We start from the raw sequence: 57,671 nt of genomic DNA, 5'->3' as shown, positions 1-57,671 counted from the left end.
TTTAAAGTCTCAAATTGATCTTTCCATGTCTCTGTCAATCTTGAAGTCCCACAAAATGGCAAGCTGTAACTTGCATAGATTGCATCTGCTTGTGGGTAAATCATTTCATTGAAATCAGCCTTTACAATACTCAATCTATCGTATGCTTCTTTTTCTAGTGCGTTCTTTTTCTCTTCAATTACCGATACTTCTCTATCAATTGCTATGACAGAATGTCCATTTTCAATGAAAAATAGACTATCAATTCCTGCGCCACAGCCAAGGTCGATAACCGTTGATTTAGGGGCAATAAATCGATTTAATAACCGCGCTAAATCTCTTGGGGGCTCGTTAGCAGTGATTTTGTGAAATTCTTTATCCTTATTATCTTGCATTGAATGACCTCGACTATAATTTTATTGATTTATTTAATGTACTTCCAAAATATGTACTCATCGTTTCTATAAACTTCTTTCATTCCAACCTTCTCCAAAATGCGTTTCGACGGGTGATTCTCAATTAGACAGTCTGCCTTCACGACTTTTACGCATTCTTGATCTTCCAGCCAGCGCATCATCCCGTTTAAAGCTTCATAACCAAAGCCTTTGCCTCTTTCGGTTTCTACGAAACCAAATCCAATCTCGACTTCACCTTCTAAATCAGGCTTCCCATGAAATCCGATATCGCCGATGATGACTTTTTCATCCTTTTTTACAATCATCCAGAATTCAAATCCAGATGGCTCTAAATCACGTTCTAATGCTCTATTTATAATTGGTAAAATATCTTTCGTATCGCTTGTTGACCACATCGGATCAGGTAAAACGCCGAGTTTCTCGATCTCATCCATCCTTCCATCAAGCAAAGAACGGGTAATATCAAGCGTTACTGGAATTAGAGTTAACCGCTCTGTATCAATATTTTTTAGATTCATTTAAGCCTCCTAAAAGGTGTCTATGCTGGATTTCTAATAGTTTGATGATCTCAGGTAAATCTTTCTTTTCAAATTGTGGTATTGAAATCAATTCACCCCCACAGCGAAAAAAACGTCTCCCGTCCTCGTATTGATAAATATAACCTTCTGGATTTCCTTTGCACTTTCCGCAATGATAACACCCCGTATAGCGATAATCATATTCTTCAATCGTCATCCGTATAGCCTCTTGAAAACGGGTTGAATACTCTGTTGAGGCATAAAACTTCATTTTCAAAACGGGTTTCCCTTTTTCAATTGAAAATTTCAATAAGTGCTTTTTAGTCTTACTATTCGTGAACACATAGTTAACATCTTTTGTTTTCGCCCTCTTAGCTTTATAACCTAAACTGCTAACATAAGCGGCAATTTCTGAAAATAGCTCAAGTTCAGCCTCATCAACACATCTATAAAACTCTTCAAAGTAAATGTCCATTATGTCACCTCTTTAGAATTTAAAACAAAACTTGTAATTATAATGCTTTCATTAATTGTACTAATCTTTGATTGACAAATAATTTGTCTTTGCCTTTTATTTTAACCGTTAATATGCCTGAATCCGTTAGTTCATTTAAATAATTTGATGCTGTTTTCCGAGTGACGTTAAGACCTTGTTCTACGTTGCCTATTCTCGTATAAAATTCAGAAAATAGAATTTCTACTAACTCTTTTGAATACATCTTAGGATGCTTCGTTTTTATTTCAAGACTCGTCTCTTCAATCAAAACATTCATCTCTTTTAGAATTTTTAATGATTCTTCTGAAGTGAACTGAATGCCTTTTAATATATAGATGATCCAATCATCCCATTTCCCTTCATTTTGAATATAATTCAGAAGCCGGTAATATGCTTCTTTTGTCGAAAGAATGTATTTACTAAGATATAGAATTGGAGAATCAAGCAAGCCTTTCATTACTAAATAAAGTTCATTTATGATTCTTCCTGTTCTTCCATTTCCATCGTAGAATGGATGTATGCTCTCAAACTGATAATGAATCACTGCTAGCTTTATTAATGGATCCAAATCATCACTATGATTGATAAATTGTTCAAGATTCCCCAATAGGTTTCTGATCTCAGTTTCTGTTGATGGTGGTGTATATACAATTTCACCCGTTGTATCATTGATTAATTTCGTTCCACCTTGCGAGCGAATTCCAGCTCTATTGCCCTCAATAATCGCTTGAATTTCTACAAACATATTCGTTGATAAAAACCCATTCTCTTTAATTAATTCAATTCCTTTCCACAACGCCTCTTTGTAGTTTATAACTTCCTTCGCTGCACCATGCAAACGTTCTGACGTTGATAATGCCGCAAACAATTCATCATGAGTTGTTATGATATTCTCAATTTCAGAACTTTCTTTAGCTTCATTCAATGTAATTGCATTGATGAGAATATTTTTATTCGGAACAACTTCGGAATATCCTTTCAGCTCAGCTAACTTACGATTTGCTTTTGCAGCCTCACGCATAACTTCTTTCGTTTCAAGGTCTATCAATTTTCCTTGGAATTGTGGTGGCAAATAGGATAGCAGTTGACTCATACGCGACTCCTTTTGAGTAAAATTGTCGTTTTTTTACCTATATGTTCAATATATGCGTAAAAATTACCCATGTCAATGTTAAACGACTGTTCGCATGACCATTTCACCTGAATTTTTCAATATGTTATTGTCGGGGATCACGCCTCTTACTGAACACAATGGATATACCATGCTATTTTTCCCTAAAATTGTTCCTGGGTTTAATACGGTATTGCATCCAACTTCCGCATAATCACCTACAATGGCGCCAAATTTTCTTAATCCGGTTTCAATGATATTCGATTCAAATTTGACCTTTACAAGGGATCCGTCTGATTTTAAGTTTGATGTGATCACGCCCGCTCCAAAATGCGCTTTAAAACCTAACACGGAATCACTGACATAATTAAAATGCGGCACTTGGACATTGTTAAATAGAATGGCATTTTTCACTTCGGATGAATTTCCAACAATGACATTGTTTCCGATGATGACATTGCCCCTTATGTAAGCCGAATGTCTAATTTCGCAATTATAACCAATTATTGCCGGACCTTTTATCAATGCACTTTTCTCAATGAATGTGCCCTTGCCAACCCATACATTTTCCTCAATTTCTTCATAATCATCTGGCAATGTTTGAGCATAATCTAAAATAAAAGCCTCTATTTTCGGCAGCACTTCCCACGGATGAATCACTGCTTCAAATATTGCTTTTGCATCAAGTTCGTTTAAATTTAGTAGATTCGTAACAGAAATCATCATGCGCTCCTTTTGTCATTTGCAGTTTATTTTCTATGTTTATTTTGAAAGTCTATTCTTTAATTTTATTTTTAAACTTCCTACATCTAATTTAAACACATCAATGAGCAGCTGATCGCGACCTTGCACTTCTTGTCTAATCACGGATGCACCAAGTTTGGAATAATATTCATTAGAAGGCGCAAAATGATGGTTGTATACAACCAGATCCGTGCACCCCTTTTGACTAAATACATCCACTAGGTAATCTAACAATTTAAGAGAGATATATCGCCCTCTGTACTCTTCGTGCACAAATAAATAATTCAATTCAAAACCATTTTTTTCTACGTCAAATGTCTCGGCAAAACTTGCAGCTGCAAAACCAAGAAAAGTATCATCTTCAAATGCGCCAACCATCAGTCTATGGTCACTGTTAACGTCTGCTTCTGATAACCATTCCCGCAAATCTTCTACTTCTTTTTCTAACTCGAGTCGATTCTCACCTTTTCCATTCAGTTCTTCTGTCCAACAATGGATTCGCAATGCCATTGCACTTTCATAATCACGTTCAGCCAATTCTTTTAGTATAATCACGGATTCCCTCCAAATCATGTTTCTATTTTTAGATATTTATCCAACAGCCATTTTTATGTTTTTACTCATTTTTTATAGTTTAGCATACTTCTTAACTAATTAGTGTTACAATATAACTACGTATTGTTACGCATTTATCAACTGACGATCTATCAAAGATCAATCTAGTACACGTTGATACACCAGGAGGCCAAGATGCATCTAAGAAAAGAATTACCTGAAATCTTCGAACAATTTGCCGAAGCGAGAAAAAACGGTTTTATCGCAGCAAAACAACTGAAAGAAAAAAATATCCCTATGGTCGGTACGTTCTGTACGTACATGCCTCAAGAATTACCGCTGGCAATGGGTGCTGCAGTCGTATCCCTATGTGCAACGTCTGATGAAACCATCGGTGCTGCAGAAGAAGATCTTCCAAGAAACCTCTGTCCATTAATCAAATCAAGCTATGGATTTGGCAAGACAGACAAATGCCCTTACTTTTACTTTTCAGATATCGTCGTGGGCGAGACCACTTGTGATGGAAAGAAAAAGATGTACGAGTATTTGGCAGAATACAAGCCAATGCACGTTATGCAACTTCCAAACACTCAACAGTCCGAAGACAGTTTTAATCTTTGGAAAAATGAGATCATTCGTTTAAAGGGCGTATTAGAGACACAATTCGATGTCGAAATCACAGACGAAGCCATTAAGAAGGCCATCGTACTTAAAAATAATGAAAGAAAAGCACTTAAGCGCTTTTATGCACTTGGAAAGCTTGACCCACCAGCTATCAGCGGACTCGATATTTTAAAAGTCCTTTATGGCTCAACGTTTAAATTTGATCGCGAAGCGAATATCAGCGAAGTAGAAGCATTGACAGACCGTATCCTCGAAGAATATGCAGCGGGAAAAACACTTGAATCAAAACCTAGAGTGCTCATCACAGGCTGTCCAATTGGCGGCGTCACTGAAAAAGTAGTTAAAGCGATTGAAGACGCTGGCGCAAATGTCGTTTTCTTTGAAAACTGCATGGGTGCAAAAGCAATTGAAGATCTAGTGGACGAGTCCAACGAAGACGTCTATGAGGCACTTGCTCAAAAATATCTTTCAATTGGATGTTCTTGTATGACGCCAAACCCTAATCGCATCACGCTACTCAACCGTGCGATTGACGAATATCAAGTAGATGGCGTGGTAGATGTGGTTTTACAGGCTTGTCACACTTATGCCATCGAAACATTGTCTATTAAACGTTTCGTCAACGGCGAAAAATCCATTCCATATACAAGTGTTGAAACAGATTATTCTACCTCTGATGTTGGTCAACTTCAAACGCGTATGGCCGCATTTGTTGAGATGCTCTAATGTTAGTCATCGGAATCGATTCAGGCTCGACCACAACCAAAGGCATCGTGATGAATGGCAATCAAGTCGAAGAATGGCTTCTCGTACCCACAGGCTTTAACCCGAAGCAGACCATTTGTGATGTACACAAGCGTCTAACGCGAGATCGTGACATCTATACAGTAACAACTGGCTATGGACGACAACTCCTCGATGGTGCCGATCACTCTGTTACAGAGATTACATGTCACGCAAAAGGGGCCGGCTACCTTTGTCCAGAAGCAAAAGCAGTGGTGGATATCGGTGGTCAAGACAGCAAAGCAATCGCAATTGATACGCAACATATCGTCAATGATTTTCTCATGAACGATAAATGCGCTGCAGGTACAGGTCGTTTTATGGAAGTGATGATGCGCATACTACACCAAGATTTGGCAGACCTCGACTTATTTATAAAAGGACACGAACCCGCTACCATCAACAGCATGTGCGCGGTCTTTGCAGAGAGTGAAATCATCAGTTTATTGTCACTTGGTACATCGCCAAATGCCATTGCTATGGGCGTGGTGGATTCCATCTGCAAACGCACGGCTATCTTTGCAAAACGCATCTCATTAGGCGATACCGTCTTCTTCAGCGGCGGACTTTCACAAAGTGAAGTCATGCGGGTAACTCTCGAAAAGCACTTGGGCTGCCGTGTGGTTACACACGAAAAAGCTCAATTTGCCGGTGCCATCGGCGCAGCGCTAAGCGCCAAAGTCAAGTGCTAAAATCAAGCGCTAAAGTCATGCGCTAACGACATGTGAGTCGCATATTCATTATCATAAAAACTTGCTAAGTAAAAGCCTCATAAAAAAGGAAGAATCAAACGGGAGTTATTCTATACACCCGAATGGTTCTTCCTTGAATTTCCAATATTACCTACAGCCACTATTGCTTCTTTACTTCGTAACGAAGTTCAACAAATTGATTGAATCTCCTCATACTCTTTAACGTCAGTTCCATTTCAAAATCATTTCTCTTGAACAGGGGAATTCCACGACCGAGTAGCGTTGGTGCTATCGTAATGATCATTTCGTCAATGACCCTCGCTTTAACAAAAGAGTGTATTAAATTGCCTCCACCAACAAGCCAAATATTCCCTCCATCGAGATTTTTTATTGCATTTGTAAATTCCAGTATATCTTGATTTACAAATTCTACATTCTCATTTTTGCCGCTTTCTGATGTTGAAAATACATAACACTGCTTATTCTTATACGGAAAGTCACCCTCTACTTTTTCGACAATCCAGTCATACGTTCTTTTACCCATTAGAATCGTGTCTATCGTATCGTAAAATTCAGAATAGCCATTGTCTCCTTCGCCGTCTATTTTGAACAACCAATCTAACGAATCATCTTCTGTTGCAATATAGCCATCTAAACTTGCTGCGATGAATAAAACTAAATTTCTTTTATTGGACATCTTAAGCCTCCATGTTAATGAATACAATCTATCAAAATTTCGCGAATCGAAAATTGACAGTACTATATAAACTGGACATTTAGAGCAATTCATACCACAATACGAGTATGAGTCACCCGAATCTTCTCCATATCTATCATTCATTACTTTCTATTTCCTTACAAGCTCTTCTCTTCGAAAATATCTTACTTCCCAAACTGAAATACCAACTATCTCATTTATTGGTATTGACATTTTATAACCCCGTAGTTATAATAAGTTATATTCGGTTATGCAAAATTGCTTTTTTTACTATTCTTGTAAATTGAATGCCGTTAACATACCTATTTGATTATTCGAAAGGAGATTATTTATGGAACTTAATGAAATTAAAAGACTTATTATGGAGAAAAGGAAATTAAAAGATTACTCTCAATTAGATGTTGCCAAAATTCTTGGCATTTCACAACCTGCTTATTCAAAATATGAAAATGGTGACACCCCAATTCCAGTAAAATCATTAAAAACACTAGATTCGCTTTTAGAATTGAATTTGGATTTTTTATACAATTCTATTGATTCAGAGACCTATCAATTAGAAATATTGAAAGTTTTCAATAGAATTGCTATATCCCTTGAAAAAATTGCCAATAAAATCACTTAAGATTAGATATCGTTTTGCAGTCCTCTCTGTGCAGTTGAGGGGACTGTACTAACGTTATCTGAATATCAAAATATCTAAATCCTATTATTTTTAGCTGTCAAAGCTGCTTGTTAGGCAATATCCTTCATTATTTCCTAATAATCTTTATCTCTGTTGGCGGTTCCACAGGATATGAGAAATGTATATGACTAAATTTCCACACATCTCCTTCCTCTTTCAAAATCGCAGTAAAGCGTACAGGTCTGCATATTTCATCTCCGATGTTAGTTTCATGAAGACTGTATGCTATTGATTTTAACGATTTCAGTAGTTTTTCTTCTGGTGTATCCGATGATATCATAATATTATTGACTTTGTTTATACAATTATTCTGTACTTTTTCACTATCTATTTTTTTACTTAACATGCCATCACTAACGATCCACGCGACTTCTCCATGTGACGTAATAATTGCCTCTTCAATATTCAACTCAAAATTTCCCCAGTATTCCCAATCGATTCTTAAAAGCTCTTTAATCTCCTCAAGACCCGTACATCTTTCGCCATTTCCAGTACCAATGATTACGGTGTCTTCATGATCAATAAACAGGTCATCTGCAAAGGCATCGACATTTTGAAGATTTCTTTCATGATAACCCTTTTGAAATTTTGATATGGTCTCGAGTACTTGATCTGTTTTTATATTTTTCATATGAACTCCTATTTTAAATTGTGGTATCTGACATTGCTATAATGGTTCTATTTCTTGACTCGGCAGTTGGATGTCTGGTTAAGTGTTCAAGCACTTCCTAAAGTCCTTCTTTTATCGGAACCCCTTCTGCCTTAAGAATTTCACTCGACATCGTTACTCTGTCATTTTTCACGAATTCAAACGGAAAGTTTTCACCCAGTCTGAATCTAATTTTTCTAAGCGATTTTTTTTCAAATTTTCAACGATGATCCACTTAATATGTTTATTATCCTTATACGCTATAAGTTTTTCAAATATCGATCTATCCGCATTCTCTCCACACAATACGACACTCCAACAATAGCCGAGTGCCTTTTTTAGAACTTTTTGCGATTCATTTAGTTTATTCTGATGATCAAAATATGTGATGGTCGTATCATAAAGAAACTGAAGTAATCCATTTGGATCTATATAATTCTTAAGTAAAATGGGTTCGCCAAGTGTTGCGATATAAGTTCTGATTTCTAGCTCAGTTCCGGCTTTCAATGGTGCTAAGTATGCGAGCATTTCATCAGGTTTTAGGTGTTCCTTTGATTTTTGAAATCCAATGCATACGGCTTCTCTTACCCGCCAACTTTCGTGATTTGCATAATATTTTAAATCCATTCCAATCTCAACATGGTCAGCAGTATCCAAATAAATACTTGCTCCAACCCCACAAGATAGAACGAATTCCTCTGGCGAATTCGTCGTGACGTAATTGATATTTAAACACTTCAAAACTTCATCTCTATTCGCATGTTGAATGAACTCATAAAGCAGTTCTAAATTAGATCTAGGACCCGGCAATTTTGAATTGAGTAATAGATGTTCAATGGTATATCGCAATTTATGCACCTTCTTTGGTTTTTTTCAATCAAAATCTAAGTTCAACCGCATTTTCACTGCTAAGGCTTTAATTTTGCCACCTATGAATATTCTTTAATAGCATTTTCAACGGCTTCTTCATTCAAGTAAGTGATTTGACAGATTTCTTCTGTTGAATAATGTTGCTTTGACAATCTATAAGCAACATGCTCCATTCTTTCACCGATTTCTATCATGTTTTTATCATAATCATAAAACCTTACGACTTGTTGCTTCCATGGTTGTTCCACTATTTCATGAACAAACTCTAAACCGATTTCTTTTATTTTTCTTACAATGAGCTCTAAATCATCATGTTCAAAATAGAGTTCAAAATGATTCGATTTTTCTCTTATTTCTGCATGATTTATCAATGCTTCAAAATGTTTTTTTTGATGAATTGCAAAATCGCCTACAAATGTAACATTCTCACCAAAATCCACTTTGACAGTCTGCATCAAGACATTTTCATAAAAATCTCGTGAGCGTTTGATATCACTCACAACTATTAATGGGCATATATATTTCATTTACATTTCCTCCTTTAGAATAGAGTCTGTTTAATCCCTTTTGGTTGATCACTTTTTAGCTATCAATTCTAATCCTATATGGCATCTGAACATCATTTCTCTCCTGATCATCCCAAGGATGACAGACATATGATTCCGGTGCTCCAAGAACTACAAAGTAAAGATAACTCGTATTCTCTGGATATGTAAAAGATATGACTCTTTTATCATCAAAATACATCGGACCATAAGTGCGAGTTCCATCCTCAGAAAGCGCCACAAAACCATATCGCCACCCAGCAGTACCATCGTACGAATTATATGTACTTACAGGCTCCTCTGCTAAGACCCCTTCTCCAATATAATACCTTCCAACATCTCCTGTGGCCAAAGTGCTCCCGGGCTGCAATCCCTCAAATTCCACCTTTACGGTTGATTGTCCCTCTTTAAGGTCTATGGGAATCGCATTAAATCCATTTGCTTCAGGGCAGTTTTCATACGCAACCTGTAAGAATCCATCTTCAGTCTCGTAAAGCTTCGTTTGGTACCTTCCTTGCCAATCGACAGAATACGCTCTAGCAGCTTCAAAATCAAAAGTTACTGCTTTTGTTGCATACTCATATAACGCTTCATATAATCTATTTACATTATTCTCCAAATATAGCCGCATATAGCAGGATAATGCATCCTCTTTTGCATAGCTTTCTTTCCAGATTCTACTTACGCATTCTATCCCTTGCTTTTCTGTCATATAGTAAATGAACCAGTAATTTTGATATCTCGTCCACTCGTTTTCAAAAGCCCTGAAATAATTTGAAAACCAGGTATCCATCTCATAATCTGTAAACATCTCCGCAGGATAATCTTGCCAAGACTGCCACTGTGCACAGAGCTCCCAAAAAGTATTTCCTCCATTGCTGCCGTCATATCCGTATCTGAAACCTGTAGACGAATCATCTTTTTGAGTTCCGGCAATTTGATTACAGTATATGAGATATTGAAAACAATGCCCCACCTCATGAGCAATGACAGACCCTACTGGTTGGCAGGTCATAGGCGATACCCATAAAGCACCCACTTTATTGTCATAACCAGCTCCTGTTGCAACCCAATCCTCGTCAAACAGCAGGTAAACTTGCATTTTATATCCATATGGCAATCCACCATCTAAAAAACCCAACATCTCTGTATTGGTATCATAAAACTTTTCCAATTTAACAACTAAATCATCAATATCTACCCGCATATTCTCTGGTAACTGGTCACTATTGGGGTTATCACCAAACTTGTTTTCCCAAAACACATAGAAATGCTCACTTTCTACTGATTTTGAGAACGACCATTTCGATTCTGGATTATCATAATCAATGGCTTCTTGTTCGATTGGTTTATAGAAAGACGCTCGATCTTCTTGTGATATATTTTTTTCACACCCTGCAAATACAAGGCATGTTAGTATAATGACCAAAAATAGCCTTAATCTCATTTTCATATGCTACATCCTACTGTTTTTATATTCTAACGGTTCATTATACGTTGCTATTTTTACAGCTCTTTTAATTCTGATCCATCAATTCGGTATTATCCACCCAAATCGCAAAATAGGGATATTTTGCCCCTGCTTCCTTCATATATAGGAGAAATGGCTGATCAAATACGAGATGTCTTGACTCTTCAACACTTTTTGAAGTAACCATAATAGCTCTTGACTCTAACACGGCCCCTCTTTCATCCAAAACAAACGTGATATCTTGCAATGCTTTTACGATTCTATAGTCCGAAAAAGCTTGGTTCATAATGGTTTGATCTGTTAACTCTGAATAACTATGTGCTAGTTTAAATGAAAATTTAGGTATCATTAACGCATCATTCTCTACGAGTGCTTCTTTCGAACCATTTAAAATGCGCTTGTCTACACTTTCTATGGTTTCAAGCAATGTACTTCCTGGTTGAACTTTGGCAAGTATGATTTCATCATTTGCCACTTTTGTCTTTAATCTTATTATAAAGTCATCCTCATTATTATAATCAATTAAGTCCACCTGTTTTCCCATCTCGCTATTTTTGTCCGAATAATCCTTGATGCCAAATGCATTTACTTTCACATACGCATCACCTTCATTGAACTGAATAGGATCGTCCAGCGATTCAAACTCTTCATCAAATTTTAGATTTTTATATAAGTAAGAATATGCAATAATATCCTCATCATCGCAACCTTGAAAATCAACTAGTTCCGGATGAGCAAATTTAGCTTCCAATTGATTATTGATGGTATCTTCAATATGATCCTTTATTAACCCAGCTACTGCCACGTACGAGTTCTCCGAAATGTCGTCTTTCGTTGACAAACTTTTATTAAGAGCTGTTACGGTTTCCAAATCATCGGATAATTCAATATCTCCATTCATGAACACCTTCATTTCATTCCAACAAAGTTGAAATGTAGAACAGTACACGATGTTCGCATTCTCTTGAATCTGTTGTTCCATATGCGGAGAAATCATGGTCTTCGTTAATTGATCATCACTTAGTTGTTTCATTTTTGTTGCTTCTGCTCGATTGGTACCCATATAAATCTTTGCTGTAATAGTTGGAACTAAAATTAGTGCGATTACTACAATAAATATTGCGCATATCTTTTTCATATAGTGTTATCCTTCTATCTTTTAATTTTGATATTCCTTCATGATCTTAAAAGGACCGAAATTGCTTATGTTGTGTAACTGTCTTGAGATCATTGATGTTGTATAACGTTTTGCAGTTATTGCAGCTCTCGTTGAAAGGAGCGCAAGATCAAAAACTATGTTTCTGTGTTTAGAATATCAGTCGCCTATACTTAGTTATTTCTATTTGGCTATTTGGCTATTTAATCTATTAACAAAATACTTTCACCCATGTAGACATCATTGCAATACCCATTATCAAGGTGAATACATGAACAATAGCATCTTGGATGCAAAATTTTCTTTCGCTTAAAATTTCGGGTTTAACTTTAGGGTGTGGAATTCTCATAATAATTGCCACCAAACTATAAATAATTGGTACTACGCAAACTGGTAACATAATAATACTACCTGGTATTATTTCATATTGTACCAGTATAAGAAATGATATTACTATCGAAACATTTATTATAACTCTCATAAAATCAACCTCTTGAATTTTCCTTCATCTATATGGACTACAATCCTTTCAAAGTCTCAAAAAAATCTATAAAATCTATATCCTATATAAAAGAATACTTCTCTCGCCAAAAAAGCTACCTTGCTTTTTGTTGAAACATATTTGGTTGTGGGGGTTGGTGATGAATAGGCAGTCAAATGATGGTCCTTAGCCATCAACATTGCTCTTTTCATATGTAGTGGATCACTTACAATAATTACCGTTGATAAATTATTGTCTTTAAGAATCTGAACTGAGTTCGATATATTTTCTTGTGTTATTGTTGATTTTTCTTCAATAAAAATATCCTCATTCGGAATAGATTGTTTTAGCGCATATTCTTTAGCAATGAATGCATCAGAAAATTCTTGATTTTCTACCTTTCCTCCAGTAAATATCAATTTATTCACATATCCATTTTTATATAACCAAATTCCATGATTAATTCTTTCTTTAAATACTGGAGAAGGCTCATTTCCCCACGTACCAGCACCCAAAACAATAACAGCATCCGCTTTTGTCATTTCGTCAATATTTCCGTACATGTAAATTGAAACTGATGTATATAGGATATAACTCATTAATAAACCAATTACTAGTATGAGGATTTTTTGAGTTTTCTTACACAATTTCATGTCTCCTCCAGAATGCCTTGCTTCTCTTAATATGTTGTCTAACGGTCTTGCAGTCCTCATAAAACTAATATCGAGGGATTGTAAGATTAATAATGGTCATCCTCAGTACATTAACACGTATTTATAATATGCAAAAAAATCCCTCACTATTGAATATATATCTCTTAACTCAAAAAAATTAGAATGTGCTGAATACACATTGCTAATATTCACTTTATCAAAAATGAGCTTTGAGCGGGAAATGTGGTGATATTGAGAGATAATCATTACTGAATCAAATCTTTTATCGCTCATAATTTTCTTAACATTCTTAGCCGTTAAGTAAGTATTGTAGCCTTCGCTATCGACAATAATTTTATCCTCAGGAATTCCAGAAGTCACTAAATAATCCTTCATGACGGCAGCTTCATCAAATCCTTCAGCCCCAATTCCACCCGTTGTAATAACATATTCAAAATAACCTTCTTTATACAGCTCAATGGTTTTATCCAATCTACTTTTTAACCTTAAAGAAGGAATTCCATCCGTCTCAATTTTATTGCCCATCACAACTGCCACATCGACTACATTTAGTTCATCATTAAATCCATCTATTAAAATAAAAGTAGTATGTATGATAAACCAAAGTCCCAAAATTGCAACGATCCATTTGATGTATTTTTTCATTAGTTCGTCTCCTATTTCGTCTCCTGATTTGACTTAATGCTGTGTAAATCCATAAAAGCTGTAAAGCATTTTCTCAAGCGCTGCTGGATCATGAATCCAATATGAGGAACCACTTATCATACGCGCTTCGCCTTCAAGTGTGTAAAAATGAATCGCATCGGGTTTCATTGAAGCCCCTTTAATCGCAAAATCCAGTGCTTTTTCAAGTGTCATGTCAGTCGTGACATACTCTCCACCAATCACAGTGTTGATAACCGCAGGTAATTTACTGCTAAGGGCCTTAGTCATCATGGTATTAACAAAATGCTGTTGTCTAGGGATACGCTGAACATCACTTTCTTTGATCGTACCGGAATTGTTTTTTCTAAATCTTAAGTATTTGACCGTATCTTTGCCATTTAATACTTGATAACCTTTTATAAAATGAATATTGAGTGGTGGTGTATCATAATAATCATCGTAGTCCATATCAAATGGAACGGTGACTTCATAGCCATTTAAAGTATCTACTACGGCTTCAACCGCTTTAAATTCTACTTTCAAATAATAATGAATTGGGATGCCGAGAAACTTAGACAACTCTCTTTTCATACCACCAGCGCCACCCACTTCTGGAAAACCATAGATAGCATTCATCTTTTTTTGCGCACGGTCGTCAAAACCGTCTATATGATTATATGTATCTCTAGGAATCGACAAAATATCAATTATATTGAGTTCGGGATCATAACTAAAAAGCATCATCGTATCCGCTAATTGATCATTGAGACCAAACGCGATTATATTGATTCTTGATGATGCATCCGCAATTTTTTGAAGTTCCGTTCGGCTGTCATCGCCCACGACTTCGCTTTCATTGTCAATACCACCACCTTCGGTAGTTTCATTCGATTTAGCCGTTTTAGTCGTTTCTTCCGCTGAAATTTCAGAACTATCATCATTCGATAGAATCGCATCCATCGCAAACAAAATGCCTGCGAACAATGCGAGAAAGCCCACAAATGAAATGAGAAATACTTTAATATAAATTTTCATTGTTTATCCTTTCTAGTGAATATAGGCATGAGGCTTCACAAAAGCGTGTTAGGTGACGTCGACTATCATTTCTTTTTTAATCTGAAAATATTCAATTATACAAATCATTATCAAATTTAAAGAAAATGGTAATAATGCTACGACATTTGATTTTTCAGCAAATCCTCTAGTATCATTTTCTTAACTATCATATTAGATTTTGGAGGAGTAAGCATAAAATGTTTTACTATAAAAATTGGTAATATGATAAGCGCAATAATTGCAAGAGAAATTAAATATTGTTTCAGCAAATGCGAAACATTAACATTTAATGAAGAGATGTCAAAAATAAACATCGAGTTGATTACACCATAAACAGTAGTAATAAAAATAAATATAATTGGAAGTAAATATTTATCCCAGAATCTACTTTGATTCATATTGTGAATGTTTTGTTCTACTAAAATTAGCTCACGTTTCAAGTCATCTTTACTATAATTTTTAAATGCTTCTTCATAAAAATAAACCTCTCGGTGCAAATACATGACACCTTCAGTTTTGATAAGTTCAACATCTTTATCTAAAAATTGAACATAAAACGAATCACGTTTACCAAACCAAATTTTGAACATTTTCTTTATATCATTAGTATGGAATAAACAACCTAAGAATGCTCCTATTATAGAATATACCCAAATTCTTTCATTTTGAGTTTTTAGCACTATATTTCCAATACTTCCAATTGCCATTGAGAATGCTAATGCAGAAACCTTTGATGCCCATATATAAGAATCTGCAATCTTTCTAAGAACCTGAACCTTCTGAAATTTTAGTCTTGGAATTCCAAATTTTCCGCATGTAATCATCACTTCATAATTGCTATTTTTGAAACTTATATAATCAAAGTACTTAGAATAATAAGCACTTAATACAAAGCTTAAACATATAATTATTGCTGAAAATTTGTTAGTTAACTTTACGCTTGCTAAATATACTAATGTCGTTGCTAACAACGAACTAATAAATATTCTTTTTTTCAATGACTACTCCTTTAATAATTTATTTTTCTAACGTTACCGCAATTTCTGTAGTTCTCATTTTTAGCACCTTAGCGTTAAGTTGGTGGGGCTTTTGCATGCTCATAAAACATGACAATGGGCAATGTCGTACATTCGGAGTAATGCGATATTTAGCATTATGATAAGAATGTTCAGCATGTATTTATTGATCCAGGCTGTCCTTCACAAAATAGTTTTATAAAAAGTTTAAATGGCAAATTACGAGATTAATGTCTAAATCAGCACTTATTTCGCAACGTCATAGAGGCTCGTGAAATTATATCTAAGTGGAAAGATAAATATAATTTTATCAGACCACATAGTTCTTTAAATAATTTAACACCGTCAGAATATGCTCAAACTTTGCAAGAAACTAACTTTGCAGTTGGCACATAGTCTGGGGGCAGGTCAAAAGTACAAGCACACATTTCTTTATTGCCATGCTACAGTCTCTCCTGTAAATAAAAGGTCATATTTTTCATCAATGATACTTATGTTAACATGTTTTTCTTCATATATTATAATAAATCCTTCGTCAGGCTCTTGATACAAGTTAAAATCACCTTGTAACATGTTGCAATGTTTGCACACATTGCCATAGTATGCGTGTTTCACTGTTTGGCTATATTTTCTTTGATAGTTACTCGCGACTTTCTTTATGGTTATCAAATCATCTTGACCAATTTCTTTAACATATGATAAAAACCTAACTTGAAAACCAAATTTTTTATAATAATAGTCATCTTTGGTAAGATATTTTATACCTTCATCCAATTCACAATCCAACACTGAAAATACACTATCATTTGCTTTATTTGCTATGGCATAAATCTCAGTATCTTTACCACATTTCCAACATTTCTTGGTAGTTTGCACTAAAAATATAGGCGCATATAAAACCTGAGTCAATTCAGTGATTTCGAGTGATATCCATTTATTAAAATCTTTTATGTTTGAGTACTTATTTCGTGGAATATACCATTTTTTTGAACTCGGTTCCCATAAAGCTCCTGCTCTTTTTGCTTCATCCTTTTCTGAAAATGGTACGTTTAGTTTTAGCATTTGTTTAACTCCTTCTGATGAACACCGTCACCCTGTATGAAAACTGTCTGCCAATGTGTTTAGAATTCTAGCAGCCTTAGCTGCGTTGGCTGTGTGTTGTATGAAGTACCTAATTTCACTTTAATAACTCATTGAGCCTTTTGTCATACCGCTAATAAATGGATAATTACCTTCGCCACTTACTTTGTTTAATTCTTCTATTGCCTCCATAATATCAGCATAGCATCTTTCTGCATTCTCTAACGTACAAAACTCTTCCCATTTTGTAACTAGCACTTCGTCTCTTATGCAGTATCAATTGGCACTTCTTTTTCTAACTTCAGAATTTCAGATTTTCCATGAGCAATTGAATTTCGGAACTCAAATAATTTTTTTATAGTTTGAAAAGGTCTGCCTCCCTTATTAACTTGAATATCAAACTCTTTACATAAAACTGAATACTTACTTAAAACACTTATTCTTTCTATTTCATCCCAATGCTTTATCTTGATAGAACCTAAATGATTCAAATATGCTTCAAAAGTAAATGCAGAAAAAAGAATACTTGCCATAAGCGAATAATAACTTCCTTCTTTAACAGTTTTGGCTAAATCAAGCATTACAAATGAAGCATGATTTAAATCCCAGAATGTCTTTACTTCTCTTTCAAGTTTTAGTTTCGCTACATGTTTCATAATTATCTCCTAGTATTTCACATAACGAGAGGCGAACTCACAACATCGACCCTCGGCCCACAGGCCGATTGGCGCGACTTTTGCAAGCTCCCCCGCAAAAGACATGACAACCAGGGCGATGGCGTGAGTTCGAAGTTATGCGAAGTTCGAATTACATATTACTTAAAACTTGTTAAACAATTTCTATAAAGAAGGATGTTCTATAATGCCTCTTAATTTAACGATTTCATCATTAATACTTTTTGATGCCGTACTAGACAATAAAAACTTGCTATACTCAATAGGAGATAGCATTAAAATATTTTCTGCTACATGCTGTATCCTATCAGAATCAGATTTAGAGTAATAAGAAAATTCCCACGTTGCAAACTTATATTTTTTTCGTAAGTCCTGCAAATAAGGGATATCTACTTCTCCTAATGATAATCCTATTACACGAATAACATCTACTTTCTGAGATTTACGATCATAAAAGAAAGACGCAGATTCCATACAATAATAAACATCTTTTCTTATGTTCTCTAAATACCTTACTAAACACTCATATTCATTAATTTCATTTAGTTCTTGCTGTGTATAACTGTATTTACTTTTAAGAAAATTAATATTCTCTTTCAATTCATTTATTCGATCATTATTGCCATGCCCTACAATTAACTCTTCACCCAAATCATTACTGCATTCTCCATGCATATAATAAATTTTTTCTTCACTAATACCATAAACTTCCTGCAATGTGTGGGTATAGTTGAAAGTTATGAAACTATCTGAACTGTTAAAGCTAAATCCTTTGAGACTTTTACTTAATTTATTCTTTATTAACTGATAATTTTCAGAAATATCTAAGGTTTCATTTATCCATTTAGCAAAATACTCTTTAATGCTATCCGCATTTCTATAATGATACATATCAATGTCTATAGGATCATCATTCTCTAATCCAAGATCGTAATCATTTGTGCCGATGATATAATTCTCATCTACTTCACCCAAATGACTCTCAAAATCACTCCAAAATAGTTTTTCAACTCCGTATATATAATTATGAGCAATAGATGGCCCTACTGTTTTTTTAGTTTTTATTTTGTACATATCTCCTATCACTGAGTAAAACTCAGGATCCTGGCTTATTAAGAAACAACCGAAATAATAGTAACTACTGGGCATTCCATGATATAAATCGAATCCATTTCCAATAACGTTTAATCTAGTCATTACAGCTCCTCTATAAATTATATTCTGTATTTTACTTTTTTATTCCTGTTTAAAATACTTTATATTATCTACTTTATATTATCTGCTTTTAAACGCTTAATATTTCACCTATTCGGAGTACCAGAATTTCGCATAACTTACAGTCCTCGCAGCGTAAGTTGCGAGGACTGTTTGTTATCTGAAGTTTATTTTTCAACTATAAAGGACTCTCGAATAAATCTATTTTACAATATCTCCTACCCAGATGTTTCCTTCTTTTATGTAGTAACATATCTCCTTTTGTCCTAAAATGATTTCTTCTTGAATTCTATATGCTTTCTTTTTTAAGAAAGCTAAATATATTTCGTCATCTTCAAATTCGCTTTGAAATTGAACATATTGATCTTTATAGCAGCTACATCGAAATTTTGTTATATCTTTGTCATTTAACCTATATTTGTCTATCGAAAATTTTCTGCTTTTTTCTTCTCTTTCAAAAATATTTTCATAATAATCAATATTATCTCCTATAGCTGCCACTATTTGTGATTTAATAAATTCAGGTTCATACAACCATATCTTCAAATAGTATGGCTCACCTAAATCTTTTAATGATTGCTCCCAACTCTCATACACATCTATCATTGCTCTCAAAATTATCTTATTATACCAACTAGGTGGATTTTTATGGCCGATTTCGTTTTTATTTATATTGTATAGATTATAAAATGGTGGTATCCATAATTTTACATATGATTTTCCATAAATTCTTAAAGACTCTAAATCTAATAAAATATTCTCAGCTTTCCACTTATCTATCCTTTTTACCTTCCTTCTCAATCCTCTTGTTTTTTTCTTTATAGATCGTAATTTCATTCATCCTCCATAATTTGTTAATGATCAAATTCGCATATACACTCACACAAATTTTAGCAGACGTTCCCGCTGTTACCGAAGTTCATCCTTTTCACCCTTAGGGGAAAAATGGCGTAGTCCTTGCCTCGCAATGGCTATGACATCAGATGAATTTCCGGTAACTGACGTGTTAGGTGAAGTTGAACTTAATAACTTTTAAGAATATCATTAATTATTTGTGATTTAGTATTTTTCATCATAATAGGTTTTAAAGTTGTCCATTTTTTCTTATCTAATTTATCATAAAGCCTTTCAATAATACTTTTGTAGAAATTATTCTCAAATTCCAGCCATTTTTCATCGTATATAACCTTTGTTCTAGATGAATTCAAGTTTAAATCTCTTTCACCACTAATATCGAGCTTAAAAGCAATTGGTAAGGGAAAATTTATCAATGCTTTTTCACCAAAATTTGTATAATTTGAAAATAAGTCGCAAGGGACTTCTATTCCATGAATTGATATAAATGATTTGGAATTAAAACTTCTATTATGACTCGAATCTACTTGAACTTCATCATCTTCATTGACACTTAAAGTATCAGAAATTTTTACTATGCAGTTTGAACCATAATTAACATCCGTTGATAAAGTATACTCTTCACCATCTACTTCAACAACTTTTGATGTTATATTAATTCTATCAATTACTTTATTTTTTGATGTAATTATAGCAACATCACAAATACCTCTAAACCCTAAATGGTGATTATCAATATCTAAACTAAAGACAGAGACATTGTCCATTCTATCCCATGAATAATCTTTAATTGGACTTAAATCCAAAAAATTAGAATTTTGAAGTGTATGTTTCTCTTCACACTTTTGCGTTTTTATAACAATGTCAAAAGGTGGATTGGGTACAATTCTTTTTACACTTTCTATAAATTTTTCTTCATTAATTCTTTCCCAAGGATTTTGTTTTCTTAACTTTAACTTTGTAATTGTACCTGGTGCTTTTTTTTGACTATCAGTAATGACAAATAAACTATCGTATCCTTCAATATTTAACTGTAATGCTTCATCACATCCATATTGATCAACAACTCTTCGTGTATTTACCTCTAAGTGGTCAGAAATCATAAAACATGCTAAAATACCTATTCCAAATCTTGAAATTGGTGTAAATGATGTTTTTAAATTACCTATTAATTCATAAAAATCATTAGATTTATAATATGACGAACCAATATTTGAGTAGTAATTGTCAATGATATATTGATTCATCCCGATTCCATTATCCGATACTTCTAAGTAGTCAATTCCATCAACCTTTTCAAGCTTAACAATAATCTCTGGGGTATAAGATTCTTCCCACGTTTCATGCAACTTACTTCGCAACAAGCACGCGTCAATTGAATTTTGAATAAGTTCTCTTAAAGCAACTTCTGATTTTCCGTACAATTTTGTGCCCATTAACAAATCTATAACTTGATTTTTACTCAGAGCGAATTTAGTATTATTGTATCTATATAAAGGTTTTCCAGTGATAACATCTATTTTTGCTTGTATTTTATTTCTTGTTACTCTTGCAGGTAGCTTAATTTTGTATATATCCACATTTAGATCAAAATCGTCCCCATTCAAATTTGAAATAATCAAAGTTGAATTTCTTAATTCAGAATCAATGAGATCGCAAAATTGATTAATTGCTGATTCTATTGCTGGATGTGAACATTGCGCAGAGTAAATTAATTTTTTTTCACTAATAGTCCAAGCATTTATACTTAAGTGCTTATTCCATTCTCTTAATGAAACCGGGTTAGAAACTGTTAGATGTGAAAATAATATTTTAGGAGTTCTTTTAGGATCAAAATCAATAATATCAATTAATCTTAATAACACAGCTACAAATGGTATACACAAATATACATCGTCATCACACAAGCAAAATGTTTCCATATTTAATATAATTTGATAATCTTGATCGTGGCTATGGCATATTTGTGCTAAGTATGGAGTTAAGTCAGTTTCTCTATATTTAATTTTATCCTTCCAGTCCGATGATATTATTTTTTTTGCTCTTATAGAATGTGTTGTCCGGATATAACTACTAATAATAAAATCTTCTAATATTTGAGCCTTTGAATTTTCATTATTATTATTTAGAACTTCAATTTCATTTGTTAGATTAATCTGTGTTTTTCTAAATCTTAAAAACTCTTTCTGTTCATTCAATAATTCATCATTTAAATCAGCTTCTGTCAATATGCATTTCCATGCTTTTATTGTTAGTTCATCTGGAGCCATACCAATATCATGTAGCGATATAGATAATATACACATCATTAAATCAGGTATAGATAAACTGGAAAGTTGATCTTTAGAAATCAACTTTCCAACAATTGTAAGCATGTTGAAAATGTGGACTTCATCATGTAATGTAAATTCTGGCAAGTTCTTTATTACAGCTTTCAATTTATTGATACTATATTCATATACGTCATTAACTAAGGTAAGTACTTCATAATCTTCAGTCATTTTACATTTTTCTTCAAGTATTTGATATATTTCTGTATCTTTTAAATACTTATTTGCTTTTTTTATCATTTTTCCTCCCCAATTGTTACAATATGTATCATTCAATTTCACCTAACGTTCTTCGTGTCCCCGTCGCGAAGTGATGAGGATACGGTGTTATACGAATCCTTTTTCAATTTTCCCTTTCAAACTCTTCTTCATAGCACATTGTCCAATAACCGGTTTCATCAACTTTTGAAATTCCACGTCTCACTTCAATTGTTTCTAAATCTCTACTCATGTAATATGCTTCTATTCGATCAAATTCAAATTGATTGTCAAAATAACGATAAATCATCAGAACATTTGACTTTTGTCTTTCATTTCTTTTTTCAACTTCTTTTTGTAATTCATTTATCTTTTCATAATTCACAACATTAAGAATACCAATTACATTATCTGGAATAAAATTTTCTTCAGTAGTACAAAATAGTTTGTCGATTGTTTCAAAATCCTTACCATGAAGACTTTCTCTTTCTAAATGCAAAGCTAACTTAATAAAATGTGTTTTACTTATACGTTCATCCCATTTCCACCAGGCTAAATCCATTGGTCTTGATCTTCCATAATCTAAATTTGGTTTTGTATCTTCAATGTATGAAAAAAAGCCTAAATACTCTCCAAGTCTTAAAAAATAATCAATCTCTCTTTTTGTAAACATTGATTTATTTTGATTTTGAAAAAGGTTTAAGCTTCTGAAGTTTCTTATATAACCTTCAAGTATATTCATTAATGGTAAATCAATTCTATTATACATTTAATTTTCTCCTAATTAGGTTTCTTATAACGGCATGTTATAGTGAGCCTTAAGCATTTATTTTTTTTATTAAAGTGACTTTATTGCGTTTTTTATATCACCATAAGAATCCCAACAAATAATTTCCCCATCTCGTAATAATCCCATCTGCCACTCATCTTCGTCTCCATTTTCTTCAACTAAATATATGTCTGTGATTTTTATAATTGTTTTTGCATCAATTGGATTGTATTCCATCTGACCAGTTTGATGATTATTTTGTTCATAAAAAACTTTAACTTTATTTGGATCAACAAAACAAACTTCTTTAGAAAATGAATAGTCTCTTATCCAGTCTATTTCTATATTTTTATTTGGTTCTCCAATATAATTACGTAGTTCATTAATTGCGACAAAATCTGCACTCATGTCCCTATCCACAATGATAACTCTATCATTTTTACGGGACCAATAAGTCCCATATGAAATATTCTCATTAATGTCTAAATCCTCAAATAGTTCGTAAATTGTTATGAATGAAATATCGTCTCTCTCACATATTACATATTTATATTTTTCGCTTGGAGAAACTACTTCTCTCTCTATTTTATCTTTCATTTAAAACCTCTCAATTATTTGGTGTACATCTAAGGTTTCGTATAACGTTCCCGCGGTTACCGAAGTCAATCCTTTTGACCCTTAGGGCAAAAGTGGCACTGATCTTGCCTCGCAAGGGCTGTGACATCAGAATGATTTAGGTAACCGGCGTGTTAACTGAAGTAAAATTAATACGCACAAGCATTAATAAATTCATTGATACGCTTTTCTTCATCTTTAATCTTAAGACTTTTTACACTCAATTCTGATTCAAAATCGTCTAATGTAACTATTGGATAATTTATAAACGACTCTCTACTTATAATTTCACAAATACCATCATTAAAAATTCCTCTACGTTCTAATACAGATCTTCCTTTTTCAAGATGTAAGACTATATCTTTTCTACTTGTACTCAATTTATTATATTGACTCACTAGTTTATCATATTGATCTATTACTTCTTTTTGAATTATATTTTTGCTTGGCAAATTAGAAAATTTCAAAATATGTTCTCCAAGAAATTCATGATTCATCATATGTGATATTTCATAATTTTCTCCCATACTTTCATAAAAGTTAAAAATTAGACACATGAACAACAAACCAACATCTTTATTGCGCTTTAAGTTTTTTAATCTTCCGCCATCAATATATGATAATTGATTTGGAACTTTAAGTTGATTATAGTATTTTGCCGGTAAATTTGAACAAATTCCAGAAATTATATTCATTACAGAATATGGAGATAATATATCACCTCTGCAAATATACTTTGAAATAAAATGAACTGCGGCGGAGTATTCTAGATTCTCAGAATTATATAAATACGTTATCATTCTTGATTGGAATTGACTTAGTTCAACTAACGCAGTATCTTCTTTCTCATGCTTTAATAATTCAAAGAAAAGAAGTATCTCCGTTGCTAATGCATTACATTCCCAAATAACTTCGAGTGATAATGGAATTCTAGCAACATACTGACCGTCATATAAAAATCTTGTGAAAATAATAGGCAGATTAGGATCTGCCTTACCATTTCTATTGTACCTTAAGCCAACTGAAGAAGAAAAAGACCACTCTTTGATATTTGAATTTTGAACTTTTTTGAAAATAATTTTGTAATAATCATTATGAAATGTTTTTTTTACTGAATTACTAAAATTTACAATTTTATACATCTCACTTTCAGACATTAATTCTAGAGCGGTTAATGCTTCTTGTGAGTTTAATAATAATTCCAAACCACTCAGCGTAGATATATTATCTAAGTAATGGGTTATTTCATGATATATAGTTCTTAAGTATCTAAAATCTTCTATTGATTTTTCTCTTTTAGACAGGTAAGCTATATGCTTTTGTTCTATATTGAATAGATTTATAGTTTGACTTAAATAATCATATTCACCTTCATTACTTACGTTAGGAAAACAAAATTCCATTTGAACCTCCATAAATTTATTTCAGTTAACGTTTCTGCCGGTCCAGCCGCCTCAGTGGCTGGACCGGTGTGTTAAGCGATGTCATTTACATTTTTTATTATAGTACATATTTCATCAAAACCTTAATCAATTGGTACATAGTATTTTATAGATTTCTCTACCGTTTGTTCTTTTCTAATACTTAAAATTGCCTCATAAGATTTATTAACCACTACGCTTATGAAATTTAATACTGCCGCCATAGGATATACATCAAATTCTTCATCAATGTAATCTACCAAAAAGTCTTTTTTCACATCTTCAATCAATTTCTCAAATGCACCCAAGTCAACCTCATCAATACTCTCATCCAATTTCTTGATTCTAATTGGTTTTAAATCATAATGTTTTATCAAAATTGGATTATATTTAAACATATCTTTATAACCAAGTTGGTATAATTCAGACTTTTTTTCTAGGTTTGCTCGAATATAAACTTGTTGTATACTTTTCAGCCAAATTGCATCTGTGAGTAAATGTACAAAGTAGCCATATTTAAAATCACTCATTTTTTCTTTGCTTAAATATTTATCAATATACTTGACGTAATCAATTCCTTTCAAATTATCCTTCGTCTGTCCAAAATGCGATTTTTCATATTCTCCTTGTCCATACCAAACTAGGTCAGGTGCTAAACAACCAAGGTAAAATGACTCTTTATCTCTAAAGTTGATTTTCTCTTCTACTAACTTGGCAATACAAAGATGCATAATTCTAGAAGCCATTTTTTCCTCCAGTTGTTTTATATTGAAACTCGATTGAACGTTTAAATTTTCATCCTTATATATGTTACAAAAATTGATTTCGATTAACGTCGGGCGGCTTGCCGACGATTCTACGGTGCGCTTTAGCGCGCAAGTGGGATTGTTGGCAAGGCGTTGTTAAGTGATGTGGCGCTTCGCCACATTGCTTTACAATGCCGTAGGCGCCCGACGTTAATGTGAAATGAAGCGAAGCGGAATTTCACATTAACGTTCTTGCCATTTGAGCCGCCTTAGTGGCTCAAATGGTATGTTATACGGAGTACGCTTTATCTTTTATTTTCTTCGCAATTATTTCAATTACATTCCAATGCTTATCAATTATATCTCCGTTAGGTCTCATACTTTGTCCATCATACTCACTATTTTCTAAAAAAAGTATTTCGTAATTATCCAATAATTTAATGGCATCCTCGATTGAATGGAATGTAAATCTCTCTCTATTTATACTCCAATCATCTTTCTCACCAAAAAGTACCACAGCAATTAGTACGCCAACTTTAAGTTGAGTATCTATTGATTTCCAGTTTTTATCGAATAAAACTGTTGAACAAAATGGTAAACTGTAGTTTGCATACATAGCATTGCAATCTGGTAATGTAATATTATAGAAATCACCCTTGATTACATTTATTTTATTAGAATATGTGTCTCGTTTTTCATCCAAAGATGTTTTCAATACATTTACTTCCCTATCAATAGCAAAAACTGAATGACCATTATCCGCAAAATATTTACTATCAACTCCAGCACCCGCACCTAAATCAATAATTGTCGAATTATCACTTAAATAATTCAAGAATCTTTGCGCAAACTCATTGGGATTATTTTTCTTTGTGTTTTCTTGATATTTATTATCATGATCTGACATATATCTTTCCTTTTTTAATGGTATTTTATATTAATTTGTATAATCACTTTATTCTATTATGTTTTTAATTCTTTTCCGTATTTCGTATAACGTTCTAACCGTTTTAGCCGCCTCTGTGGCTAAAATGGTGTGTTATATGAAGGAAAATTATTTTTTCAATTTCTTTTCACATCTCTCAATACGATTATGCCAATCTCCTGCCCAATTTTCATTGAGTGCCATTTTTGAAAGCCTAATAACTTCTTCATAGTTATTTTGTTTTTCTTCAATAATGGCTAATTGTTCATACCCAATATGTCGTGGAAGTGGTGCGTTTTTATAAACCTCTAAAAATGCTCGCCTTACTTCAGGTGCAATCTTAATCTGCTCTTTACACGCTTCAATCGTTTTATCAAGGTTCTCTGGATTCTCACGTTTCATATAATTGTTTTTTATTGTCTCTTGAAAAGAATAATGTTCATCAAATAATTTCTGAAAATCATTATTAGCTATCAAATTATGTTGATTCTTTTCGCTGTTATTCTGATCTTTTTCCATGTTACTTTTATCATTCTTAAATATTTTTTTAAAAATGCTCATAGTTGATCTCCTTAGCACTTAAAATATTTCACCTAACGTCGGGCGGCTTGCCGACGATTCCACGGTGCGCTTTAGCGCGCAAGTGGGATTGTAGGCAAGGCGTTGTTAAGTGATGTGGCGCTTCGCCACATTGCTTTACAATGCCGTAGGCGCCCGACGTTAATGTGAAATGAAGCGAAGCGGAATTTCACATTAACGTTCCTCGTGTCCCCGTCGCGAAGTGATGGGGATACGGTGTTAGATGAAGTCCCAAGATATTTTATTTGTTTAACTAGTTTCTTATTACTTCAAAATTAACAATCTTTTTTCTTTTAATAAAATCATAAAATATTGTTCCAAATAATGCAAAAAAGCTAATATTAAGAATATGCGCAACCATCATTTCGATTGATATTAAGGTCTTAAGATAATGACCTATTGGAGTAATATCTCCATAGCCAATTGTGAAATAAGTAATTGAACTAAAATAAAAATAGTCTTTTTTAATAATTTCACTCATATCCTTAAATGTTACTAAATTGGAGTCAAGTTTGATTGAATCTAGTTTACTTTGATCTAAACTATAAATGAGTCCCGAGTCATTTTTTTCTATATTATAGTAAGTATTAATATTTGCATATAATCCTGAAAATGATAAAACAATTGTCAGTGTTAATAATATCGGATATACAAATGCTAAAATAACTGAAATAACATAATAAAACGAATCAAAAATAAAGGTAGTCTTAAGCAATATTTGTATAATTGGTTTATTCGAATTAGGTGGTTTAACTAAATTTGTTGAAAAAGACCTGAGTATAATGACAAAAACTTGTGATGACACTATTGCTATTGCTGCAACATAAATCACTGATAATAATATTATTTGTTCTTCTGTTCCAACTCTTTGAGTCAAACTTATTGAAATTAGTGAGTATATGAAAATTAAATTTAAAAAAATAGAAACAGCTACATGTTTTATAAAATAAAATCTGACAAGACAATAAATTATAATTATAACTGGGAAAAAAAATTGTTCTTCAAAAAAATTCAAAAATGAAAATACTATTATTACATCAATTCCATAATTGAATAATTCTTTCAAGATATCACGTATTCTCTTCATTATTTTCTCCGTTTTCTTCTTTAATTTTTTGGGGATTTCATCTAACGTTGTGAGCGCTACCAGTGTATACGTCCCGCCTTGGCGGGTTGGCGCGAGCCTTGCCACAAGTACTGCAAGGGGCGTGACAAAGTTTATATTGGTAGTGCTCTGTTAGGTGACGTTTTTAAAACAGATGTTGAATATAACTCAGAATTAAATGTCTCTTTGTCATGTCCTGTATAATAAATATCATAATTACTCTTATATTCCGTGATGAACGCCTGATGCCACTTCTCATAAAGCATTGGAAGGTCACTTTCTTTATATTTCTTGTCAAAGTTATTGTCAGAATAAACTCGTGATAACAACTCATCAACAAGTGTTTGACGAAATATCTTAATTAAATGGCTTTTATCATCTCCACCAGATTTGCTTATTTGATTCTGTAATTTAATTTCTAAATTATGTAGATTAAAGAATGGTACTGTTACTGCAATTACAGCAATATCAATAAATACTGTATCAACCAATCCAAAGCCTAATAATGTAGATATTTTAGCGTAAGCTTTCATTGCCATTGTGACACATTCGGGCGAAAAATCCCCTGGCATTTTTCTAAACCAATTTAGTACATCAATATGCTCTGAACCTATTAATTTGATTAATGATTCAGAAATCAGCATACTATCTCTTCTTTTAGAATACTCTCCACTAAAAATGCTTGTCCCAAAATCTAGTAGTTTAATGTGATCATCAGAAGTAATCATTATATTATCAAGATGTAAATCACCATGATAAATATTATTTTCATGCGCATACTGTAATCCTGAGATAATTTTCAAAGCTATGTCTAGTTTTCTTGAGCCATAGAATGATCCTGTCTTAAGGTATTCAGCAAGGGTTTGACCTTTTACAAACTCCATAATACAATACACAGTTGAATCGATAGAATTAAAATGATACATCGATATTACATTAGGATTATTCAATTTGCTCATTTTAATTATTTCTTCTGTCGACCTTGTTTTATTTGATTTGTTTTTTGAGTAATTAGGAAGCCAATATTTAATTGCTACATCGCGTAAAGTTAAATTTTCTGTTGCTTTAATTACAACAGCATTTGCACCATTCGAAATAATGTATTCAATTTTATACCCATGGGCAGTTACATCCTTTTCATTAATAAATATTCTGTCTTCTTTTATTGTAATTGTGTTCCCGTTAACAATTCGGTTAAAATAACTCTCTTCAAAAGTAAATTTCTGATTTTGATTAGAAATAGTTTCATTAGCCTTTGTTATTATTGTATTTTTTTGAGTTGAAGTTCCTTTTCTTTTTTTGCTTGAATTTCTTCCCATTATTTATTCCTCCATCAAAAATGTCACCTAACGTTCTTACAGTCCTCGCAGCCTTAGTTGCGAGGACTGTGTGTTATCTGATGCCTCATCCGAGCGTAGCGAGTTTGCTCTTAATAATCTTTTTAACTTCTTAAATTATCTTTTGATCTTGAACTTAATTATCTTTTGATTTTGAACTTTATTGTCTTATGATTTTATTTGTCTTTTCAATCTTTTCCAAATTTCGGAACAATCTACACTCATATAATCACTTTTTTAAAAACCATATTCTTCTTCCACTTAAAAAACTTCGAGGTTTCAGATAACGTTCTTACAGTCCTCGCAGCGCCAGTTGCGAGGACTGTGTGTTATATGACGGTAATTTATCTTCTTTTTTCAATTTCTTTTTTTATTTGATTGGAATATTCCTGACATTCATTCATAAGTTGATGTAGTTTATCACAATTACTCCAATGTTTATCCCACTTATCTTTGCCAACAATTTTTTCAAAATTTAATTTAGTTACTTTAGGAGATTCATTCCCCCAAATTTCATAATTTGATAATCTTTCAATTTTGTTCTCTAAATCTATTATTCCTCTTGTTTTAGGCGATAGTTCAGCAGAACTAATCATCCATTCTTTCCAATTTTTATTTCCTTTGGACTGATTGCATTTACCACATGCCGGAACTAAGTTTTTAATTTCACTTATGTAACCCGTAGGTCTTTTATCACTTACTAAAGGGCGAAGATGATCCCATTCAGTTGCATTGTCACCACAATATGCACACTTCAATGGATCTTTGTCTAAATCTAATATTTCCAGTGCTCTTTTTACTTCTTGATTTGAAGGAGTTGAACAGGGGATTATTCCGTTAATAAAAGAATTTGTAACGCTTGATGTTCTTCCTTTTATTGTCACTGTTTTAGGCATTTTAAATTCAGCTTTCATATCTTCTCCTTGTTTTTTACTGTCATATAACTATCCAATTCACGCAGTGTAGCACGAATGAATATTAATCCGGTCGATTACGGCAGTAAATATTGAGCTTGTTAACCTCTAAAATCAAACTCCACAAGCTCAATACACAACATCACAGAATGTACTTTTACCCTGCGTTGACAGTATTTCAAAGTGACAAAACTTCAATTAAAAGAAGTGTGATGATTGCACATGCTAGAGCACGTATCAAAATATATTTCTTCTTGTCAGAATCGAGATCAAAGTATTCCATGACTCTATTGCCGAATAAATAAAATAGAATCAATCCTTGAACAACCAACTTGATGACTAAACCAAATATTGTAATTCCTAGCATCTGGCTAGGTATTTCATTAAAATTAAACAATACATATCCACTCGCTACCACTAATCTCGAGATGCTAAAGGTGTAATTAAATACAATAAGAATCCAGCCCCATAGCTTTTTAGACAAAATGGCAATACTTGAAGCAAATGCAGATATCAAGATTACATTTGCAATCGCAAATAAAATTACCTGTCTAGGGTCAGAAGTAACAACCTGAAATCCTTGATTTTTATACGCTTGTACTTGTTGGTAAAATACATTTAAAGAAGACACAATGTTAAGTATAGCAATCGCCGTAAGCAATCCTGGTCTCTGAATGAATTGATTGCCTTTTTTCAAATCTTTTAATTTATTCGTCACGTCATTCAAATGATTCAGCGGCGCCCATGCCTTTACAGTTGAATCTCCATTTTTATAACCGTAAACCCATCCGTTGAGTGTTTTCTCAGCAGCGATTCGATCGCCGATGATCAAATCAAACTCCGTCGCATCATAGTCTTCTAAAATGATGCCTTCATCAAATCCCTCAGCAGCATCGATTTCAATGATATTTCTCGGCACCCAGCCTTCTTTATCATCCCCAGTGCAGTAAATCCAACCTGCCCAGTCCCCATTATCATCGGAGATTTCTCCGCATTTAACCCGTTCCCCCTTCGTAAGTTGAATCGGACATTTAGTTTCTGCTTCTCGTTCTTTCGTCACTATGTACTCTCTCATGTAATGAAAAAATCCCCTTAATATTTTTTATTTCAAATCACGATGAGATCCCGTCCATTGCAACTCCATCATTATAAATTCAATGAATCTAAAGGATTGGTTATATTCATCAGCGATTTGTTTGAAACATGAGTATAAATCTCTGTCGTTTTTGAGTTGGCATGTCCAAGCAGTTCTTGAATATAGCGTAGATCTACGCCGGACTCCAACAAATGCGTTGCAAATGAGTGCCTCAAACTATGAAATGACAACTTCTTATTAATATTCGCTTTCACACAGCCATTTTGAAATACTTGCTGAAGCGTGCGTTCTGATACGGGGCCATTTCTATCCTGATTTTCAAAGACATATTCCGCCGGATTGTAATAGGCAACATAGTGATTGAGCTGTACGCTAAGGACTGGAGACAATGGCACGATTCGGTCTTTTCGTCCCTTTCCCTGCCTTACGTAGATCACCTGTCGATCAAAATCAATGTCAATGAGTTTCAAGTGCGCGACCTCACCCACTCGCATGCCACACGAATATCCCATCATCAATTCCGTTTTATGTTTTAAATTCTTTGTCATTTGAAAGAGCGCCTGAATCTCATTTTTCCCAAGTACTTTTGGAAGTTTTCGCTCTGTTTTGGGTCTTAGAATCTGAATGATCTCATTTTCATGATACATCCCCTGTATAACCAAATGATGTTTGATGGCATTCACCGCCAAATTTACATAATTATGGCTACACGCCTTATCTTCAAGTAAATATAGAAGATACGTGTTAACCGAAGCGTCGTCCCATTTGAGCTTCATATGATATAAAAATCGTCTTAAATGCGCCGTATAACTTTCAATTGTTTTCGGACTATATCCCTTTCGAGTCAATCGTTCGGTCATCAATTGTACATGGTGCTCCACTGATTTTTCCAGTTCAGGTCGATAATACGGAATATTTTTAGGCAGTTTCTGCTTCGGCGTATACTCGAGCGCTTTCACATTTTGATAGCGAGTCGTTTCTGCCGTGTCACCATTTCCCAAAAGATTCTTTTGAACGGCGAGTAAGGCATCTAACTTATTGAGCGGAAATACCCAAACCTGGTGTTCAGGATTCCAATATCCTCCACCCACTCTCTTAAGCTCACTTACAGTCACTGCATCATACCTGAATTTAACGATTAATTGATCCTCTAAACGTGTAATTTGCATACGAACCTCCTCAAATGCTATTTGAGTCAGTATACCACAATTTCCATTATTTGGAAATTGATACAAATTTAAACTTTCACACAATTTTTATTATTCAGACACATTTATATTTTAACATATTTTAAGCATCACCATTACTATAATATTTAGAAATGATAATATTTTTTTAAATTCTGCACCCACTAATGTTTTCAAAAAAAGACACAGTAGTTTCCACTACAGTGCCTAAATCAGGATTCATTCAGATACAAGTTTGATAGAGCACATAAGAACTCGCTCTCTAACTGCAAAACTACAAATTCAAATGCACAAAACTAACCCCAGAATATCCATAGATTGGTTTTGTACCGGAGTACACGATGCCATTAGTTGTTGGTGAATACAGATCATTGATGCGATTATTGCTACCAGGATCATAGTCAAAGAGTATTTTTGAACCAGACGTTAATTTTATATCAGTATAATATAGTTCACCAGTATACGCGATATTTTGAGAAGAAAACTTACCTTTTAGCCAAATTTTATCTGCGTAATTGACTGATTTATTTAAGCTCCCTTTCACAGTGATCACATAACAATCCGATTTTTCTTGAAGGACAATAGGTGCAGTTTTACTTGAACTTAAAGTATATTTCAAACCACCGTCTTGATAAATAACAGGACGCCCATTTTCAGACTGTACAATACAATTGGCTTTGCTTTCAACCTCTTCATCATCAAACAAAACATCTAAACTCATACACAATACAGAACCCACTTTAAATGTCGCAAACATTTTTTTAGGTAAAATGGTGGTAAACTCTACACCCATAGCAGAAGGGAGGGATACTGTGTTCTTATAAGTAATTGTCAATCCAGAGTAATTTGACTGATTTGAGCTTGTCCCATCCATAACCACTTGCGTACATACAGCATTAATAGGTTGAGACAATGCCACTCCTACGCGGTTCTTATATTGCAAAAGACCATGCGAATACGGATTTCTCTCTGCGTTGTTATTGATATCGACAATTACATTCTGATTTCCTCTCAATCCATATCTGCCATCAAACGTTTGCTTAATAAGCGTTTCTCCCGTTTGCTTGTTCACGATGATATTATCTAAATAGACAGTTCCCGCATAACTCCCTTTGTAATCGATGCAAGCATTTACTCTCAAGCTATTGGCGTCACTTGACTTTCCAGTATACTCAGATGAGAAATTCAATTTAAACTGATAGTAATTCGCTTTTTCCTCCATCAGAACACTCAAACTATTTTCATCTTTCATCGTAAGTGCGCCTGAATTTTCAAGGATATACCGATTCACTTTTCCTTCCGAAAGAACCTTTTCTGAGTCAGCCGTTAACGACAAATACGCGGTATTCACCTCAAATTCGACAGTGTCATTTGACTTAAATACTTCATCTACAAATTGTTTTGGCAACAATAACTCCAATTGCCCACTTATTGACGTTTCAGTGTATTGTTTTTGAATAAAATTTAACGTGATATAATTTTTTAAACCACCACACACTTCGGCAGCTAGTGCTTGATCACTACTTTCGACATCAGGTAGCACATGATTGTCAGTGAAATTAACAGTTCCATAGAGTAAAGGCGTTGCATCTTTGAGCACACTCTTATTTTCAACCAATTGATCCACTAAGCGCTTTGATTGACCTTTAAGATTGGCTTTCAACGCACTAAATGACAAATGAACCATATCATCCCTTAGAAACGTACGTTTCTTCAAACCCTGTGCATATTCATTTGAAACGATGTTGTATTTTACTAGACTTTCCAATGCACTTGCATAGGTAAAATCACCTTCTTGCTCGCTGTAGTCGAGTGCTTTTAATAAAAGTACTGAAAATGCTTTTGCATCTATTTTACTTTTCGAGCCAAACTTTTGGTTGCCGATACCATTAGTCATTTCCATATGATACATATATCCGACATATGGCGAAGCCCATGTAGAGACATCCGTAAATGGGTGCGTGTTATTCTCTACTATCGCTACATTGCCTTTTCCAATCAATTTTACAAACATCGCAGCAGCTTCTTCTCGACTAGGTTGACTTTCCAAATCGAAATAGCTCCCGTTTCCTGAAAGTAATCCTAGTTTATTCAATGCTTTTGCCTCTTCTAAATAGTGTACTGTTCCTGCAAAAGACTGTAACGACACAGCTATTATGAGTACAACAAAAGCAGTTGTTAATAAAAGACGAATACATCGTTTTTTCAATATTCTACTCCGTTTGCTCATTTTCTCCCTCCATTCTTCAGCGCTTTAAGATTCCAATTTTTATGTATGCTATTTGGTCGGTTAATCACCTAAATTATTTTACGTCTTTACTCACTATACCGCTATCCTTTGCTACATTATAACAAATTAATAGTGCACCTTCGCATTATCAATGTCAATATTATTTTGTCATTGTATTGTATCAGCATATGTTTATTCGTATATTATTTACAACTATTTCAAATTCAACTTGCACATCTTTGAATATGATGTTACATTAAAAAAGCTGTGCGTTAAGAAAACGTAACAAATTATATTGATGGAGGAATTTATGTTAGCAGTTTTATTACTTATTGTACCTGTTGCAGTTGTATCCGCTCTAATTTTATTAATCTACGCGTCAACAGGCATTGATGTTTTATCGTTTAGCTTTTTTATCGTTATTCCCGTTGGATCGTTACTGGCAACACATTTTATGTTTAAACCATTTGGTAAACACCTTGAAAAAGTTCAATTTCACGCTAAAAAACTGAAGCACGTGACATTCATTTTAGCTCTTTTGATCTTTGTTGGCATTCAGTTTGCACAATATAAAATTACATATATTGATAATGGCGATATGAATTATCAAATGCGCGGAGAGCACATTAGTCATTATGCCAATCCAGATACTGGAGAAGCTTTTACTTTTGTTAGTTTTTTTAAATATCAAACCAATCACGCCAGCATTTCATTTTCAAGAAAACTCAGAACTATTTTTCATTTAGACGGATGGAAATTCTTAAACTGGATCAAAGTGGCTATTTCATTTTTAGGATTCGTTTTAGGTGCTGTGGTAACTTCTTATGGAAGTAGCGTAAACAAACAATACTGCAATCATTGCAAACGCTACATGGATTCTGCGGTTCTCTCAGTAACAGACGATTTTAATAGCGAAAAAATGTATGAGCTTAAAAAAGAAATTGAGGCTTCAAACAGCATAATCGATCATATTAAAGCACATCCAGTGTCGACTGATCCGATTTCTATGGGGTATCATAAACTGATTTTGCACTACTGTAACAACTGTAAAGATGGTTTAGTCGAAATTGAGGAATATAAGCGAAGAGACCTTGATAAATTTTCAAAATATGGCGTTTCTACATTTGTAAAAGTGGATAAAGGTTTCGTAAATGATCATCTATTTTTTCTTCTAAATGAAACAAATGCATAATTCACCAAAAACAAATGTGCTTGTCTTAATGAATTTACGCTTTCATTTAAGGCAGCACATTTTTTTATTGATAAATCCTACTGTATATACAAAATTACCTGATTAAAAACCCCCAAAAGCTTGTATAAATACAGATATGACGAATCGAACGAGGGGTTTATGATTACGAAAATACTGAGTCTTTACTTATTTGTTGGCATTTTATTTTTAACGTATATGTTTGTGATCTCTTATTCGAGAGGAAAGTCGTCTTATGCGATGTCACTTGGGACATTGAGTTTGAGTATTCAGGTGTATTTGCTTGGATATTTAATGGAGATCAATATGTCTCAGCTGGATCAGTTGGTCTTTTGGAATCAGGTTCAATACTTTGGAATTCCATTTTTCCCGGCACTGTGGCTGCTCGTCAGTATCTTGTATACTGAGCGTGATAAGAAATTGACTCGGACAGGCTGGTTTCTCATTTTTATAGTGCCATGTCTCACGTTTATTGCGCGCCTCACGAACTCTCTTCACGGGTTATATTATACAGATATGCAGGTGAAAACCACTAATGGCGTGACATTGATGTTCCTCAGCAAGGGACCATGGTATGTCGTTCAGATGCTCTATGTATTAGTTGCACTTGTGATGTGTTCTTGGTTTTACTATAAACGATTTAGATCAAGTGAAGGCTATGATCGAAAGCCATTTAGACTCCTACTCATCGCCTCTATTCTGCCGTATCTTTCATTGATACTCGTGGCATTAAATATGGGCGGAACGGGGATTGACTTTACCGCTGTGATCTTGCCGCCTTGTGTTTACCTGATCAACATCGCTCTAACGCGATACAACTTCATGGAAATCAAGGCATTAGCACGCGAACGCGTCTTTATTAACAGCGAACTCGGCTTTGTGATTCTCGATAAAAATGATTTTGTCGTGGATTACAATAATACAAGTCTGAAACTGTTCAAATGGCTTGATATCGACCTTAAACATATTTCTCTTAACGCGCTGTTAAAGGATCATCCTACTTTCCTTAACGATATTATGACGTTGAGAGAGTTCACATTAACAGCAAACGACCAAGGGCAAAGAAAGTTCATCGACCTACACATTCAAAACATACAAGGTCATAATCAAGTGGCTGGACGCCTCATGACGCTTTCGGACGTTACTGAAAAAGAACAGTTACGCGAGCGTTTAGTGTCAATGGCCAACACAGATGTCCTAAGCGGTCTTAGTACGAGACGTCATTTCAATGAATGTGCCAGCGAAATATTTTCACGTGCCAAACGCTACAATGAAACATTCAGCGTCCTCATGATGGACATCGACTACTTCAAACGCATCAACGACTCTTATGGTCATCAAGCCGGAGACGAGGTCATCAGGCGATTTGCGAACTTGCTCCTTAGTACGTTTAGAGATTCTGATATTGTGGGTAGAATGGGTGGCGAAGAGTTTGCCGTCATCATGCTCAATTCTAGCCGAGAGACCGCTTTCCAAAAATCGGAAGAATTTCGGCAAATCGTGGAACACACCAAAATGACTTTTGAATCACAAGAATTTCACATCACCGTGAGCATTGGATTAGTTGAAATGACTCCTTCCACAGCTTCTTTTGACACACTACTCAACAAGGCTGATCACCTTTTATACGAAGCGAAAGAAAAAGGTCGAAATCGGACGATGTGTTAGATTTTTCCGTCAATTTCTAATGAAATTTTAATGATAAAATCATAATAATTGATTACAATAAAAAGGCGTGCATTTTTGCACGTCTATTTTTATACAACTGGGGGGGCAATACAATGAAACGCAAGTTACTCGCATTACTGATCACAATGACACTCATTTTTACCAGCACCATTTCATGGGCGGAGATTCTAACGCCAACCATCACATCCAATGTCGGTCTGACACCTGACGGCATCTTTTCAACAGTCTTCAGAGTGAACGACGCCATCTATGTCACAGGACTTAGCAACAAAGCAAGTTATCTTGCAAAATACGATGCTTCGTTAAAGCAACTTTGGAAACTAAAAACCAGTGATACGATTTCTATTGCAGACTATTATGGTGGTTTTATCTATGGCATCTCAGAGAAGTCTGTCTACAAGATAGATCCTGCAGGAAAACTCATCTGGGAAACAAAGCATACCGCTACACATGCAGGCATCCTTCCAGAAAGTATCGTGATTGCCGATAACAAATTGTTCTTCGCAGGGTTAATCAACAATAACCACACAGACTACTTTTTCGTCGGGACAAGTCTCTATGACCTAAATGGAAAGCATTTAGCCTCAAAGAAATTCACATATGCAACTAACTATAATTATCAAGCCTACTACGAACAAGGATTTTTCTACTTTGATCAAGGAGAAGAACATTATGCTAAAACAACAGATAACAAAACCATCGCGTCACTTGGAGATGAAACATTCCGTTTGTGGAGTGAAGATGATTATCGTGCAGAAGTCGATTTTGAGGAAACCTATGCGAGCGATGTAACAGCTCCAAAGGGTACAAAGTATTATTCAAGTCAGATCTTTAAAACGTCTGAAAATCTGTTCTTAAAAAGCTATCTACGCGATGCTGTCAAACTCGCTGACAACAGTCTTTTTGGAATTTTACTAAGTGGTGACTATCGCGAAAAGGGATTTGCTCGAACTGGTAAACCAAAGGCGGTGATTTCTCAAGATAAGCGCCCTGAGTTTATACCGAGCGCAACTGCTTATAACAGCATTAGCAATTTAGAAACATATACAGCTGCCTCTAAAACCTTTGTTTCAGGATATAATAAAGATCAATATCTCATTAGTTCTGCGAACAATGTATCCAGTGTCTTTTTAGAAAGAGGGCTTGCAAAGGCTGAGGCCATCAGCGTTACACCAGGCCAAGCATTAAGTGCATCTATGCTGAATTTAGGTAATTTGGATTCTGCAACTGTTCAAGATGCCATTGCTTCTGAGATGCTCAATTTAAACATCTATGGCTTTCGATCCAACACAAAACACGTTATGGCAAACTTAAGTGATGTCAACACAACTTTAAAGCTCGAGAGCGATCTTGGCGATTTACCGGTTTATCGACTTGTCATTGCGACGCCAAAGGTGCAACTCATCCTCGATAAAAATGCACTTAAAGCCATCCAAAAACTTGGCGGTGTCACTGTCACTTTCGCCGAGGCAAACGGAAGCTATACAGTTAAAATGGATCAATCGCTTAACACGCCTTACATCGTAGCTATTCCAGCAACTACTGGTAATACAGACACTCAAACAGCCGTGGTAGATGCTAAGAAGAATGCTGGCGGTAAATACAATCCCGTAACTGGATTGCTTGAAGTTCATACAAACACAGGCGGAACTTTTGTAGCAAAACAAAATGCAAAAACGTTGACGGATTTGTCAACACAATCGACGGAAATCAAATTGGCAGTAAATGCTCTTGTGGCAAAAGGTCTTATCGCACCAAAAACAGATAAAACATTTGCGCCAGATGCACTTATGACGAACGCCGACATGATTTATGCACTCAAAATGATGACTGGAAATCCAAACTTTCAAATATCGCTTGATGCAAAAGGAAACTTAACAAAAGAGCAGCTTGTCAATCTGATGTCCACGCGTCTTATAGAAGATACGGGTTACCTTTTAATTTCAGACGACCCACTTGACGCAAGAGAATATAAGGATATTCAATTATTAGCATCTATAACTAACGACAATTTCTCATTGGCTTACCAAACCAATTGTCTTATCAACTACCGTGATGTCTACCTCGATCCAAAATCGACACTTACACGTGGCGAAGCAGCACAAATGATCTACGAGTTTTATAAATACTGGTGGTAAAATACAATCACAAATAAAATGCGCTCATTTCAACTGGACTTAGTTCCAGCTGCGATGAGCGCATTGTTTTAATTTGCTTAAAAAAACTTCAAATCAATAAATTTAATTCTCGGTTTCTTACTGTTATATCGAACGGTGTGTTCAGATTCTGATCCCGAGCAGATTGTGAGATCATAGTGATCATCTGTATCATCGACAAACCGAAACGCCACGTACTCTGTACTACTTGGACATGATGCAACCACCTTGATACAGTAGTCAAATGGCCAGTGTTTTTCTTTGTCCACATAGATTCTTTTAATATTACCTGAGTCAAAAAAAAGCATATCGCCATCTGGATTAAGATTTGTGTCAATATGATAATGTCCATTTACATCAGACATTTCATGAACACTTACGTTCGTCATAAGTTGTTCTTTCTCGAATCGATTAAATATGACGTAAGAACCCATAAAAGATGAAATCGATTCAATCCCACTGTTTCGATTATATGTAACGACTTTCATATCAGCTCGTTCCTTTCTCATAAAACTCAGTCCAATATGGACGTTTCAATATGTTTCAATATGGATGTTTCAATATGTTTCAATATGGATGTTTCAATATGGATGTTTCAACATGGATGTTTCAACCTATAGCTGCTTAAAATATACCCATACTTCCCACAGTTACCTCTTTATATATTTTATTCACGACCGCATCAACGGTCATACGGTCCGTCTTGATAACCTTCACCAGCTTGGTATCATCAACCTTGGCATCGCGTTCAAGTTGCTCGAATACCCATTCACCTTCTTGATTTCCATTGTCAATAAGTCGCTTTTTAAGCGTTTCGTAATTCACCTTTAAATAGTAATGCCTTATATCCACTTGCGATGCTTTGAGTCGATTCACAACTTCATCAAAATATTGAACGTTCACTAGGCGCATCGGAACAATGACAACACCCTTATAGTTTTTTGCAAGATCAAGCAATATTTGAAAGGCCATTTCTCTCCAAAGAGGCATGTCTCTGAAGTCATCTGTTTGAACTGATTTTGGCAAATTGTATCTCAGGTACTCTCCGAGTTCTTCAAGATCAAAAATACATGAACCCTCAATTTTTTGTTTCAGTTTGTCTGAAACTGATTTTTTTCCACTTCCGTACGAACCATTAATCCAAACAATCATGCGACTCCCCCCGCTATAATTATATTTGTTTTTTAATGTGAAAAATATTATTTCTAGATTAATATCTCATTAAATATTATACTCGCAACATCATCGACCGTCAATTCATCTGTTTCAATAATCGTTTTAAAATGATCCTCTTCAACTGTTGTGCATCGTTCAATTTGATCAAACACCCAATCGCCTTCTTGTTCGCCACGTCCGAAGAGACGCTTGACCAACGTCTCAGGTGAAGCTTTTAAAAAGTAATGTCTAATGTCCACTCTCGACGACTTGAGTTTGCCGACAATCTCATCAAAGTACTGCAAATTGACAAGTGTCATTGGAACGATCAAGATGCCATCGTAGTCCTTAGCAGTTTCTAATAGCACTTGATAATTCACTTGTCTCCAAAGTGGCATATCTTGAAAATCACTGGTGACGACCTTTTTGGGGAGATTGCTCCTCAGATAAAACCCCGCTTCTTCAGGATCATAAAGGTGTGAGTTTTCAATCATCTCATTTAATTTTATTGCGACGGAGGTTTTTCCACTCCCAAATGACCCATTAATCCATACAATCATGCGTCGTCTCCTATTTTAGCTGTACACGCCCCTATATTCTTCTGGTATGAGTTCTGCGATTTGGTGCATCACCATATCCATTGTCATCGCTTCATAAGTTTCTTTATCTTGATGCTTTTCTCGCTTCGGTAGTTCAAACTGCTTGCCAATTCGGACGCAGACTTTTGCATGCTGAAACTTTTCGGCTCCCATGTCGCCGTTTGCATTTATAGGCAGGAGCTTTTCCGTGCCAGATAAACCAATTGGAACGATTGGCGCACCTGTAAGTTTAGCAATCAGAAGGATGCCCTTCTTCGCTTCGATCATACTTCCCACACGACTTCTCGTTCCCTCAGGGAAAATCAACATACTTTCACCATTTCTCATCAGCTGTATAATCTTAGTGATCCCCTCCTTATCCGGAGAATCCGGGACGATACTGGTGGTCTTCATGACATTGACGCCAATTTTGGTGAGGGCGTTACCCTTGAGCTTAACCCCTGCGACAAACGTCGGGTCAATTTCTTTGAGGACGCGATTGAGCACGAGGCCATCTGAATTGCTGAGATGATTGCAAACAAATAAAGTCGGCAACTTAATGCCCTGAAGATTTTCCATTCCTTCACACTGAATCGTGGCATATTTGTTGAGAAAACTATTCACAACTCTTTTAGAAAAATAAGTCAACCACCTCTGTGGTAACCTGTTGATGATTGCTGCCATCCACTTTTGTTTCATTTAAACACTCCTTGTTTTTAAACCATTGAGTCGAATACAGTCTAGTTCATCTGCTCCAAGCACAGATTCACGATATAAAGCGAGGTATTCAAGACTCACTTCACTTCCAAAGATCAGAATGTCATCCGAGTTGATGGTGACATCCACGCCACTTTCAAATAATGGTTTAATGGGATGTGCTTTTAGCGAAGGCACGCGCCCTAACATGACATTACTGGTGGGTGTTAGGTTCAGCCGGATCCCGCGTTCTTTAATCATTTGAATCGCATAGTCATCGGAAGCTGCCGCAATCCCGTGCTGAATTTCATCAAGTTCGAGTACCTCAATAGCTTCGATGACGTCCCGAGATGTGCCCCATTCTCCCACATGCGCTTTGAGGTTCAAACCGTATCGTTTGGCTTTTTTATAGATATTGGCGAATTTGTGAATCGGTTGTGCCAGTTCATCGCCGTACAAATCGATTGAATAAAACTCCGGTCTTCCCCAGAAAGGTTCAAGCACGCGTTCTAAATACTCAATTCCACAATGACGCGATAACCCAATCTGTAGGCGAAGTTCTGTATCAGGGGCGAGTGTTTCGTTAACACTTGTAAATGCCTCGATTAATCTGTGGATATCTCCTTCAAAGAATTCATTTAATCCCCAGACATCCTCACCTATTTCGAGTATTTTAACGCCATCAAGACGCGCCTGCTCAAAAGTCGCTTCTATCTTGAGTTTTCTGACTTCCGTTTGATCCATGCTCTCTTGTAACGATGCAAAATTCGTCGATGCCCATTGATGCATGTCATCCATGGAAGTGAGTGGTTTTTCTAGTGGCAAGATCAATTTCCCCGTCTTTTTCTGGATGTACTCTCGATTTCCACCCATTACAAAGTGATTATGTAAATCTGCTTTTGGGATGGTTCTGAGGCAAGGGACATTATTTTCTTTTAAGGCGCTTTTAAAGCGTTCTGAATTTGTGCTCATCGCCATGCTCCTTCTCGTATTATTCGTTAAACAAGTTTAAAGTCACGTAGTTTTACAAGTTTACAATTTTACAGGTTTACAAGTTTACAGGTTGATAAATCTTTTGCCAAAATGCCCATGATAATGCCATCGACAAGTTGACCTTTAAGAAAATCGCGCTCTCTGACAAGGCCTTCTCTTTGATAGCCTATTTTTTCAAGAACGCGTACCGAGGCATCATTTCCAGGTGTAATGGTCGCTTCAATTCGATTGAGTCCAATGGTTTTGAACCCATACTGAGTCACCTTTCCAACCACTTCTGTTGCAACGCCTTTTCCCCAGTGAGATTCTTTCAGCGCATAGCCAATTTCAGCGCGTCTAGCGTCTTCGTCAAAGTTTCCTAGACAGCACGTTCCAATGAGTTCATGCGAATCTTTCATCAGAATTCCCCATGTGATTTCACTTTGACTTTCGCGTTCCGATTCGTATCGCGCAATGAATTTCATCACTTTTTCCATGGATTCTACTGGATAGAAATAATCAAACTCCGCGACATTTGGGTTTGAAAGCAGTTCATACAGGTCGTCTTGATGCGCCTGTGTGATTTGTATTAACATAAATCGTTCTGTTTCAAGAACTGGAAATGGTGTAAATTCTAGTGTCATCATATGTCGTCTCCTTGTGTCGGTTTTATTTTTATTTATACGTGATATTTATTTGTAGCGTGACGATTATTTATATCCTACATCATGCATCATGAGATATTTACATGAAATAAAGGATGTAATACATGATTGATGCAATGTCCACTATTGATCAGCGGCTATTGATTTGCTCCAATATCCAATGCTCTTCATTTCTTGGAATCCGAGTTTTAAATAAAGTCGATGTGCATTTTGGTTATGTCGAAACACATGTAAACGTACGTGATCCATCGCCAATTTTTCGCATAGTGCTACGGCAAATGCTTTCGATCCCCATCCTTTATTTCGATATTGAGGATGTATTGCGATTTCTTCTATATAGAGCACATTTTTTTGCTCTTGCTGATTGCGTTTGTCATTGATGCGCGTAATCATAAAACCCACTGGTTGTTCCTGTTCATAAAGAACAAACGCAAAATCAGTGCTTGGCGACATAAGTCCCATAATTTCTTCCAGTTCATAATTGAACGAACTACCCACCATGCAGGTCTGCATCCACTGAAAAATCCACTCCGCATCCCCAATTTCATGAAATTCGCGATAGGTCAAACCGGTTGCCATTGCCATATCCACTGTTGGCGTATCCACTGCTGGCACTGATTTGGAATTCGCGAGACTTTTCTCCATTTGAATGTGCTCACGCTCTAATGTATATTTGCACTGGATAAACGCCTTAGATAAACTCGAAGTCTCAGATAAACCTGAAGTCTCCATCACGCCGACATAGCGAACTTCAGAGAGTTTTGATTTTTGCGCCATTGCCTCTAAACTCTCTAGCATTTTTACATATGCACCAAGCGTGCGATGTCCTTTTTTAAGGTACACATTTTCAACTCTCGCACAACCATTTGAAGCCTTAAATTTAAGATATCCCACGGCTTCATCCTCGATGGTCGCGATAGCAATCTGAGTGATGCCGGATTTTAGTTCTTCACAGTTCTGCTTTAAGAACGCATCCAAGGTTTCACGGATCACATAGGGATCTTCTAATGCCAGTTGATTTTGTAGTTCGATGTAGGGTTGAAAGAACGTGGACGAATCAGGCGGAGTCGCAAATGTCATTTCAATTTGGCTCTCAGATATGATTTCAACACAAGCAATCCAATGTGTCAACATCCTATAAGTCATTTGAAACTGTTCATTTTTGCACCAATTTTCTAGTGCATCGAGCTGGAGATAATGTTTTCTTTCAACGATCGCTTTTAACTCCGATTTTTGCTGTCTTTCAAGTTCCGACAAAAAATGCATTCGACTTGCATCATCTTGGAAGACATAATCCAACAGAATGAGTCGATTCCCTGCGCGAATGCGCTTTGCCAGTTCTGCCATCAAAAGTGTTTTATCTTTAATGGCATGGAAGACAAAAGAACTGACGATGCAGACACCTTCCTGAATCGGCGTCTGGATGAGCCAATCTTCTAATGATATGGGATTCAGTTTCATCATTGGGTATTTGAGTTGTGCTTGACTTAACATTTCAGCGGACTGATCAACGCCCACGGTTGAAAATGTCGCACTTAGTGGACCGGACAAATTTCCCGTTCCACAGCCCAAATCTATGATTTCACTTGGTTTTAGTTCCATCAAGCGATTTCTGACATAACTCAAATTCGACTCGTAATTTTCAAAAAAACCAAGTTCATCACTTTGAGGATTTGTTGTCATTTGATCATATCGTTCACCTTTACTCATGGTTTTTTCTCCTTATTCACACTATGTAATTCAGCATAAGAGCCCTTCAGTTTGTCGAGACTCTTCTGCTGCGTACTGCTTCTGCTGAGTATTGTTTCTATTTAGTGTGACTGATTCAACTGAATTTTCACAGGCAATTCCACTTCAAATGCGCCGTAAGCGCCGTAAGATGCTTCATATTTATCAAACATGATCATGATTTTATCGTTCACAATTTGAAACTCAAAGTCATTGAGTTCAATCAATTTGACCGCTTCCATATCGATGTCACCTTTTCCGTCGTCCAGCGTCTCGAGTTCGGTCATAATCATCGCTTGAATGGTTTGCTCATCAGCATCAATGAGGTCTGTTAATTGAAGTTGTTCACCGGTCTCGATACTAAAAACATAGCTATCACTCCCGTAGTCATCGACGCCCCCCATCCACCAATCGTACACAATACAGACACTCACATAGTCCTCTGTCTGCTGCGTAATAGTTGCACTTCGTGTATAATAATAACTGGTATTTTCAGGTGAATCCGTAGTTGCGACTTCCCACGCACCGACTAAATTTTCATTTTCAGGTGAAAAAAAGGCTTTATTGAGCTCTTGAAAAAAGTCATTGATCTTTTCAACACCTTTTGTCTTTCCTTCAAACACGGGAATTTCAAAATACACAGTGAGTGGATAGCCTTGCGCATCCAGCGTCGTTCGCTGCAAACGCGTTTCTTTGTCATAGTTCACACTTGTCTTAAAGAGAAGCGTAGGTGATTCAGTTTCAGTTCCAGATTCAGGTTCAGTTGTCTCATTTGAAACTTCAGATACAAGAGCCTCAGTCGTTGTGTCACTCTTTGATTGACCTGAATCGGTCTTTGTACAACCCGATACAGAAAAAATCAAAGCGCACAAACAGAGCACATATAAAAAGTAAGTGTATTTCTTGATCAGTTTATTGGTCAGTTTATTGGTCAGTTTATTGGTCATTTGCTTCATCTCACATCTCCCCTAGAATATCATCCATAAAATACTCGATACTCTTTTAAGTATAACAGTCAAATTGTTTTTAAAAATTAAAATTATATGAATCTTTATTACAAAATCATTACTTTCAAAAAAATGCGCTGAAAAATCGCTCATTGTTAACAAAGTATGGTACACTTTTCATGATAAATCTACACATCATTTATGGAGGCGACAATGAAACCACAATTCAATCAACTAGAATCATCTCATACAACAAATCCTACTTTTCAAGAACTTCCGTTAGAAGATCGCTCCCGATTAACACAACTCCGTATTCCAAAGGAAGAAGTGTTAATTTGGGCATGTATAGAAGGTGTTATGGGACGCGCATGGATGAATGATGCCGATCCAAGTTTTGGTATTGTAGCAGTAGCAGATTTCTTATTCTTGCTCGGCGAACCCCCGATGCCAATGACCGACGCTCTGATTGCCTTAATTTATAAACATGGAAAAGGTCAAATCATCGTATGTGAATCCGATACTTGGAAGGCTTCCATTCAACTTCGTTTTCCTGACACGATCAAAAGTTTTTTACGATATGCTTTCCATTGGGAAAAAGAAGGATTCAACCGTGTTGTACTTGAATCGTATCTTCAAAATATACCTTCTGAGTATACAATGTGCGCCTTTGACGAGACGCTTTGCAACCGCGCACTTAGTCATCCTTTTACTGCAGACTTTTGCATGTTTTTCGATTCCAGTAAAGCATTTCTCGAAAAAGGCCTCGGATATGCATTTTTGCATGAAGATGAGATTATTGCTGGTGCATCTTCATATAGCGCATGTACTGGAGCGATTGACATTACAATTGGCACAGTGGATGCGTATAGAAGAAAAGGATTGGCATTGGCTTGCGCTTCAAAATTAATTTTAGATTGCTTAGATCGCGACATATATCCGAGATGGGATGCCGCTAATACGGATTCTGTGGCACTTGCTGAGAAACTCGGGTATCGCTTTAAAGAAGCGTACACGGTTTACACGCTCTTATAAGACGCATGAAATAGCGATTGATAGAGGGTACTTTCTTCAAGGAGCGTTTCGTGCGTTCCTTGAGCCACTATTTGTCCTTGATCCATCACAATAATCAAATCTGCGTTTTGAATCGTTGAGAGTCGATGCGCAATGATTAAAGTTGTTTTTCCGCGTCTTATTTTATCTAGATTCATCTGCACTTGATATTCTGTTTCACTGTCAAGCGCCGAAGTGGCTTCATCTAAAATCAACAAATCCGCATGGGTTAAAAGGGCTCTTGATAACGCCAGACGCTGTTTTTGCCCGCCCGATAAATTGGTTCCGCGTTCGCCTAGCATGGTTTCAAATCCATCTGGTAATTTTCGAATAAAATCGTCACAGAGAGCACAGCGACATGCATCGTCAATCTGTTCCTGTTGATAAGCTCGATGAAACACCAAGTTGTCCACAATAGATAACGGCATAAAATGCGGCTGCTGAAAAACGACAGAAACTCGATCGGTATATTGCTCTCCATATGACCAAATCGTCACGTGATTCATCGTGATTTCACCAGATTCCGGTTTTGCCATCCTCAAGAGCAACTGTGCAATCGTCGATTTACCACTCCCACTTTTACCGACAATCGCCACTTTTTTTCCTGTGGGTATTTCCAGTGTCAGATTTTTGAGGATTGGCTCCAACTCTTGCTGATAGCGAAATGTCACATTCTCAAAGCGAATGGAATGAATCGGTTCTTCAAACAGTCTCGTTCCAATGCTTTCTTCTTGCATCGTCAAAATTCTCTGTATCTGCTGAACGGGCGCGGTTAGCCGTTTACCGGTTAAACTTAACTGAAATAATTGCCCCAGAGCCGTCACCAATTGATCGACGAGTGTATAACTCACCACAAAAGCCCCCAGTGATACCCGGCCCTTCATCAGTTGATAAGCCCCTAATAAAATGACCAATAATTTCGTGCCGTACATAAACGGTTCGCTCACAAATAGAATCTTCGCTTTATACAGGTTTTCTGACTTCACTGCTTTGAAATACTGCTGAAACACCTGATTGTAACGCGACATTTGCCACTCTTGACGATTGAAAGCGACGATCTCTCGAACGCCGGATATCCCCTCTTCAACTGTAGTCGCAACACCTCGGCGTTCATGTCGAACCGCTGAAGCATAGGCTTTTGTTTTAGGGCCAAACCACTTGAGCAACCCATAATACACACAGGCAACTGCTAAAACGATCAAGAACAGACTTACGCTGATAGACGCAATAGATAGACTGAGTAAAAGAATCATCACCACGACATAAACCCATTCTGATAGCATCTGATTGACTGCTACATCACACGCATCTGAAATATCCGTGCGAAGTGTGTTCAGAAGCTTACCCGTGGATTCTTTCGTCAAATCCGCATTTGATAGTCGTCCAATTTTCTCAAGAAATCGCTGAATCAGAACACCTTGAGCCCGATAACTCACATGAAAAAAAATAACCTTTCTCACTGTAAACCACAGTTTGGGCCCGAAATAGAAAACGGCATATAATGCCAATAACTTCGTGAAAACTTCATAGTGTCCTTTTAAAAAGACGCGATCAATCAAATCTCGTTGGAACAAAGCAGCGAGAATTGGCGTGATACATTCTAAAATGAGCGCCCCATATCCAAGTAAGAACCATCGTTTCTGTTCGATGGCACTTAAAATAAACCGAAGACTATTTCTCATGAACATCACCTCGCATCATTAAGTGATAAAAGATGCCTTCTTGAGCCATTAAAGAGTAATAAGTCCCCTGCTCAGCCACTTTTCCAGAATCCAGTACGATAATATGATCATAATCTTGAATGGTCGATAAACGGTGTGCCACTGCGACCACTGTTTTGCCATCCGAAAGCGCGTCAATCGCCTCTTTTACGCGTTGTTCAGTCTGATTATCCAGCGCCGAAGTTGCCTCATCGAGCAGAATCATCGAGGGATTTTTCAGGAGCATCCGCGCAATGGCGATCCGCTGTCTTTGTCCACCTGAAAGTCGCATACCACGTTCCCCTACAGGCGTATCATAACCATTTTCCATCTCGAGTATAAACTCATGGGCACATGCTTTTTTAGCCGCCTCAATAACATCCTGATCACTTGCAGCGGGGTTTCCAAACCGAATATTTTCTTTGATCGACAGATTAAAGAGGTACGTCTCTTGAAAAACATATCCCAGTTCTTGTCTTAACGTATCGAATTTCAACGTTTTCAGATCATGTCCGTTCCATTCAATCACGCCCTCAACTGGATCATAAAATCTTCCAATTAATTTGAGAACGGTGGATTTTCCACTGCCACTTTCTCCGACGAAAGCCGTCTTTTTACCTTTTTCAATCGCCAAATTGAGTTGATTGAGAATCGGACGTTCAGCTTGATAGCCAAACGACACCGATTTAAATTCAAGAACCACTTTCGGGACGTCATTTTTTATCGTGTTTCCAATCCATTCATTTTGCTCATGAACACCTTCACTTTGCTCATAACTGCTTTCGATTTGCTCACAACTGCCTTCGCTTAGCTCATGACTGCCTTCACTCACTTCAGGTTTCAGATGCATAAATTCATAGAGATGCTTTGCATAATTAAGCGCGTGATATTGCGCTGGAATAATGTAGAAAAACACGCTAAAGCCCCTTGAAGCAAGTCCCATCAAGAAACTCAGTCCAATAAATTCACCCAGCAAGAGTTCACCACTTTGAATCAAATCCAGTCCAAATACATAGAACAAAACAACCGATATCGTCAGCGTAAGACCAACGGTTGTAAACCTAAAATGACGCCAAAAGATCGACCACATGCGCGGAATTCTAAATGCATCAAACGCCTTTAGCGTCTTAACTGCAAACCACTTTTGACTTCCCATGGCTTTCAGCTCTGTCGTTGCAGAAAGCGAGTCATATAGTGTTTGCTGTGAAACTTGCGCCGCTTCGGTTTCAATACCCAAGTAATAATGAATATTTTTGTTGGTAAAGTGATTGAGACCGACATATAAGATGTTTCCAATCATTGATGCCATAAAAAACATCGGGGCAGTTTGGATCAAAATAATCGAAGGAACCGCAAATTGCGCCAGACAATAAATAAAATTGGGAAAGAGAAATGTATAGGTCTTTTGGGTTTCGTTCACAGAGTTTTCAAACATCCCAAGAATTTGACCCGTTGGAACTTTTTCATAATAAGAAAATCCCAATTGCTGTAGTTTTTTCATCAAATCCATTTGCTGGTTTTGAGTAATTTTATTGGAAATAAACACTTCTAAAAACTGATAGATCGCCTTGACGATCAAAATCCCCAAAACGATGCCACTTAAAAAGATGATTTCTTTTCCAATTCGCGACAAATCTTTGCTCGGCATCAGCTGATCAATAAGTGTCCCCATCCGCCTTGGAATCATGAGTTCACCAAAGATCATGGCACCGCCACACATTACATAAAAAAGTGTCATCTTCCAAAACGGTTTAAAATAACTCAACGTCCAAAGATAGATTTTTTTCAAGTGACTCTTTTGTTCTGTACAATCTGCCATTACATCTCCCATTTAAGCTGTCTGCCACCGATAACGTGGTAATGCATATGATAGACTTCTTGTTGTCCATCTTTTCCCGTGTTGGTGATGACTCTGAATCCGGTTTCATCCACACCAAATTTTTTAGCAATCACTTTGATTGCCTTATGTATCTCTGCGATTATCTGATCGTCTTCATCGCTGATGTCCATGATGTTTTCAATGTGTTTTTTCGGAATAACCAATACATGGACATCTGCCATAAAATGAAGTCCGTAAAATGCCATGACATACTCATTTTCATATAAAATTTTCGCTTCTCTCTTACCTTCTACAATTTCACAAAATACACATTGACTCATCTTAATCGCCTCCATTTAGCATTTATAATCATTCCAATTGACGTAGGTCTTCTCTTGACGGATCCAGTCGCTCTTTGTAATGCCATAACCCACTGCATCATAGGCATCTCCATTTGAGCATTTCCAGCCATTTCTAAAATGCGCTTCTTTAACAAATCCACATTTTGAAAATACACATCGCATCCCATAGTTATCTTGACGCGTATTGGCTTCTACTCGGTCAATTGCTTCATACTGTTCAAAAACGTGCTGAAGCATCTGTTGAATCGCCACCGTGCCAATTCCCAAACCTTGATAGCTGCTATGAATCCGAATATCAAAAAGTGGCGTTCCATCCTCTAAATCATAGAGCCTAATCATGCCAACCGTTCCGTGAAGATCCGTGTCAATCCAAAAGGTCTTAATCCCCTCATCCACATAATAATGATTGCCATGTGCACGTCTAATATTTTCTTCTTTGGGATTGGGCGTCCCGTAAAAATTCCAAGTGTCACTCATTAAAAACTCAACAAGTGCGTCAATTTCGTCGGTAAATTCCTTTAATGTCACTATCATATCGTTTTCCTTTCTGTGTCGCGAATGTCAATTAAGTGTGTTACAGCCACTTTTATCTATAAATTCACAGGCTCTTTCCATACTGATACACGTCGCATATCGGTTTGGCCACATCCAGTGATTATAGTACGCGTATGTCTGCTGTGCCGTCATAAATTCATTGTCAACGGTTGAATTGGTGCCTTCTGGTATCCACAAATTGAGTCCGTGCTCAAATCCACATTTGACAGATGCGTCTATGCAAAAATCTGTTTGAAGTCCTACGATCATAACGTCTTTCTCGTGTATTTCATGTAGATGCTCTAAAAGCCCTGTTTCTTTAAATGCACTGTTCACCTTTTTATTCCAAATTCTTTCATGTTCAAGGGGGTTCACGCGTTCATGAATCTCAAAGCCCGCTTTCCCAGGAGTGAGCTCTGTTTCTGCGCCATCGTCATGCCTTACAAAGTGTACGGGGACGTTATGGTTTCTCGCATGTTCAAGGAGTGTTTGAATATTATTTAGGGTCTCCTCTTCTTGATAAATGCCTTCATCGACAATCAGTTTCTGTACATCCACTACTAACAAAATCATATAGACCTCCCATTTCTATTTTTTAAGAATATGAATCCCCGTCACCACCATGCTCGATACGAGCTGCGCCATCTCGGTAGGCGATTCTTTTCTTCCAGTTAAAAGCCAGTTATGGACCAATCCAATGGATCCATTGACGATAAATGCATAAAAGTACTCAAATGAATCCGTGGTTCGGAGCTGAAACACTTCCGGCCAATCACGTAGACATTTCTCTTTGATGAGCTGTTTCATGCGTTCCACAAATGCCATGTCGCCATTAGGGCCGAGCATCACCAAGAAAATATCGGGATTTTCAGCGATGTATTCAAATAAATCCACGATCATCGGCAGTGGATTTGCCCCGATTAATTCCGGTGTATATTTTTCGAGTCTTTGATAAAATGCGTCGAAAAGCTCTTGTTGAATCTTCTCCACCATGTCAAAGACATCTTTATAATGAAGGTAAAATGTCCCACGATTGATATCGACTAAATCTGCCAACTCACGCACAGATATTTCCTTCGCACTCTTTTGCATCATCAGTTCTGTCAACCCATCGATTAGCATCTTTTTGGTTCGCTTTACTCTACGATCCACTTCTCCTGTACTCATCAGTTTCCTCCTAAACGTCTATAAATCAACACTCAAACCTTATATGTTCATTACTCAGCTGCAGAAGGTAGATTGATTATTGAAGTCATCTCACACTCTCATTATAATGAAACCGAGTTAATTAATCAACACAAGTTAATTATCTCTCGATTGATTATTCAGGAGGCTTTATGAAAGGCATTTTTAAAAGATTTTTCAAATGGGTTATTTCACATCAGAAAACCGTTCTGGTGTTCTTTTCACTTTCCGTGCTACTATCTGCATTTTTGGCACCACTCGTACAGGTCAATTACAACTTAATGGACTACTTGCCAAAGGATTCTTCTTCGGTAAAAGGTTTAGATGCCATGCAAGAATCCTATCATCAGAACATCCCCAGCGTTCGGGTGATGATCTCAAAGAACTCCCTTTCCGAAGCTGAAAAGCTCGCACAAGATTTGAAAAATATATCGGGTGTGACTCAGGTGTTGTGGCTTGGGGATGTGGTCAGTACGAAAGAACCTTTAGAATTTCAAGACCCCACTTTGATCCAAGACTATTATCGTGAAGGACACTACCTCTATAGCATCGCCATTGCATCCGAGGATCAAAAATCCACAGTTTCCGAGATTCGAGAGGTCTCGGGAGAAGGGGCTGTATTAGATGGCGGCAGCGTTGCCACAGTGTTTGCCATGAACTCTACTGAAAAAGAAGTGAAAGAAATCACTGGTTTCGTCATTCTGATCGTATTTGGAATTTTACTTCTTACGACGAGTTCTTGGTTTGAACCGGTTCTCTTTATGGTCACCATCGGCGTTGCGATTCTCATCAATCAAGGAACCAACCTGATTTTTGGTGAAATTTCTTTCATCACAAATGCCGCAGCACTGATCTTACAATTAGCGGTTTCCATGGATTACGCGATCTTTTTGCTCCATCGGTTTTCAGAATTCAGACACGATGGACTTCCAGTGAAAGAAGCCATGCTTTCAGCACTTGAAAAATCATTTGGATCCATTTTAGCCAGTGCAAGTACCACTGTATTTGGATTCGCTGCACTCTTACTGATGCGCTACCGAATCGGCTCCGATCTCGGACTCGTTCTTGGAAAAAGCGTTATACTGAGTTTAGTATCCGTCATGGTGTTGCTGCCGGTTCTCAGTATGCTTTTTTCTAAACTCATCGACAAGACACATCACAAACCCCTCACGATACGCTTTAAACTGATTTCCAACGTTGTGACAAAGGTGAAATTACCCGTCATTGCTCTTTTCATCCTACTGACGAGCATCGGATTTTTGGCACAAAATCAAAACGAATTTCAGTACGGAATTTCGAAACTCTATATCGATCCAACTTTAACGGTGAATCAGGAAAAAGAAGCCATTGAAGAGGTGTTTGGCAAAGTCAATCAGTTGGTTATCTTGATTGAAAAAGGCGATTTGCTCACCGAAGAAGAAACATACGCCCTCACTCAAGAAGTGCGTTCACTTCAAAATGTTCAAGACGTCGTTAGTTATACTGAGGCGACTGGTCGCGCTCTTCCCATTGAGTTTGTTCCAGATGAAGATAAAGAGATGCTCTTACGCGATGGGTATCAGCGCATGATTGTCACCATTCAGACGCCACCAGAGGGTGACTTGGCTTTTCAGACAATCCAGTCGATCGAATCAAAGCTCGATGCGTCTGGCATTTCGTATTATCTAATTGGTGAAACGCCCAATACACGGGATTTAAAAAATGTGGTGACAAGTGATAACTTAAGAGTCAATGGGATGGCAATTTTGGCTATCGGCGTGATTTTGCTTTTAACATTTAGAAATGTGACCATGCCACTATTACTGCTTTTGGTCATTGAGTCTGCGATTTTTATAAACTTGGGAGTTCCATATCTATTGGATCAGCCACTTTTTTATATCAGCTACCTCATTGTCAGCGCCGTTCAACTCGGAGCAACCGTGGATTATGCCATCCTCTTTGGAAGTCGCTATATAGAAAATAGAGCGATCCTCGATCAAAAATCTGCTGCGACTATGACAATATCAGATACAGGGCTCTCTATTCTCACTTCGGCTGGCATCATGGCTGTTTGTGGATTCTTCCTTGGCTCTGGTTCAAGTAATCAGCTCATTGCACAGCTCGGCGTTCTCATCGGTCGAGGCGCACTCATCTCAGCATGTCTTGTCATGACCATTCTGCCTTGTTTACTGATGATCTTTGACAAATGGTGCATGGGAAAACATTCACGTCATATGAAGGAATAAAAAACGAATAAAAGATAGGAGACCACTATGAAACATTTAATACATTCCAAGGCATTCAACGCACAGAGGTCAAACGTTCAGCTGATTAGCACAACAAGAACTGATGTTAGAAGAACTGGCGTTAAAAGAAAGGGCGTAAAGACAGCACTCATCATGCTGCTCACATGTGCACTCGTTCTACCATCGGGACTGAGTATGGCTCTGACACAGGCTGAACCTGCTAATGAAACCATTTTATATGGCGTTTTAGAAGCATCTGGTACGATGGAAAGTTCTTATCTGGTGACTGTGTCGGAACAGGACGACCAAACGACCTACGAACAGACAATACTGACAAACGAGCAACTTCCATGGCACTTTTCATTTGATTATCAACTGGATGGAAAATCCATCTCCCAACAAGAATTGGCCGGTAAACATGGCGAACTTTCATTGAGCATACAAGTCGACGAAAATAAAGAGAGCCCTACTCAAGCGTTTGCAGAGTATGGGCTACAAGTGGTCATTAGTATGCCAGCTGATCGCGTAAAAAACATTCACGCAGGTGACGGAACGGTTGTTTATAAAGGTTCAGATCGTCAAATCATCTATACGCTGTTACCTGGAGAATCACATGCCATCGAATTGTCGTGTGATGTGACTGAGTTTGAGATGTCACCCATCTTGATCACGGCGATGCCGCTTTCCCTCCCAATTGATGTTACCAATACCAAAGAGACACGCGCTCAACTCACGGAGCTTAAGACAGCTACTGAATCCATTGAAACGGGTAGTGCCTCGCTCCTTAAGGGATCAGGTGAGCTGGCAACTGCCATCAATCAGTTGAAAAAGGGCGCAACTGCGATGAAAGCTGCACTGGATCAAAGTCTTTCAAAAAATGCAGAAGTTGAAACACTCCTTGCGTCGAATCAAAGCACCATGACGCAGTTGTCTCAGCAAGCATCTGCAATGGAGCAACAGCTCGCACAGATGCCGGCTGAATCAAGTGGCGCATTAAAAGCGCAATATGAGCAAACGCGTCAACTCATGGCATTGTTAAAGGCCAACCAACAGGTGATTTCCGCTCAAAGAGATGGGTTATCGTCGCTTTCAGGTGGCATAGATGAGCTCGTTAAAGGGCTGAATGCACTCTCGTCAGGTGCTTCTAAGCTCAACACTGGACTAAAAGAGTTAAACAGTGGCGCTACAACGCTCACTTCTAGTGTCACAAGTAGCGAAGCCAAGTTCGAGGGGCTCTTCACACAAATGGAAAGACTCGATAAGACGCAAACGCGCATCACTACCGAGCCTTCACAATATGTTTTAAGAACACCTGCAGTCCACATGATTCAAAGTGAACTCGCTCAAAATACAGGAACTTCTGCTGAAGATAAATCAGAGAAAACCAGTATTTGGAGCCGTTTGCTGAAGTTGTTTGGTATAAGTCTCTAAAAACTCGTATCCGGCGCTTTTATCGGCAGCCAAACTGTAAACGTACTCCCAACACCAAGTGTGCTGTCCACTGTGATATGCCCTTGGTGTTTTTCCATGATTTCTTTGCTAAGTGCCAGTCCAAGTCCACTACCTGCACCCATGGGTTTTGTGGTAAATCCTTGTTTAAATATTTTATCTAAAATTTCTGGAGCGATGCCCGTTCCAGTGTCCGTCACTGATATGAACACCGAATCGTTCTCTGTACCTGTCTTGATGGTGATATTGCCAGTGTCTTCAATGGCGTCGATGGCGTTGACCACGAGGTTCATCACCACTTGATTGATGAGACCGATGTAACAGTTTACCGGCGGAATGCTGCCGTAATCCTTTTCAACGACGATGCGACTCTTCCAAAGGTTGGTGGTTAAGA

At 36.4% G+C, this 57,671-nt stretch carries 59 protein-coding genes and 1 pseudogene (2 of these 60 only partly in view); 10 read left to right on the top strand and 50 right to left on the bottom strand.

The features are described from left to right. From ACZ41W_RS13505 to ACZ41W_RS13480, 6 genes are all read right to left on the bottom strand, one after another. Positions 1 to 374 carry the 5' portion of a methyltransferase domain-containing protein gene (locus ACZ41W_RS13505; protein ID WP_464312510.1) on the bottom strand. Its footprint begins 226 nt before the window's first position, so the window shows 374 of its 600 coding nt (coding positions 1-374); it begins with the start codon at positions 372 to 374; the stop codon falls past the left edge of the window. Positions 375 to 403: 29 nt separating this feature from the next. Then, entirely contained in the window at positions 404 to 913 is a 510-nt protein-coding gene (locus ACZ41W_RS13500; protein ID WP_464312509.1) for a GNAT family N-acetyltransferase, read from the bottom strand. After that, positions 894 to 1,388: a hypothetical protein gene (locus tag ACZ41W_RS13495; RefSeq protein WP_464312508.1), complete on the bottom strand. Its 495-nt coding sequence runs from the start codon at positions 1,386 to 1,388 to the stop codon at positions 894 to 896. Before ACZ41W_RS13495 ends, ACZ41W_RS13500 begins: the two co-directional genes overlap by 20 nt. 37 nt (positions 1,389 to 1,425) lie before the next feature. After that, positions 1,426 to 2,502, bottom strand: coding sequence for a Fic family protein (locus ACZ41W_RS13490; RefSeq protein ID WP_464312507.1), 1,077 nt, complete (start codon positions 2,500 to 2,502; stop codon positions 1,426 to 1,428). 78 nt (positions 2,503 to 2,580) lie between these two features. Then, positions 2,581 to 3,246, bottom strand: a complete 666-nt coding sequence (locus ACZ41W_RS13485; protein ID WP_464312506.1) for an acyltransferase — start codon at positions 3,244 to 3,246, stop codon at positions 2,581 to 2,583. 36 nt (positions 3,247 to 3,282) lie between these two features. Continuing rightward, positions 3,283 to 3,819, bottom strand: a complete 537-nt coding sequence (locus ACZ41W_RS13480) for a GNAT family N-acetyltransferase (RefSeq protein WP_464312505.1) — start codon at positions 3,817 to 3,819, stop codon at positions 3,283 to 3,285. Positions 3,820 to 4,014: 195 nt separating this feature from the next. On the opposite strand from ACZ41W_RS13480, the gene ACZ41W_RS13475 reads away from it, so the two are divergent. Together ACZ41W_RS13475 and ACZ41W_RS13470 are read left to right on the top strand one after the other, a co-directional pair. Then, positions 4,015 to 5,169: a double-cubane-cluster-containing anaerobic reductase gene (locus ACZ41W_RS13475; protein WP_464312504.1), complete on the top strand. Its 1,155-nt coding sequence runs from the start codon at positions 4,015 to 4,017 to the stop codon at positions 5,167 to 5,169. Continuing rightward, the gene (locus ACZ41W_RS13470) at positions 5,169 to 5,918 is read left to right on the top strand and encodes an acyl-CoA dehydratase activase (protein ID WP_464312503.1); all 750 of its coding nucleotides are present in this window, start codon (positions 5,169 to 5,171) and stop codon (positions 5,916 to 5,918) included. Before ACZ41W_RS13475 ends, ACZ41W_RS13470 begins: the two co-directional genes overlap by 1 nt. 160 nt (positions 5,919 to 6,078) lie before the next feature. On the opposite strand, the gene ACZ41W_RS13465 is transcribed toward ACZ41W_RS13470, so the two are convergent. Next, positions 6,079 to 6,615 (bottom strand): dihydrofolate reductase family protein, encoded by a 537-nt coding sequence (locus ACZ41W_RS13465; RefSeq protein WP_464312502.1) that lies wholly within the window; start codon positions 6,613 to 6,615, stop codon positions 6,079 to 6,081. 352 nt (positions 6,616 to 6,967) lie between these two features. On the opposite strand from ACZ41W_RS13465, the gene ACZ41W_RS13460 reads away from it, so the two are divergent. Continuing rightward, positions 6,968 to 7,258: a helix-turn-helix domain-containing protein gene (locus tag ACZ41W_RS13460; protein ID WP_464312501.1), complete on the top strand. Its 291-nt coding sequence runs from the start codon at positions 6,968 to 6,970 to the stop codon at positions 7,256 to 7,258. 127 nt (positions 7,259 to 7,385) lie between these two features. Here ACZ41W_RS13460 and ACZ41W_RS13455 read toward each other — a convergent pair whose 3' ends face one another. The 10 genes from ACZ41W_RS13455 to ACZ41W_RS13410 all read right to left on the bottom strand — a co-directional run bounded on the left by ACZ41W_RS13455 (position 7,386) and on the right by ACZ41W_RS13410 (position 15,863). Continuing rightward, entirely contained in the window at positions 7,386 to 7,949 is a 564-nt protein-coding gene (locus ACZ41W_RS13455) for a nuclear transport factor 2 family protein (RefSeq protein ID WP_464312500.1), read from the bottom strand. Positions 7,950 to 8,117: 168 nt separating this feature from the next. Continuing rightward, positions 8,118 to 8,816 (bottom strand): hypothetical protein, encoded by a 699-nt coding sequence (locus tag ACZ41W_RS13450; protein WP_464312499.1) that lies wholly within the window; start codon positions 8,814 to 8,816, stop codon positions 8,118 to 8,120. 80 nt (positions 8,817 to 8,896) lie between these two features. Then, positions 8,897 to 9,364, bottom strand: a complete 468-nt coding sequence (locus ACZ41W_RS13445; protein WP_464312498.1) for a VOC family protein — start codon at positions 9,362 to 9,364, stop codon at positions 8,897 to 8,899. Positions 9,365 to 9,419: 55 nt separating this feature from the next. Then, positions 9,420 to 10,835, bottom strand: coding sequence for a DUF6055 domain-containing protein (locus tag ACZ41W_RS13440; RefSeq protein ID WP_464312497.1), 1,416 nt, complete (start codon positions 10,833 to 10,835; stop codon positions 9,420 to 9,422). A gap of 64 nt (positions 10,836 to 10,899) precedes the next feature. Beyond that, a complete protein-coding gene (locus ACZ41W_RS13435) occupies positions 10,900 to 11,991 on the bottom strand; it encodes a hypothetical protein (RefSeq protein WP_464312496.1) in 1,092 nt (363 codons plus the stop codon). Between the two features lie 229 nt (positions 11,992 to 12,220). Further along, complete coding sequence (locus tag ACZ41W_RS13430; RefSeq protein ID WP_464312495.1) at positions 12,221 to 12,490, bottom strand: hypothetical protein; 270 nt, start codon at positions 12,488 to 12,490, stop codon at positions 12,221 to 12,223. Between the two features lie 56 nt (positions 12,491 to 12,546). Beyond that, a complete protein-coding gene (locus ACZ41W_RS13425) occupies positions 12,547 to 13,143 on the bottom strand; it encodes a YdcF family protein (protein ID WP_464312494.1) in 597 nt (198 codons plus the stop codon). A 102-nt stretch (positions 13,144 to 13,245) separates the two neighbouring features. Further along, on the bottom strand, positions 13,246 to 13,809 hold the full coding sequence (locus ACZ41W_RS13420; RefSeq protein WP_464312493.1) for a YdcF family protein: 564 nt from the start codon (positions 13,807 to 13,809) through the stop codon (positions 13,246 to 13,248). Between the two features lie 33 nt (positions 13,810 to 13,842). Continuing rightward, positions 13,843 to 14,844, bottom strand: coding sequence for an LCP family protein (locus tag ACZ41W_RS13415; RefSeq protein ID WP_464312492.1), 1,002 nt, complete (start codon positions 14,842 to 14,844; stop codon positions 13,843 to 13,845). Positions 14,845 to 14,981: 137 nt separating this feature from the next. Continuing rightward, on the bottom strand, positions 14,982 to 15,863 hold the full coding sequence (locus tag ACZ41W_RS13410; protein WP_464312491.1) for a hypothetical protein: 882 nt from the start codon (positions 15,861 to 15,863) through the stop codon (positions 14,982 to 14,984). A 174-nt stretch (positions 15,864 to 16,037) separates the two neighbouring features. On the opposite strand from ACZ41W_RS13410, the pseudogene ACZ41W_RS13405 reads away from it, so the two are divergent. Beyond that, a pseudogene (locus ACZ41W_RS13405) lies at positions 16,038 to 16,277 on the top strand (integrase core domain-containing protein); the annotation flags it as partial. A gap of 36 nt (positions 16,278 to 16,313) precedes the next feature. Here the strand turns inward: ACZ41W_RS13405 and ACZ41W_RS13400 are convergent. The 18 genes from ACZ41W_RS13400 to ACZ41W_RS13315 form a co-directional block, all read right to left on the bottom strand. Beyond that, positions 16,314 to 16,943 carry a DUF5710 domain-containing protein gene (locus ACZ41W_RS13400; RefSeq protein ID WP_464312490.1) on the bottom strand — a complete coding sequence of 210 codons (630 nt, stop codon included), beginning with the start codon at positions 16,941 to 16,943 and terminating at the stop codon, positions 16,314 to 16,316. A 120-nt stretch (positions 16,944 to 17,063) separates the two neighbouring features. Continuing rightward, on the bottom strand, positions 17,064 to 17,219 hold the full coding sequence (locus tag ACZ41W_RS13395; RefSeq protein WP_464312489.1) for a hypothetical protein: 156 nt from the start codon (positions 17,217 to 17,219) through the stop codon (positions 17,064 to 17,066). An 8-nt stretch (positions 17,220 to 17,227) separates the two neighbouring features. Beyond that, the gene (locus ACZ41W_RS13390; RefSeq protein WP_464312488.1) at positions 17,228 to 17,617 is read right to left on the bottom strand and encodes a hypothetical protein; all 390 of its coding nucleotides are present in this window, start codon (positions 17,615 to 17,617) and stop codon (positions 17,228 to 17,230) included. 183 nt (positions 17,618 to 17,800) lie between these two features. Continuing rightward, a complete protein-coding gene (locus tag ACZ41W_RS13385) occupies positions 17,801 to 18,832 on the bottom strand; it encodes an AbiH family protein (RefSeq protein WP_464312487.1) in 1,032 nt (343 codons plus the stop codon). Positions 18,833 to 19,051: 219 nt separating this feature from the next. Further along, positions 19,052 to 19,687 carry a hypothetical protein gene (locus ACZ41W_RS13380; protein ID WP_464312486.1) on the bottom strand — a complete coding sequence of 212 codons (636 nt, stop codon included), beginning with the start codon at positions 19,685 to 19,687 and terminating at the stop codon, positions 19,052 to 19,054. Between the two features lie 185 nt (positions 19,688 to 19,872). Further along, positions 19,873 to 22,275 (bottom strand): HD domain-containing protein, encoded by a 2,403-nt coding sequence (locus ACZ41W_RS13375; protein ID WP_464312485.1) that lies wholly within the window; start codon positions 22,273 to 22,275, stop codon positions 19,873 to 19,875. A 103-nt stretch (positions 22,276 to 22,378) separates the two neighbouring features. Continuing rightward, complete coding sequence (locus ACZ41W_RS13370) at positions 22,379 to 23,002, bottom strand: hypothetical protein (RefSeq protein ID WP_464312484.1); 624 nt, start codon at positions 23,000 to 23,002, stop codon at positions 22,379 to 22,381. 69 nt (positions 23,003 to 23,071) lie between these two features. Continuing rightward, positions 23,072 to 23,599, bottom strand: a complete 528-nt coding sequence (locus ACZ41W_RS13365; protein ID WP_464312483.1) for a hypothetical protein — start codon at positions 23,597 to 23,599, stop codon at positions 23,072 to 23,074. A gap of 167 nt (positions 23,600 to 23,766) precedes the next feature. Next, a complete protein-coding gene (locus ACZ41W_RS13360) occupies positions 23,767 to 25,020 on the bottom strand; it encodes a hypothetical protein (protein WP_464312482.1) in 1,254 nt (417 codons plus the stop codon). Positions 25,021 to 25,142: 122 nt separating this feature from the next. Next, the gene (locus tag ACZ41W_RS13355) at positions 25,143 to 25,784 is read right to left on the bottom strand and encodes a zinc dependent phospholipase C family protein (protein ID WP_464312481.1); all 642 of its coding nucleotides are present in this window, start codon (positions 25,782 to 25,784) and stop codon (positions 25,143 to 25,145) included. 289 nt (positions 25,785 to 26,073) lie between these two features. Continuing rightward, positions 26,074 to 26,691 (bottom strand): methyltransferase domain-containing protein, encoded by a 618-nt coding sequence (locus ACZ41W_RS13350; protein WP_464312480.1) that lies wholly within the window; start codon positions 26,689 to 26,691, stop codon positions 26,074 to 26,076. A 147-nt stretch (positions 26,692 to 26,838) separates the two neighbouring features. Then, the gene (locus tag ACZ41W_RS13345; RefSeq protein ID WP_464312479.1) at positions 26,839 to 27,270 is read right to left on the bottom strand and encodes a hypothetical protein; all 432 of its coding nucleotides are present in this window, start codon (positions 27,268 to 27,270) and stop codon (positions 26,839 to 26,841) included. 271 nt (positions 27,271 to 27,541) lie between these two features. Further along, complete coding sequence (locus ACZ41W_RS13340; protein ID WP_464312478.1) at positions 27,542 to 28,375, bottom strand: ion channel; 834 nt, start codon at positions 28,373 to 28,375, stop codon at positions 27,542 to 27,544. A gap of 131 nt (positions 28,376 to 28,506) precedes the next feature. Then, on the bottom strand, positions 28,507 to 29,712 hold the full coding sequence (locus ACZ41W_RS13335) for a protein kinase domain-containing protein (protein WP_464312477.1): 1,206 nt from the start codon (positions 29,710 to 29,712) through the stop codon (positions 28,507 to 28,509). Positions 29,713 to 30,074: 362 nt separating this feature from the next. Beyond that, the gene (locus ACZ41W_RS13330; RefSeq protein ID WP_464312476.1) at positions 30,075 to 30,644 is read right to left on the bottom strand and encodes an HNH endonuclease; all 570 of its coding nucleotides are present in this window, start codon (positions 30,642 to 30,644) and stop codon (positions 30,075 to 30,077) included. Positions 30,645 to 30,822: 178 nt separating this feature from the next. After that, the gene (locus ACZ41W_RS13325) at positions 30,823 to 31,719 is read right to left on the bottom strand and encodes an SH3 domain-containing protein (protein WP_464312475.1); all 897 of its coding nucleotides are present in this window, start codon (positions 31,717 to 31,719) and stop codon (positions 30,823 to 30,825) included. A gap of 71 nt (positions 31,720 to 31,790) precedes the next feature. Then, positions 31,791 to 32,909 (bottom strand): tyrosine-type recombinase/integrase, encoded by a 1,119-nt coding sequence (locus tag ACZ41W_RS13320; RefSeq protein ID WP_464312474.1) that lies wholly within the window; start codon positions 32,907 to 32,909, stop codon positions 31,791 to 31,793. A 292-nt stretch (positions 32,910 to 33,201) separates the two neighbouring features. Further along, positions 33,202 to 35,157: a hypothetical protein gene (locus tag ACZ41W_RS13315; protein ID WP_464312473.1), complete on the bottom strand. Its 1,956-nt coding sequence runs from the start codon at positions 35,155 to 35,157 to the stop codon at positions 33,202 to 33,204. A gap of 310 nt (positions 35,158 to 35,467) precedes the next feature. Here ACZ41W_RS13315 and ACZ41W_RS13310 point away from each other — a divergent pair, with 310 nt between their 5' ends. The 3 genes from ACZ41W_RS13310 to ACZ41W_RS13300 all read left to right on the top strand — a co-directional run bounded on the left by ACZ41W_RS13310 (position 35,468) and on the right by ACZ41W_RS13300 (position 40,194). After that, a complete protein-coding gene (locus tag ACZ41W_RS13310; RefSeq protein WP_464312472.1) occupies positions 35,468 to 36,349 on the top strand; it encodes a hypothetical protein in 882 nt (293 codons plus the stop codon). 159 nt (positions 36,350 to 36,508) lie between these two features. Beyond that, a complete protein-coding gene (locus ACZ41W_RS13305) occupies positions 36,509 to 38,035 on the top strand; it encodes a histidine kinase N-terminal 7TM domain-containing diguanylate cyclase (RefSeq protein WP_464312471.1) in 1,527 nt (508 codons plus the stop codon). A gap of 113 nt (positions 38,036 to 38,148) precedes the next feature. Next, positions 38,149 to 40,194 carry an S-layer homology domain-containing protein gene (locus tag ACZ41W_RS13300; RefSeq protein ID WP_464312470.1) on the top strand — a complete coding sequence of 682 codons (2,046 nt, stop codon included), beginning with the start codon at positions 38,149 to 38,151 and terminating at the stop codon, positions 40,192 to 40,194. 77 nt (positions 40,195 to 40,271) lie between these two features. On the opposite strand, the gene ACZ41W_RS13295 is transcribed toward ACZ41W_RS13300, so the two are convergent. The 8 genes from ACZ41W_RS13295 to ACZ41W_RS13260 all read right to left on the bottom strand — a co-directional run bounded on the left by ACZ41W_RS13295 (position 40,272) and on the right by ACZ41W_RS13260 (position 46,962). Beyond that, positions 40,272 to 40,721 (bottom strand): hypothetical protein, encoded by a 450-nt coding sequence (locus ACZ41W_RS13295; RefSeq protein WP_464312469.1) that lies wholly within the window; start codon positions 40,719 to 40,721, stop codon positions 40,272 to 40,274. Between the two features lie 115 nt (positions 40,722 to 40,836). Then, on the bottom strand, positions 40,837 to 41,364 hold the full coding sequence (locus tag ACZ41W_RS13290; RefSeq protein ID WP_464312468.1) for a hypothetical protein: 528 nt from the start codon (positions 41,362 to 41,364) through the stop codon (positions 40,837 to 40,839). Between the two features lie 53 nt (positions 41,365 to 41,417). Next, entirely contained in the window at positions 41,418 to 41,927 is a 510-nt protein-coding gene (locus tag ACZ41W_RS13285; RefSeq protein WP_464312467.1) for a DEAD/DEAH box helicase family protein, read from the bottom strand. A 15-nt stretch (positions 41,928 to 41,942) separates the two neighbouring features. Beyond that, on the bottom strand, positions 41,943 to 42,644 hold the full coding sequence (locus tag ACZ41W_RS13280; protein WP_464312466.1) for a lysophospholipid acyltransferase family protein: 702 nt from the start codon (positions 42,642 to 42,644) through the stop codon (positions 41,943 to 41,945). Continuing rightward, the gene (locus ACZ41W_RS13275; protein ID WP_464312465.1) at positions 42,645 to 43,613 is read right to left on the bottom strand and encodes an amidohydrolase family protein; all 969 of its coding nucleotides are present in this window, start codon (positions 43,611 to 43,613) and stop codon (positions 42,645 to 42,647) included. It abuts the gene before it with no gap. A 68-nt stretch (positions 43,614 to 43,681) separates the two neighbouring features. After that, positions 43,682 to 44,260, bottom strand: coding sequence for a GNAT family N-acetyltransferase (locus tag ACZ41W_RS13270; protein ID WP_464312464.1), 579 nt, complete (start codon positions 44,258 to 44,260; stop codon positions 43,682 to 43,684). Between the two features lie 141 nt (positions 44,261 to 44,401). Beyond that, a complete protein-coding gene (locus ACZ41W_RS13265) occupies positions 44,402 to 45,988 on the bottom strand; it encodes a GNAT family N-acetyltransferase (RefSeq protein WP_464312463.1) in 1,587 nt (528 codons plus the stop codon). 101 nt (positions 45,989 to 46,089) lie between these two features. After that, the gene (locus ACZ41W_RS13260) at positions 46,090 to 46,962 is read right to left on the bottom strand and encodes a hypothetical protein (protein ID WP_464312462.1); all 873 of its coding nucleotides are present in this window, start codon (positions 46,960 to 46,962) and stop codon (positions 46,090 to 46,092) included. A gap of 204 nt (positions 46,963 to 47,166) precedes the next feature. Between ACZ41W_RS13260 and ACZ41W_RS13255 the strand changes: the two genes are divergently transcribed. Next, complete coding sequence (locus ACZ41W_RS13255; protein WP_464312461.1) at positions 47,167 to 47,985, top strand: GNAT family N-acetyltransferase; 819 nt, start codon at positions 47,167 to 47,169, stop codon at positions 47,983 to 47,985. On the opposite strand, the gene ACZ41W_RS13250 is transcribed toward ACZ41W_RS13255, so the two are convergent. From ACZ41W_RS13250 to ACZ41W_RS13225, 6 genes are read right to left on the bottom strand one after another with little or no spacing between them, the layout of a single operon-like run. Further along, positions 47,970 to 49,685, bottom strand: a complete 1,716-nt coding sequence (locus tag ACZ41W_RS13250) for an ABC transporter ATP-binding protein (protein WP_464312460.1) — start codon at positions 49,683 to 49,685, stop codon at positions 47,970 to 47,972. The two genes, ACZ41W_RS13255 and ACZ41W_RS13250, sit on opposite strands and share 16 nt — an antisense overlap. Then, positions 49,675 to 51,522 (bottom strand): ABC transporter ATP-binding protein, encoded by a 1,848-nt coding sequence (locus tag ACZ41W_RS13245; RefSeq protein WP_464312459.1) that lies wholly within the window; start codon positions 51,520 to 51,522, stop codon positions 49,675 to 49,677. The genes ACZ41W_RS13250 and ACZ41W_RS13245 overlap by 11 nt, the downstream gene beginning before the upstream one ends. After that, on the bottom strand, positions 51,522 to 51,863 hold the full coding sequence (locus ACZ41W_RS13240) for an HIT domain-containing protein (protein ID WP_464312458.1): 342 nt from the start codon (positions 51,861 to 51,863) through the stop codon (positions 51,522 to 51,524). Before ACZ41W_RS13240 ends, ACZ41W_RS13245 begins: the two co-directional genes overlap by 1 nt. A gap of 15 nt (positions 51,864 to 51,878) precedes the next feature. Continuing rightward, positions 51,879 to 52,418, bottom strand: coding sequence for a GNAT family N-acetyltransferase (locus ACZ41W_RS13235; RefSeq protein WP_464312457.1), 540 nt, complete (start codon positions 52,416 to 52,418; stop codon positions 51,879 to 51,881). A gap of 27 nt (positions 52,419 to 52,445) precedes the next feature. Beyond that, on the bottom strand, positions 52,446 to 52,991 hold the full coding sequence (locus tag ACZ41W_RS13230; RefSeq protein ID WP_464312456.1) for a cysteine hydrolase family protein: 546 nt from the start codon (positions 52,989 to 52,991) through the stop codon (positions 52,446 to 52,448). A 15-nt stretch (positions 52,992 to 53,006) separates the two neighbouring features. Next, positions 53,007 to 53,585, bottom strand: coding sequence for a TetR/AcrR family transcriptional regulator (locus ACZ41W_RS13225; protein WP_464312455.1), 579 nt, complete (start codon positions 53,583 to 53,585; stop codon positions 53,007 to 53,009). Between the two features lie 170 nt (positions 53,586 to 53,755). On the opposite strand from ACZ41W_RS13225, the gene ACZ41W_RS13220 reads away from it, so the two are divergent. Beyond that, positions 53,756 to 55,828: an efflux RND transporter permease subunit gene (locus ACZ41W_RS13220; RefSeq protein WP_464312454.1), complete on the top strand. Its 2,073-nt coding sequence runs from the start codon at positions 53,756 to 53,758 to the stop codon at positions 55,826 to 55,828. Between the two features lie 27 nt (positions 55,829 to 55,855). Next, positions 55,856 to 57,259, top strand: coding sequence for a hypothetical protein (locus ACZ41W_RS13215; protein WP_464312453.1), 1,404 nt, complete (start codon positions 55,856 to 55,858; stop codon positions 57,257 to 57,259). Here the strand turns inward: ACZ41W_RS13215 and ACZ41W_RS13210 are convergent. Beyond that, a protein-coding gene (locus ACZ41W_RS13210; RefSeq protein ID WP_464312452.1) for a sensor histidine kinase crosses the window boundary here: on the bottom strand, positions 57,256 to 57,671 show its 3' portion. The gene runs 1,270 nt beyond the window's last position; 416 of the gene's 1,686 nt are visible here — the last part of the coding sequence; the start codon falls outside the window, past its right edge; the stop codon is at positions 57,256 to 57,258. The two genes, ACZ41W_RS13215 and ACZ41W_RS13210, sit on opposite strands and share 4 nt — an antisense overlap.

Source organism: Fusibacter fontis, from assembly GCF_055378735.1.
The sequence above is the reverse complement of the archived record's forward strand: the minus strand, read 5'-3'. Positions and strand labels throughout refer to the sequence as shown.

Coding starts and splice junctions, on each gene's coding strand:
- ACZ41W_RS13500 (WP_464312509.1), bottom strand. CDS start 913: ATGAATCTAAAAAATATTGATACAGAGCGGTTAACTCTAATTCCAGTA.
- ACZ41W_RS13495 (WP_464312508.1), bottom strand. CDS start 1,388: ATGGACATTTACTTTGAAGAGTTTTATAGATGTGTTGATGAGGCTGAA.
- ACZ41W_RS13490 (WP_464312507.1), bottom strand. CDS start 2,502: ATGAGTCAACTGCTATCCTATTTGCCACCACAATTCCAAGGAAAATTG.
- ACZ41W_RS13485 (WP_464312506.1), bottom strand. CDS start 3,246: ATGATGATTTCTGTTACGAATCTACTAAATTTAAACGAACTTGATGCA.
- ACZ41W_RS13475 (WP_464312504.1), top strand. CDS start 4,015: ATGCATCTAAGAAAAGAATTACCTGAAATCTTCGAACAATTTGCCGAA.
- ACZ41W_RS13470 (WP_464312503.1), top strand. CDS start 5,169: ATGTTAGTCATCGGAATCGATTCAGGCTCGACCACAACCAAAGGCATC.
- ACZ41W_RS13465 (WP_464312502.1), bottom strand. CDS start 6,615: ATGTCCAATAAAAGAAATTTAGTTTTATTCATCGCAGCAAGTTTAGAT.
- ACZ41W_RS13460 (WP_464312501.1), top strand. CDS start 6,968: ATGGAACTTAATGAAATTAAAAGACTTATTATGGAGAAAAGGAAATTA.
- ACZ41W_RS13455 (WP_464312500.1), bottom strand. CDS start 7,949: ATGAAAAATATAAAAACAGATCAAGTACTCGAGACCATATCAAAATTT.
- ACZ41W_RS13445 (WP_464312498.1), bottom strand. CDS start 9,364: ATGAAATATATATGCCCATTAATAGTTGTGAGTGATATCAAACGCTCA.
- ACZ41W_RS13440 (WP_464312497.1), bottom strand. CDS start 10,835: ATGAAAATGAGATTAAGGCTATTTTTGGTCATTATACTAACATGCCTT.
- ACZ41W_RS13435 (WP_464312496.1), bottom strand. CDS start 11,991: ATGAAAAAGATATGCGCAATATTTATTGTAGTAATCGCACTAATTTTA.
- ACZ41W_RS13430 (WP_464312495.1), bottom strand. CDS start 12,490: ATGAGAGTTATAATAAATGTTTCGATAGTAATATCATTTCTTATACTG.
- ACZ41W_RS13425 (WP_464312494.1), bottom strand. CDS start 13,143: ATGAAATTGTGTAAGAAAACTCAAAAAATCCTCATACTAGTAATTGGT.
- ACZ41W_RS13420 (WP_464312493.1), bottom strand. CDS start 13,809: ATGAAAAAATACATCAAATGGATCGTTGCAATTTTGGGACTTTGGTTT.
- ACZ41W_RS13415 (WP_464312492.1), bottom strand. CDS start 14,844: ATGAAAATTTATATTAAAGTATTTCTCATTTCATTTGTGGGCTTTCTC.
- ACZ41W_RS13400 (WP_464312490.1), bottom strand. CDS start 16,943: ATGCTAAAACTAAACGTACCATTTTCAGAAAAGGATGAAGCAAAAAGA.
- ACZ41W_RS13390 (WP_464312488.1), bottom strand. CDS start 17,617: ATGAAACATGTAGCGAAACTAAAACTTGAAAGAGAAGTAAAGACATTC.
- ACZ41W_RS13385 (WP_464312487.1), bottom strand. CDS start 18,832: ATGACTAGATTAAACGTTATTGGAAATGGATTCGATTTATATCATGGA.
- ACZ41W_RS13380 (WP_464312486.1), bottom strand. CDS start 19,687: ATGAAATTACGATCTATAAAGAAAAAAACAAGAGGATTGAGAAGGAAG.
- ACZ41W_RS13375 (WP_464312485.1), bottom strand. CDS start 22,275: ATGATAAAAAAAGCAAATAAGTATTTAAAAGATACAGAAATATATCAA.
- ACZ41W_RS13370 (WP_464312484.1), bottom strand. CDS start 23,002: ATGTATAATAGAATTGATTTACCATTAATGAATATACTTGAAGGTTAT.
- ACZ41W_RS13365 (WP_464312483.1), bottom strand. CDS start 23,599: ATGAAAGATAAAATAGAGAGAGAAGTAGTTTCTCCAAGCGAAAAATAT.
- ACZ41W_RS13360 (WP_464312482.1), bottom strand. CDS start 25,020: ATGGAATTTTGTTTTCCTAACGTAAGTAATGAAGGTGAATATGATTAT.
- ACZ41W_RS13355 (WP_464312481.1), bottom strand. CDS start 25,784: ATGGCTTCTAGAATTATGCATCTTTGTATTGCCAAGTTAGTAGAAGAG.
- ACZ41W_RS13350 (WP_464312480.1), bottom strand. CDS start 26,691: ATGTCAGATCATGATAATAAATATCAAGAAAACACAAAGAAAAATAAT.
- ACZ41W_RS13345 (WP_464312479.1), bottom strand. CDS start 27,270: ATGAGCATTTTTAAAAAAATATTTAAGAATGATAAAAGTAACATGGAA.
- ACZ41W_RS13340 (WP_464312478.1), bottom strand. CDS start 28,375: ATGAAGAGAATACGTGATATCTTGAAAGAATTATTCAATTATGGAATT.
- ACZ41W_RS13335 (WP_464312477.1), bottom strand. CDS start 29,712: ATGGGAAGAAATTCAAGCAAAAAAAGAAAAGGAACTTCAACTCAAAAA.
- ACZ41W_RS13330 (WP_464312476.1), bottom strand. CDS start 30,644: ATGAAAGCTGAATTTAAAATGCCTAAAACAGTGACAATAAAAGGAAGA.
- ACZ41W_RS13325 (WP_464312475.1), bottom strand. CDS start 31,719: ATGAGAGAGTACATAGTGACGAAAGAACGAGAAGCAGAAACTAAATGT.
- ACZ41W_RS13320 (WP_464312474.1), bottom strand. CDS start 32,909: ATGCAAATTACACGTTTAGAGGATCAATTAATCGTTAAATTCAGGTAT.
- ACZ41W_RS13315 (WP_464312473.1), bottom strand. CDS start 35,157: ATGAGCAAACGGAGTAGAATATTGAAAAAACGATGTATTCGTCTTTTA.
- ACZ41W_RS13310 (WP_464312472.1), top strand. CDS start 35,468: ATGTTAGCAGTTTTATTACTTATTGTACCTGTTGCAGTTGTATCCGCT.
- ACZ41W_RS13305 (WP_464312471.1), top strand. CDS start 36,509: ATGATTACGAAAATACTGAGTCTTTACTTATTTGTTGGCATTTTATTT.
- ACZ41W_RS13300 (WP_464312470.1), top strand. CDS start 38,149: ATGAAACGCAAGTTACTCGCATTACTGATCACAATGACACTCATTTTT.
- ACZ41W_RS13295 (WP_464312469.1), bottom strand. CDS start 40,721: ATGAGAAAGGAACGAGCTGATATGAAAGTCGTTACATATAATCGAAAC.
- ACZ41W_RS13290 (WP_464312468.1), bottom strand. CDS start 41,364: ATGATTGTTTGGATTAATGGTTCGTACGGAAGTGGAAAAAAATCAGTT.
- ACZ41W_RS13285 (WP_464312467.1), bottom strand. CDS start 41,927: ATGATTGTATGGATTAATGGGTCATTTGGGAGTGGAAAAACCTCCGTC.
- ACZ41W_RS13280 (WP_464312466.1), bottom strand. CDS start 42,644: ATGAAACAAAAGTGGATGGCAGCAATCATCAACAGGTTACCACAGAGG.
- ACZ41W_RS13275 (WP_464312465.1), bottom strand. CDS start 43,613: ATGAGCACAAATTCAGAACGCTTTAAAAGCGCCTTAAAAGAAAATAAT.
- ACZ41W_RS13270 (WP_464312464.1), bottom strand. CDS start 44,260: ATGATGACACTAGAATTTACACCATTTCCAGTTCTTGAAACAGAACGA.
- ACZ41W_RS13265 (WP_464312463.1), bottom strand. CDS start 45,988: ATGAGTAAAGGTGAACGATATGATCAAATGACAACAAATCCTCAAAGT.
- ACZ41W_RS13260 (WP_464312462.1), bottom strand. CDS start 46,962: ATGAAGCAAATGACCAATAAACTGACCAATAAACTGACCAATAAACTG.
- ACZ41W_RS13255 (WP_464312461.1), top strand. CDS start 47,167: ATGAAACCACAATTCAATCAACTAGAATCATCTCATACAACAAATCCT.
- ACZ41W_RS13250 (WP_464312460.1), bottom strand. CDS start 49,685: ATGAGAAATAGTCTTCGGTTTATTTTAAGTGCCATCGAACAGAAACGA.
- ACZ41W_RS13245 (WP_464312459.1), bottom strand. CDS start 51,522: ATGGCAGATTGTACAGAACAAAAGAGTCACTTGAAAAAAATCTATCTT.
- ACZ41W_RS13240 (WP_464312458.1), bottom strand. CDS start 51,863: ATGAGTCAATGTGTATTTTGTGAAATTGTAGAAGGTAAGAGAGAAGCG.
- ACZ41W_RS13235 (WP_464312457.1), bottom strand. CDS start 52,418: ATGATAGTGACATTAAAGGAATTTACCGACGAAATTGACGCACTTGTT.
- ACZ41W_RS13230 (WP_464312456.1), bottom strand. CDS start 52,991: ATGATTTTGTTAGTAGTGGATGTACAGAAACTGATTGTCGATGAAGGC.
- ACZ41W_RS13225 (WP_464312455.1), bottom strand. CDS start 53,585: ATGAGTACAGGAGAAGTGGATCGTAGAGTAAAGCGAACCAAAAAGATG.
- ACZ41W_RS13220 (WP_464312454.1), top strand. CDS start 53,756: ATGAAAGGCATTTTTAAAAGATTTTTCAAATGGGTTATTTCACATCAG.
- ACZ41W_RS13215 (WP_464312453.1), top strand. CDS start 55,856: ATGAAACATTTAATACATTCCAAGGCATTCAACGCACAGAGGTCAAAC.